Source organism: Amycolatopsis sp. NPDC051102 (assembly GCF_040682815.1).
GTDB lineage: Bacteria > Actinomycetota > Actinomycetes > Mycobacteriales > Pseudonocardiaceae > Amycolatopsis.
Map to the genome: position 1 here is coordinate 1,300,004 of NZ_JBFBBT010000001.1, position 56,226 is coordinate 1,356,229.

Consider the following 56,226-nt stretch of genomic DNA (forward strand, 5'->3'; position numbering starts at 1 on the left):
CGTGTCCCGGTGGGGGTGCCCCGCCCTCCCCTCCCGCCCCCCCCCCCGCCCCCGGCGTTGTGTCGTTGTGTGGGGTTTTCACCCCCCCAAACCCCCCCACGACCGGTGGGACGTTACCGACGAAAGTCGTGTGGCGGGTGCGGCAGGATCGCCGCATGCGTGTCGTGCTGCTCGTGGTCGCCCTGCTGGTTTCACTCGCGGTCCCGGCTTCGGCCGGGGAGCACCTGCCGTCGTGGGAGCTGAAGCCGACCGGGGTCACCGCCGAGTTCCGGGGGCTCTCGGCCGTCAGCGCCCGCGTGGCGTGGGTCAGCGGCACGCAGGGGACCGTCCTGCGCACGGTCGACGGCGGCGCGACCTGGCAGCCCGCCGGGCCGCCCGGGACCGAGGCGCTGCAGTTCCGCGACATCGAGGCGTTCGACGCCGACCACGCCGTGGTCCTCTCGATCGGCCCCGGCACCGACTCCCGCGTCTACCGGACCGACGACGGCGGCACGCACTGGCGCCAGACGTTCCAGAACACCGACCCGGCGGCGTTCTACGACTGCCTCGCTTTCTTCGACCCGTGGCGCGGGCTGGCGATGAGCGACCCGGTCGACGGCCGCTTCCGGCTGCAGGCGACGTTCGACGGCGGCCGCAGCTGGCACCAGGTCCCCGACAGCGGCTTCCCGCCCGCGCTGCCCGGCGAGGCCGGCTTCGCGGCCAGCGGCCAGTGCGTCACGACGGCCGGGCCGTTCGATGCGTGGCTGGCCACCGGCGGCGGCGCGACCGCCCGCGTCCTGCACTCCGGCGACAGCGGCCGCCACTGGACGGCGTCGGACACGCCGTTGCCGAGCAGCCCGTCGGCCGGCGTGTTCGCCCTGGCCTTCCGCTCACCGTCGCAGGGGGTGGCGATCGGCGGCGATTTCGCGAACCCGGACGCGCCGGGCCCGGCCGTCGCGCTGACCCGCGACCGCGGCCGCACGTGGCGCACGCCGGCGCAGTACCCGGCCGGCTACCGCTCCGGACTGGCGTGGCGCGGCGGCGCGGTCCTGGCCGTCGGCCCCGGCGGCAGCGACCTCAGCCCCGACGGCGGCCGGCACTGGACCCGGTTCGACACCGGCAGCTTCGACACCGTGGACTGCGCCGGGGCGGCCTGCTGGGCCAGCGGCGTCCAGGGCCGCGTCGCCCGCCTCCGCTAGAGCACCTGGCCGGTCGGCCGGACGAGGATCTCGTTGACGTCGACCGACGGCGGCTGCGACAAGGCGTAGAGCACGGCACGCGCGATGTCGTCGGGGTGCAGGTTCGGCTTCTTGCGCTGCTCGTCGCTGAGGATGTCGGTGTCGGTCATGCCCGGGTTGATCAGGGTGACGCGCACGCCGGTGCCGACGGCCTCTTCCCGGATCGCCCCGGCCATCCCGGTCACGGCCCACTTCGTCACGGAGTACAGGCTCGCGTTGCGGATGTAGCGGCCGGCGACCGACCCGGTGATCAGCAGGTGCCCGGCGGTCTCCCGGAGCGCGGGCAGTGCGGCGCGGGCGGTGTAGGCGGCGCCGAGGACGTTGGTGCGGACCATGGGTTCCCACGCGCGCGGGTCGGGGTCGTCGTCGCCGAAGAAGGAGGTTCCGACCCCGATCCCGGCGTTGGCGAAGGCGGCGTCGAGCCGGCCGAACCGCCGCACGGTCTCGTCGACGGCGGCGGAGATGCCGGGCCAGTCGCCGACATCGGCGCCGAGCGCGAGCGCCCGGTCCGCACCGAGCTCGGCGGCCAGGGGAGTGACGGATTCGGCCTTGCGGGCGACGAGGGCGACCTTGAACCCGGAGGCGGCGGCGAGCCGGGCGGTGGCGGCGCCGAGGCCGCGGGAGGCACCGGTGACGAGGAGAACGCGATCATCCATACCACCACGTTAGAGCGCGGCGCTCGGTCACGGCGCCAGCACGAGGCGGCCGCGCAGGCCGCCGGCGGCCATCCGTTCGTGCGCCACCGCCGCCTCCGCCAAGGGGAGCACTCCGGCCACGCGCAGCGGGAGCGTCCCGTTCGCCGCCAGGCGGGCCAGCTCGGCCAGCCGCTCGCCGTCCGCGCGGATCCACACGCTGCGGACCCGGACCCCGCGCAACGGCAGCGGCGCCGCCCCGGCCGCGAACGCGACGAACTCACCGCCGCCGCGGACCGCGTCCAGGGCGTCCAACCCCAGCAACGCCGTGTCCAGGACCGCGTCCACCCCGCCCGGCACCAGCGCGCGCACCCGGTCGCCGAGCGACGGCCCGCGCGGCACGAACTCGTCCGCCCCGAACCCCCTGACGTCGGCTTCGTCCGCCTCCGAAGCGACCGCCACCACCCGCAGCTTCCGTGCGTGCGCGAGCGCCACGGCGTACCCGCCGACCGCCCCGGCCGCTCCGGTCACCAGCACGCTGCCCGTCGTCTCGACCAAGTCCAGCGCCTGGGCCGCGGTCAGGGCGTTCAACGGCAGGGTCGCCGCTTCGAACGCCGTGACGCCCGCCGGTGCCGGTGCCACCGCGGAGGCGTCCAGCACGATTTGCTCGGCGTAGGCGCCGAGCGGGGTGGCGATCCGGTCGCGCAGGCCGATCACCGCGTCGCCCGCGGCGAACCCGCCGCCCGGCGTCTCGACCGTGCCCGCCACGTCCCAGCCCAGGCCGAGCACCGCTCGCGGCGGGATCACGCCCGCTTCGGTCAGCCACCCGGCCCGGGTCGCGACGTCGACCGGGTTGACCGCGGCCGCCGCCACCCGGATCCGCACCTGACCCGGACCGGGCTCCGGCACCGGCACCTCGACCGGCTCCAGGACTTCCGGGCCACCGAACCGGCGGACCACGATCGCACGCATGGGCTTTCTCCTCTCACGGACCGGAACTTCCCCGCGAACGTATGGGGAGCTACTCTCCGCTGGGAAGTACGCACCCGCAGGTGCCTACCGCAGGAGGAGGTGCGCCCGGTGCCCACGCGCACGGCGGAACAGCGGCGGCAAGCCGAAAAAGCCGCCTACGACGCCTATCTCGCGGCCTGCCCGACCCGGAAGCTGCTCGACGAGATCGCCGGCAAATGGGTCAGCCTGATCCTCGTCGCGCTCGGTGACGGCCCGCAGCGCTACAGCGACCTTTCGCGGCGCATCGCCGGGGTCAGCCAGAAGATGCTCACCCAGACCCTGCGGGTGCTCGAACGGGACGGTCTCGTCCGCCGCGAGGTCACCCCGGCGGTGCCCGTCCGCGTCGACTATTCCCTTACGCCGCTGGGCGAAAGCCTCCGCGCGCTGATGGCCGGGTTCAAGGAGTGGGCGGAGGCCAACTTCGAAGCCGTCGACGCCGCCCGCACCGATTACGACGCGCGTACCCCGGACCTCACGATCGGGCCGGGCGGCGCGGGCTAGGCTCTACCGGGTGTCCACCGCACGCGCCGAACGGCTGGTCAATCTGGTGCTCGCCCTGTTGTCCACCCGGCAGTACCTCACCGCCGAGCGGATCCGCGGCATCGTGCCCGGATACGGCGACGCGGCCAGCGACGACGCCTACTTCCGGATGTTCGAACGCGACAAGACCGAACTGCGCGAACTCGGCATCCCGCTGGAGACCGGCCGCAACTCCGCCTTCGACGCGATCGAGGGCTACCGCATCGCCCGCCGCGACTACGAACTCGGCGAGATCGACCTGGCCCCCGACGAAGCCGCCGCGGTCGCGCTGGCGTCCCGGCTGTGGGACTCCCCGGAGCTGACCGGCCAGGCCCAGGGCGCGCTCGTGAAGCTGCGCGCCGCCGGCCTGGAGGTCGACGACCAGGCGCCCACCGTGGTCGAGCCGCGGGTGCGCGCCGAACCGGCGTTCGGGCCGCTGCTGGCCGCGGTGCAGAACGGCCAGGCCGTCCGGTTCGAGTACCGCCGCAGCGGTTCCCCGGAGCGGATCATGCGGACGCTCGAACCCTGGGGCGTGGTCTCGTGGCGCGCCCGCTGGTACGTCGTCGGGCACGACCGCGACCGCGGCGCCACCCGCTGCTTCCGGCTCTCCCGCGTCACCGGCCAGGTCCGCCCGGTCGGCAAGCCCGGCGAGGTCCGGCGGCCCGACGGCGTCAACCTCCTCAAGCTCGTCACGGCCACCGGCGGCAGCGAACCCGCCCCGGTCACCACCGCCCGGGTCTGGGTCGCCGACGGCCACGCGGCCGGGGTGCGCCGCCGCGGCACGGTGGTCGGCCGGTCCGTCGTCGACGGCGAAGAGGGCGATCTCGTGGAGATCGGCCTGCTCTACCCGGAGTCGGCCGCCGACTGGATCGCCGCCCAGGGCCCGGACGTCGTCGTGCTCGAACCCGACGTGCTGGCCAAGAGCGTCCAGGACCGGCTGGAAGCCGTCGTCGCCCGGCAGGGGAGCGTGCTGTGAGCGGGTCCACCGACCGGATGCCGAGGCTGCTCGCGCTCGTGCCGTACCTGCTGGCGCGCCCGGGCGTCCGCATCGACGACGCCGCGCAGGACTTCGACGTCACGCCGAAGCAGCTGCGCAAGGACCTCGAGCTGCTGTGGATGTGCGGGCTGCCGGGCTACGGGCCGGGCGACCTGATCGACCTGTCCTTCGAGGGCGACACGATCGTCGTCACCCACGACGCCGGGATGAGCCGCCCGCTGCGGCTCACCGGCGGCGAGGCGACCGCGCTGCTGGTGGCCCTGCGGGCGCTGGCCGAGACGCCGGGAGTGGTCGACGGCGACGCCGTCCGCCGGTCCATCGCCAAGATCGAGGCCGCCGCCGGGCAGGCCCAGCCGGCCGGCGTGGTCGTCGGCGGGGGAGTGCGCGAAGGCGAGAAGACCGCGCGCACCCGCGAGGAGGTCGCCCGCGCCCTGCAGGACGGGCGGGCGCTGCGGATCCGCTACTACACCGCGTCGAAGGACCAGATCACCGAGCGCACGGTCGACCCGATGCGGCTGCTGATCGTCCAGGCGGTCGGCTACCTCGAAGCCTGGTGCCGGCGCGCCGAGGGCGTCCGGCTGTTCCGGCTCGACCGCATCGACGAGCTGACGATCCTCGGCGAGCCGTCCCGGCCGCCCGCGCACGCCCACCCCACCGACATCTCCGAGGGTGTCTTTCGCGAACGTCCCGACCAGCGGGAGGCCGTCCTGGTCCTCGACCCGGACGCACGCTGGGTAGCCGAGTACTACCCGTGCGAGGAGCTCGACGAGCTCGACGGCGGCCGCCTGCGGATCCGGATGCGCTACGCCGACCAGTCCTGGATGGTGCGCCTCGTGCTGGGTCTGGGCGGGGAAGCGCTGGTGGAGAGCCCGGCCGACCTCGCGGCGGACGTCGGTCGCCGCGCCGCCCGCGCCGTGGCCCGAGCCCGTCACCTTCCGTCAACCTGCGACCACTAGGCTGACGACGTGCCGTACCTGCCCACGATCGCGCTCGCCGCGCTCGGCCTGCTGCTGCTCCTCGCTTTGCTGGTGCGGACCGTCAAGGTCTTGCGTGGTTTCCGGCAGACCGCAAGCATGGTGGCTACGAACACCCAGGACCGGGCCGGGTTGCTCCGCGCCCGGACGGCAGCGCTGCGCGTCGCGTTCGAGCAGCGCCGCCGGAAACCGGAAAACCAGTAACATCCCTACCAGACGCAGATAGGAGGCCATCTTGTTCGCCAACGGATTGCAAGGATGGCATTTGATCATCTTGGTGCTGCTCGTCGTGCTGCTGTTCGGGGCCAAGCGGCTTCCCGATGCGGCGCGGTCGATCGGCAAGTCCATGAAGATCTTCAAGGCCGAGACCAAGGACCTCGCGGGCGACAAGACCGCCTCGCACGAGGACGCCGAGCCCGTCGAGACCAGGCAGATCCCGGCGACGCCCGCCCCGGCCGCCACGACCGACCAGCAGGTCGCCGACCTGCAGCGGCAGCTCGACGAGCTCAAGAAGCAGCAGGCCGCCGACCAGCCGCAGAAGAACGCCAGCTGACGCGCCTGAAGCCACACCCGGTCCCTGGTCCACGGAGCGCGCCCAGCCGGCGCGCTCCGGCGGACTCCGACGAGAACGGAACAACCCGTGGCGGAATCCGCCTCCGGAAACGGTGACAGCCGCCGGTCGAAGCGGCGCAGGCGCAGCCGTCGCGCCAACCCCGACGGCACGATGACGCTCATCGAGCACATCTACGAGTTCCGCCGCCGTCTCGGCTTCGCGATGCTCGCGGTCGTGCTCGGCGGGATCATCGGGTTCTTCTGGTTCAGCACCAAGGTGGGCGTGATCCCGTCGCTCGGCGAGATCATCAAGGACCCGTACTGCGCCATCCCGCCGGACCGGCGGCTCAACGGCGCCCAGGGCTGCCAGCTGCTGCAGACCGTGCCGTTCGAGGCCTTCATGATCCAGCTGAAGGTCGGCCTCGCCGCCGGCGCGGTGCTGTTCTCGCCGGTGTGGCTCTACCAGATCTGGGCCTTCATCGCTCCCGGCCTGTACTCGAAGGAGCGCAAGTACGCGCTGACGTTCGTCGGGTTCGCGTCGGTGCTGTTCGCCTCGGGCGCGGTGCTCGCCTACATCCTGTTCCCGCACGCGCTGCAGCTGCTCATGGGCTTCGGCCAGGGCGAGTTCATCACCGCGCTGACGGCGGACAAGTACATCTCGTTCATGCTGTCGCTGCTGATCATCTTCGGGATCAGCTTCGAGCTGCCACTGCTGGTGGTCATGCTCAACCGCGTCGGCGTGGTGAAGTACGCGCAGCTGAAGAAGTGGCGCCGCGGCATCGTGTTCGCCCTGTTCGTCTTCGCCGCCTTCGCCACCCCCGGGTCCGACCCGTTCTCGATGCTCGGCCTGGCCGGCGCGCTGACGGTGCTGTTCGAAGTCGCCGTGCAGCTCGCCCGGATCCACGACCGCCGCAAGGACCGCGAACGCCACGACGAGGGCTGGGACCAACTCGCCGACGACGAAGCGGCGCCGTTCGACTACACGCCGAGCACGATCGACGACGAGCCGTCCACGCCGACCGCGTCCGGTGGCCGGTCGAGCACCGACGACGTCACGTAGTGGGGATCCACGCCGCGCTCGCCGTGCACCCGGCCTCGGGGCACGGCGCGGCCGCGCGGATCGCCGACACGGTCGCCGCGCGGCTGCGCACGGCCGTCGACCGGCTCGACGTGCTCGTCGCCAACTCCGTTGAGGAGTCCCGGCAGCTGATGCGCAGCTCCCACGCCGCCGGGCTCGACGTCCTGATCGTCCTCGGCGGCGACGGCGCCGCCCACCAGGGCGTCCAGTTCTGCGCGAACAACGACGTCGCCCTCGGGCTCGTCCCGGCCGGCACCGGCAACGACTTCGCCCGCGCCCTCGGCGTCCCCGGCGAGCCCCTGCCGGCGGTCGACGCACTGGTGGCGGCCCTGCGCTCGGGCGCCCGCCGCCGGATCGACCTCGGCCGCATCGGCCCCACCACCTGGTTCGCGACGGTGCTGTGCACCGGCTTCGACGCCAGCGTCAACGAACGCGCCAACCGGATGCGCTGGCCGTCCGGGCCACGCCGCTACGACCTCGCGATCCTCGCCGAGCTCGCCGCGTTCCGGCCCCGCCCCGTCGTCGTCGACACCGGCACCGAACGCCTCGAGCTCGACGCGACCCTCGTCGCGGTCGGCAACACCCGCTTCTACGGCGGCGGCGTCCCGATCTGCCCGACGGCCGACCCCGAAGACGGCGTCTTCGACGTCACGATCATCGGCCACGCCACCCGCCGCGGCCTGGTCCGGATGCTCCCCGGCCTGCGGACCGGCAACCACGTCACCCACTCCGCCGTCCGCACCCTGCGTGCCCGCTCGGTCACCCTGGCCGGCAACACCTGGCCCGCCTACGCCGACGGCGAGCCGCAGGGGACCGTGCCGGTGACCGTCAGCTGCGTCCCGGGCGCGCTGAGCGTGCTGGCCTAACGGTCGTAGCCGCCCGCGCGCGCCACCAGCTGGCGGAAGTGCGCCGGCGTCAGCAGCCGTCCCGCGTCCGCGAAGTACACGCCGCCGCAGCGGTGGCAGAACCAGCCCTGCTCCCACACCTGCTGCGCCGCCGGCACCCCGCGCCGCTGCCTCCGGTGCGCCCGCAGCCGTCGCACGTACAGCCAGACCAGCACCCCGGCCGTCCCGTACACGCACACCGACGGCAGCGAGATCACCGCGATGCCCAGCGCCTTCGCCGCCAACCCGCCGGGCGGAGGGTCGCCGATCGCCGAGAACGGCAGCAACAGGAAACAGCTCCCGGCCAGCGCCAGCACGATCGCCGCCGCGAGCAGGCCACCATCGCGGCGCGGGGGAGGGAAGGGGTCCAGCGACCGGGCGACCGCGGTCACGGAAACCCCGCTGACCTGCGTGTTCGTCGTGACGAACCCGTCGCCGGCCGGCACGGTGACCGCGGGGCCCTGGCCGCGGAAGAACGAATGCCCGCCGCGGTACACCGCGGGCACGTGCTGCACCTGATCCAGCAACCCGCAGCTCGGACACCGTTCGGTCATGCCCGCTCCGACGCGGCCCACGCCCTGCCGGTTCCGCCCAGCAAAGTGTATAACGCCCTATACGTCGGGGCAGTTTTCAAGATCAACAGCTGACAGCTGACAAAACAAAGCAGCAACGACGGGGAGCACCACGCCGTTCGTCACGCGGCGTGCGGACTGCCGGGGGGATGTGGAACCCTGACGAGGTGGCCAATAGCCCTTCTCCGTCCCCGGCCGAGGCCTATGCGGCCTCCGCGCGCCGCGGGAAGTACCCCCAGCTGACGCGCTTCGCCGCCGAGGCGTCCTTCGAGTTCGACGAGTTCCAGATCCGCGGGTGCCAGGCCCTCGAGGGCGGTCACGGTGTGCTGGTCTGCGCGCCCACCGGGGCGGGCAAGACCGTGGTCGGTGAGTTCGCGGTGCACCTGGCGCTGGCCGAGGGCCGAAAGTGCTTCTACACGACGCCCATCAAGGCGCTGTCGAACCAGAAGTACGCCGATTTGGTGGCCCGGTACGGGACCGACGCCGTCGGCCTGCTGACGGGGGACACCTCGATCAACGGCAATGCGCAGGTGGTCGTGATGACCACCGAGGTGCTGCGGAACATGCTCTACGCCGGTTCGTCCACGATCACCGACCTCGGGTACGTGGTGATGGACGAGGTGCACTACCTGGCCGACCGGTTCCGGGGTGCGGTGTGGGAAGAGGTGATCCTGCACCTGCCCGAGCACGTGCGGGTGGTGGGGCTGTCGGCGACGGTGAGCAACGCCGAGGAGTTCGGCGAGTGGCTGGTGGAGGTCCGGGGCGACACCACGGTCGTGGTGGACGAGCACCGGCCGGTGCCGCTGTGGCAGCACATGCTGGTGGGGAACCGGCTGCTGGACCTGTTCGCCGGGGAGGACGTGCACGCGCCCGGTGCGGAGCTGCGGATCAACCCGACGTTGCTGCGGCGCACGGAGGAGATCGGCCGTCAGTACGCGCCGGCGGGCTTCCGCAGTCCGCGGGGCCGCCGGGGTGCGCCGCCGCGGATGCCGCGGTTCCGGCCGCCGTCTCGGGTGGACGTGGTGGAGCAGCTGGACCGGGCGGGGTTGCTGCCGGCGATCGTGTTCATCTTCTCGCGCGCGGGGTGTGACGCTGCGGTGACGCAGTGCGTGCGGTCGGGGTTGCGGTTGAACGGGCCCGGCGAGGTCGACGAGATCCGGCGGGTCATCGAGGAGCGGACGGCGGATCTGCCCGAGGGTGATCTCGGGGTGCTGGGGTACTGGGAGTGGCGGGAGGCGCTGGAGCGCGGGATCGCCGGACACCACGCGGGGTTGCTGCCGGCGTTCAAGGAGACGGTCGAGGAGCTGTTCGTCCGTGGCCTGGTGAAGGTGGTCTTCGCGACCGAGACGCTGGCGCTGGGGATCAACATGCCGGCGCGGACGGTCGTGCTCGAGCGGCTGGTGAAGTACAACGGCGAAGCGCACGTCGATCTGACGCCGGGGGAGTACACCCAGCTCACCGGCCGGGCCGGGCGGCGGGGCATCGACGTGGAGGGGCACGCCGTCGTCGCGTGGCAGCCGGGCGTGGATCCGAAGCAGGTCGCGGGGCTGGCTTCGACGCGGACCTATCCGCTGCGGTCGTCGTTCCGGCCGGGGTACAACATGGCGGTCAACCTGGTGGCGCAGGTCGGGGCGGCCGAGGCGCGCGAGCTGCTGGAGCAGTCGTTCGCGCAGTTCCAGGCCGACCGGTCGGTGGTGGGCACCGCGCGCCGGATCGAGCGGAACAAGGAAGCGCTGAAGGGCTACACGGCCGCGGTGACCGGCGACTTCGAGGAGATGCTCGAGTACGTCGAGCTGCGCGCGAAGATTTCGGCGCGGGAGAAGGCGTTGTCGCGGCAGAACACGGCCGTGCGGCGGGCCGGGACCGCGGAGTCGCTGGAGAAGCTGCGCAAGGGTGACGTCATCGCGGTGCCGGCCGGGCGGCGGGCGGGGCTGGCGGTGGTGGTCGATCCGGGCCTGGACCCGATCCGGGAGCCGCGGCCGGTGGTGGTGACCGAGGACCGGTGGTCGGGGCCGTTGTCGGTGGCGGACTTCCCGGCGCCGGTGGAGGCGCTGGGGCGGATCAAGCTGCCCAAGCACATCGAGCTGCGGTCGCCGCGCACGCGCCGGGACATCGCTTCGACGCTGCGCAACGCCGGGATTTCGCTGCCGGGCCGGCAGAAGAGGCGGTCGGGGGCGAACGAGGACGGCGAGCTGGCCGTGTTGCAGCGGGCGCTGCGGGCGCATCCGTGCCACGGGCTGGCCGAGCGCGAGGCGAACCTGCGCTGGGTCGAGCGGTACCAGCGACTGGCCGAGGAAACGAAGCAGCTGGAGCGCAAGGTGGCGGCGACGACGCATTCGCTGGCGCGGGCGTTCGACCGGATCTTGGCTCTGCTGGGTGAGCGCGGTTATCTCGGGCCGGAGTCGGCCGGGGACGGCGAGGACCGCGTCACCGAGCACGGCCGGCGGTTGACGCGGTTGTACAGCGAGTCGGATCTGCTGGCGGCGGAGTGCATCCGGCACGGCGTGTGGCGTGGCCTGAACCCGGCGGAGCTGGCGGCGGTGGTGTCGACGCTGGTGTTCGAGGCGCGCCGGGACACCGCGGGTGAGCCGCGGTTGCCGGGTGGTGCGGTGCCGGAGGCGTGGCAGGAGACGGCGCGGTTGTGGGTGGAGCTGACCGAGGACGAGCGGCGGCACCGGCTGGACCGGACGCGGGAGCCGGACGCGGGGTTCGCGTGGCCGGTGTACCGCTGGGCGCGGGGTGAGTCGCTGGAGAAGGTGCTGACCGCGGCGGAGGCGAACGGGCAGGAGTTGTCGGCGGGTGACTTCGTGCGCTGGTCGCGGCAGGTGATCGATCTGCTGGACCAGATCCGGGACGTGCTGGGCAAGGCGGACCCGGTGGGAGCGGCGGCGGCCGACGCGGTGAAGGCGCTGCGTCGTGGGGTGGTGGCCGCGGGTGCGGCGTGAACTCGGTGTCAGCAATCCGGCCAAAAGCAGGCCGCCCTTGCACGGCGAGTGACGGTCGCCGCGAAGTCATTCGGCCGTGGCTGTGGTCGGGTTGCTGACGATCGGCGCAGCAGCCCAGGTGGGACGGTGGGCGTGGACAGGTGTGCTCGGCTCCGACCTGTGGTTGGATCGCCTGCGACACCGTGTGTGCGCGGCTTGCCGGTGTTTCGGGGTGGACTGATGAGCGAAGCAGGCGGAGGCAGACGATGAGCACGCCGTATGGCGGCAACGACCCACAGCAGCCCCAGTACGGGCAGCAGCCGGGCGGCGCGTACCCGCCGAGCGGTTCGCAGGAGCAACCGCAGTGGGGGCAGCAGCCGCAGCAGCCTCCCTACGACCCGAACCAGCAGCAGTGGGGCCAGCCGCAGCAACCCCAGCAACCGCAGCAGTGGGGGCAGCAGCCGGGTGGGTACACCCCGCCGCAGCAGCCGCAGTGGGGACAGCAGCCGCCGCCGTACGGGCAGCAGCCCGGTGGCGGGTATCCGCAGAGCGGGCCGCAGGCGCAGCCGCAGTACGGGCAGCAGCCGGGTGGGGCGTATCCGCAGAGCGGGCCCCAGGCCCAGCCGCAGTACGGGCAGCAGCAGCCCGGTCAGTACGACTACGGCCAGCAGCAGTTCCCCGGGGCGGGTGCGCCGGAGGGGGAGAAGCCGGCGAAGTCGAAGAAGGGGCTGCTGATCGGGGTGATCGCCGCGGTGGCGGTGGTGGCCGTGGTGTTGTTCACCGCGTTCGTCACGCCGGGGTTCCTGAAGACGCAGGTCTTCAACAACACGCAGATGCAGGCCGACGTGCAGAAGCTGCTGACCGAGACGTACAAGATCGACGGCGTCACCGGTGTCACCTGTCCGGCCGAGCAGAAGGTGGCGGACGGGGCGAAGTTCGAGTGCACGGCGACGATCGCCGGCAAGCCGCAGCAGGTGCCGATCACGGTGAAGGGCGACGGCGGCAACTACGAGGTTTCGCCGCCCGTTTCGAAGTAGGGTGCTTCGCCGGCCCGGCCACCGTGGTTTGCGGTGGCCGGGCTTCGGTGTCTCCGGAGATGATCCGGGGATGAGCGAGTTCGAGATCCGGACGCTGGATGCCGGGGAACACCGGGCGGCGAGTGACCTGTTCCGAGAGACGGTGCACTTCCCGCCGGCCGATGACGCGGAGTGGGCGCTCGCGGCCCGATACTACCAGCCGGGTGCGGCGCTGGGTGCGTTCGATCCGGAGCTGATCGGGACGGCGCGGTTCTTCGACGCGCAGTTGTCGGTGCCCGGCGGTGCCCGGTTGCCGATGGCGGGTGTCACGTCGGTGGGGGTGCGGGCCGACCGGACGCGCCGCGGGGTGCTGCGGGCGTTGATGACGGCGCAGCTGGAGGAGTTCGCCGCGCGCGGGGTGGTGTTCGCGAACCTGCTGGCGTCGGAGGCGCCGATCTACGGCCGGTTCGGCTACGGCCTGGCGACGCGCTACCGCGCCTACAGCGTCGATCGGCACCGGGCGCGGCTGCGGCCGGATGCTCCGGCGGGCGGTGCGGTCGAGTTGCTGGACCTCGACCGGGCGCTGGAGGTCTGTCCCGGCGTGTACGAGGTTCTGGAGTTCCGGCCGGGGATGATGACCCGGCCGGAGGTGCTGTGGCGGTTGTACGAGATGCAGCTGCGGCGGCACGCCTCGCCGGTGAAGGCGGTGGTGCACCACGGTCCCGGCGGGCCGGACGGGTTCGCCGTCTACCACGTCGACGGGCTGCGGGTTCACCCGTGGACGAAGAACCTCGAGGTGGTGGACCTGTTCGCGGGCTCGGCGGCGGCGTACACCGGGTTGTGGCGGTTCCTGCTGGGGATCGACCTGGTGGACCGGATCGTCGCCGCGTCGCGGCCGCTGGACGATCCGGTCGAGCTGCTGCTCGAAGACCACCGCCGGGGGAACGTCGACCGGATCGGGGACGAGCACTGGCTCCGGCTCGTCGACGTCCCGGCGGCGTTGGGCGCCCGGGAGTACGGGGCCGCCGCCCCGGTGGTGCTGGAGGTGTACGACCCGCTGCTGCCGGGCAACAGCGGCGGCTACCGCGTGTCGCCCGACGGTGCCGAGCGCACGGACCGGCCGGCCGGGCTGCGGCTGGACGTCACGACCCTGGCCATGGTGTACCTGGGGACGTGGCGGCCGTCGGCGCTGGCCGGCGCGGGGCGGATCGAGGTCCGTGACCCGGCGGCACCCGCGGCGGCGGACCTGCTGTTCGGCACGCGCGTGGCGGCCTGGAGCGGGAGCCACTTCTGAGCGGGGAAATCGGGTGCCGGGAGCGGCGGCGGGCGGCAGGATCGGGAGGATGACCGCCTTCGACGTCCGCCCGATCACCGATGACGAGCGGCGCAGCACGTTCGACCTGCTGCGCCGGGCCCTGCACAGTCCGCGTGTCACCGACGACCTGTGGGCCCGGGTGGGGGATTCCTGGCCCGCTGTGCACAAGTTCGGTGTGTTCGAGGGCGGGAGCCCGATCGGGATCGTCAGCGCCTTCGACACCGAGATCGCCGTTCCGGGTGGGCGGACGGTGCCGGTCGCCGCGGTGGAAGGCGTGGGTGTCCGGGCCGACCGGACGCGTCGCGGGGTGCTCAGCGCGATGATGGCCGCTCAGCTGGCGGACTTCGCCGCGCGCGGGGTGCCGCTGGCGGTCCTGCACGCCAGCGAACCGACGATCTACGGGCGGTTCGGCTACGGCTCGGCCGCGCTCGGCAAGGCCCTGCGGGTGACGCGGCCGGCGGCCCGGCTCCACGAGCGCGTCGCGACCGGGGGTGAGGTCCGGCTGCTCACGCCCGAGTCGGCGGTGCAGGAGATTTCCGCGTTGTACCGGCGGATCGGGCTGCACCGGCCGGGCATGATCGGGCGGCCGGAGCGGTGGTGGGCGATCGCGCACGACCGGCTCGTGGCCCCGGACAGCGAGCACCTCGTCGCCGTCCACAGTGGACCGGACGGCGACGACGGGTTCGTCGTGTACGCCACGATCAGCCGCCGCTCGCTCGACTCGCCGGACCACGGCGCAGTGCTGGACGTCCACGACCTGCACGCCGCCGATCCGGCCGCGCGGGCGGCGCTGTGGCGGTTCCTGCTGTCGGTGGACCTGGTGTCGGAGGTGCACGCGCGCCACCGCCCGGTCGACGAGCCGCTGGCCCTGCTGCTGACCGACCACCGGCACGCGGCCACGACCGCGGTCGAGGACGACCTGTGGCTGCGGCCGGTCGACGTCGCCGCGGCGCTGGCCGCCCGCACCTACCGCGCGGCCGCTCCGGTGGTGGTCGCGGTGACCGACCGGCTGCTGCCGGCCAACACCGGCCACTACGAAGTGGGCCCGGACGGCGCCCGGCGCACCGACGCCGCGGCGGACCTGGCCCTCGACGTCGACACGCTCGGGATGCTGTACCTCGGCCAGTGGAGCGCGACCGGGCTGGCGGAGGCGGGCCGGCTCGAAGTCCGTGACGCGGCTGCGGTGGCGCGGGCGGACGAGCTGTTCACCACGGTGGCGGCGCCGTGGTGCGGCACGCACTTCTAGACGCCGGGCAGGGCCTTGAGGAGCCGCTCGACGGAGTTGCCGAGGTTCCACCGCTCGGCGAGTTCGGCTACCCGCGCCGGGTCGGCCGGCGTGGCGGGGACGGTGTCGGGCCGCGACTGTTCCACCGGCGCGTCGACCGCCACCCGGACCACGGTCGGGGCGACGGCGAGGTAGTCGGCGGCGTCCTTGAGCCGCAGCCGGGTCTTGAGCGGGACCGCGGAGTCGCCGGATTCGGCGGCGGCCAGGAGGGCCTCCAGTGACCCGAACTGCGTGATGAGCTTGGCCGCGGTCTTTTCGCCGATGCCGGCCACGCCGGGCAGCCCGTCGGAGGGGTCGCCGCGCAGGGCGGCCATGTCCGCGTAGGCGGGCCCGGCGGTGTCGCGGGGCAGGCTGTAGCGCTCGGCGATCTCGGCCGGGCCCAGCACCTCGGCCTTGGCCCACCCCTTGCCGACGTAGATCACCGACGCGGGCGACGGCTCGGTCCGCACCAGCTGGAACAGGTCCCGGTCGCCGGTGATGACCTCGACCGGATCGCGCTTCTCGCGGGTGGCCAGCGCGCCGATGACGTCGTCGGCCTCGTAACCGGCGGCCTCGGCGGTGGCGAACCCGAACGCTTCGAGCAGGTCGAGGATGATCGGCACCTGCGGGGTGAGCGTGTCGGGCACGACTTCGACGTCGGGGCCGCTGCCGGTCTCCTCGGCGACGCGGTGCGCCTTGTAGCTGGGCAGCAGATCGGTGCGGAACTTCGGCCGCCAGTCGGCGTCCAGGCAGCAGACGAGCCGCGCGGGCCGCCGGTCGGTGAGGATCCGCGCGATCGTGTCGGCGAACCCGCGCACGGCGTTCACCTGCGTCCCGTCCGCGGCGCGCATGGAGTCGGGCAGGGCGAAGAAGGAGCGGAAGTACAGGCTCGCGGAGTCGAGCAGGGCAAGGGATCCGGTCACCCGCACAGCCTGCCACGCCCGGCACCGGGGGAGGTGACACGACGCACCCGGACAGTCGGTTCGCGCACCCAGGCGGGCCCGTCCTGGCCGCTCGACCCGCGCCGCTCGGCTCCGGCCGGGCGGGGGCGTCACCCGGCCCGGCATGTCGTGGCACCGGGCGCAGCCGGTGCCGTGGGCGCCCCACTAGGCTCGGCTTCATGTCGCGCCGATCCCTCCACACGCCTGCCCCCGATGCCGCTTCCCTTCGTGCCCGGCTGGACCGGGCCCGTGCCGCCGCGGCCGCCGCGAGCACCGATGCGCTGCTGATCGCGCCCGGCTCCGATCTGCGGTACCTGCTCGGGCAGGCCGGTGGGTCGTTCGAGCGGCTGACCACCCTCGTCGTCCCGGCCGAGGGCACACCCGCGCTGGTCGTGCCGAAGCTGGAGGCGCCCGGGTACGCCGACGTGCCCGTCGACGAGCTCGGCGTCGAACTGCTCACCTGGGTCGACGGCGACGACCCCTACAAGCTGGTCGCCGACCGGCTCGGCAAGCCGGGGCGGGTCGCCGTCAGCGACTTCACCCCGGCGCTGCACGTGCTGGCGCTGCGCGCCGCGCTCGGGACCGCCGAGCAGACCCTGGCCGGGCCGGTCGTGCGGGAACTGCGGATGCGCAAGGACGCCGCGGAGATCGCGTCGCTGCGGGAGGCCGGTGCGGCGATCGACCGGGTGCACGCCCGGGTGCACGAATGGCTGCGGCCCGGCCGCACCGAGGCCGAGGTCGGCGCCGACATCGCCGCGGCCATCGTCGAAGAGGGGCACGTGCAGGCCGACTTCGTGATCGTCGGGTCCGGCCCGAACGGGGCCAGCCCGCACCACGACGTCTCCGAGCGCGTCATCGAGAAGGGTGACGTCGTGGTCGTCGACATCGGCGGGCCGCTGCCGGCCGGCTACAACTCCGACTCCACCCGCACCTACGCCGTCGGCACGCCCCGCGACGCCGACGTCGCCGAGACCTACGCGGTGCTGCAGCGGGCGCAGGCCGCCGCCGTCGCGGCGGTCAAGCCGGGCGTGACCGCCGAGGCCGTCGACTCCGCCGCGCGGGAGGTCATCGCCGACGCCGGGTTCGGGGAGTACTTCATCCACCGCACCGGGCACGGCATCGGCCTGGACGTGCACGAGGAGCCCTACATCATCGCCGGGAACGCGCTGCCGCTGGAGCCGGGCATGGCCTTCAGCGTCGAGCCGGGCATCTACCAGCCGGGCCGGTGGGGCGCCCGGATCGAGGACATCGTGATCGTCACCGCCGAGGGTGCCGAGTCCGTCAACAACCAGCCGCACGAGCTCGTCGTGCTGGACGCATGACGCCCGGCGGCCTGGAGCCGCTGGACCAGTCGATCGTCCAGGAGCTCGCGGCGGACGGGCGGCGCAGCTTCACCGACCTCGCCGAGCGGGTCGGGCTGTCGGTGTCGGCGGTGCACCAGCGGGTGCGCCGCCTCGAGCAGCGCGGGGTCATCCTCGGCTACACCGCGCGGCTCGACGGCGAGCAGATCGGCCTGCCGCTGACGGCGCTGATCTCGCTCACGCCGAACGACCCGGCGGCGCCGGACGACTACCCGCAGCGGATCCAGCACATCAAGGAGATCGAGTCGTGCTACTCGGTCGCCGGCGACGAGTCCTACATCCTGCTGGTGCGCGTCCAGTCGCCGCTGGCGCTGGAGGACCTGCTGCGCCGGATCCGGGAGGCCGCGAAGGTGTCCACTCGCACGACGGTGGTGCTCTCTACGCCGTTCGAGGGACGTTCGCCGACGTTCTGACCCGGCGGACCGCCCGGTGACCGGGGCACTGGTACGGTAAAAGGTATGGCAACACGTAAGGTGACTCTTTCGCTGGACAGCGGGGCTCTGGAATTCGCCGAACGCGCCGCGAAAGCCCACGGAATCTCGGTGTCGTCCTGGCTGTCGAAGGCAGCCAGGCGGGAGGCGGTCCGCACGGGCTACACCCCGCAGAAGCCGGAACCGGCCGTCGCGGAATCGGACGAGGCCGAACGCCGTGCGGCGGAAAAGGATCTGCGTGCGCAGGGGTGAAGTCTGGACGTACCATCCCCCGACCGAACCGGCCCGGCAGCGCACGGTGGTGCTGCTGTCCTCGGACGGGGTGAACGAGTCCGAGCGGCCCTGGCTGCTCGGCACCGAACTGCTCGACCGCGACCCGATGGACATCCTCGGCGTGGCGATCGACGCCCGTTACTGGGTGTCGACGCTCAACCTGACCCGCCTGTACCGCCCGTGGTTCGACGAGCGGATCGCGGAGATCGACCAGGACGTCCAGGAGCGCATCGACATCGCCCTGCGGGCCGCCCTCGACCTCTGAAGCCCGCGGCCCAGACCGCGAAGGCGACGACGGCGAACGCCGCCCCGAGCACACTGGACCCGGCCCACCCGGCGACGGCGAACACGGCCGTCGTGGTGGTGGCGCCGAACGCGGAACCGAGCGCGTAGAAGATCATGTAGCCGCCGATGGCGCTGCTCGTGCGGTCCGGGTACGCCGTGGCCAGCAGGTGCTGGTTGCTCACGTGCACCGCCTGCACGGCGAAGTCGAGCACGACCACCCCGGCCGCGGCGAGCCACAGCGACCACGGCGCCTGCGCGGTGGCCAGCCACGACACGGTCAGCAGCGCAAGACCACCGCCGGTGACGGCCCGCGCGAACCCCGCGTCGGCCCAGCGTCCCGCGCGGGTGGCGCCGAGCGCGCCGACCAGCCCGGCGAGCCCGAACAACCCGGTCTGGGCCGGGCTCAGCCGCCAGGGCGCGGCCGAGAGCGGCAACGCCAGGCCGCTCCACAGCGTGCCGAACGAGGCGAACAGGAAGAACGCGATCACCCCGCGCGAGACGAACAAGCGCTCGCGGAACAGGCCGCCCAGGGACGTCAGCACATCCCGGTAGGAGGAGCCGCCGGGGCGCGGGTCGGGTGGGAGCGTCCGGAGCACCAGGGCCGCCAGCGTCACCAGCAGCCCGGCGAGGACGACGTACACGCTGCGCCAGCCCCATACCGTGGCCAGAGCGCCAGCCGCGACGCGCGCCCCGAGGATGCCGGCGACGACCCCGGAGGTCACCACGCCGAGCGTGCGGCCGCGGTCGCCGGGCGCGGCGAGGGCCGCGGCGTAGGCGACCGTCGTCTGCACGACGACCGCGAACAGGCCCGCGACGGCCACTCCGGCCAGCAGCATCCACGTCCGGGACGCGGCCGCGGCGAGGACCGCGCCGGCCGCCGTCAGCAGCAGGTGCCCGGCGATGAGCCGGCGACGGTCCACGAGGTCGCCCCACGGGACGAGCAGCGCCAGGCCCGCGAGGTAGCCGAGCTGGCCGGCCGCGACGATCCACCCCAGCTGCGCCTCGGGCACACCCAGCTCGGCGCCGATCTCGGCCAGCACGGGCTGGGCGGCGTAGATGCCGGCCACGGCCACCGCGCACACCGCGGCGAGCATTGCTGTCCGGTTCATGGCACCCCCATCAGTAGCAGATTGCAACTGATTCGACGGTACGGCAGAATGGTTTCAAACAGCAACTCTTCTGGAGGCGCGGTGCCCGAGACCTGGACCGACCCGGCGTGCCCGGTGGCGCGCACCCTCGACCTCGTCGGGGACCGGTGGAGCCTGCTCATCGTCCGCGACGCGATGGACGGCGCCCGGGCGTTCACCGACTTCCAGCAGCGCACCGGCATCGCCCGCAACATCCTCACCGACCGGCTCCGCCGCCTGGTCGACCGCGGCATTCTCGACCGCCAGGCCGCCCCCTCGGGCCGGCGGCCGGTCTACACGCTCACCCCCGCCGGGCGCGACCTGTTCACGGTCGTCGTCGCCCTGCGGCAGTGGGGCGAACGCCACGCCTTCGCCCCCGGCGAGGCCCACTCGGTCCTCGTCGATGAACAGGGCGTCCCGCTGCCGCGGCTGACACCGCTCGGCACGTCAGGCACCCCTGTCGGTCCGGACACGACCACGGTGCGCAAGGCCGGCTGACGTAACCGACCTTCGGGGTCAGCGGGCGATGACCTCCGGGGCCGCGTGGAGCTTGCCGTCCGCGCCGGCCAGGCAGGAGGCGTTGCCGTCCTTGGCCGCGATGAACTCCGTCAGGCAGTTGGCGATCGCCGTGTGGCCGGCGGTGTTGGGGTGGAACGACTCCTGCAGCGCGTGGCCGGCGCGCTCGGCCTGGCCGAGGTCGGCCAGCTGCAGCGTCAGCCGGGTGAACCACTCCGTCGCCGGGTTCGCGCCGCCGCTGCACGCCTCGTGCTTGACCCCCGCCTTGGCCAGGTCCAGGAACCGCGCGCCGGTCTGCTGGGCCGCGGCCTTCAGGCCCGAGGACAGCACGCCGATGCCGGTCTGGGCGATCCAGCGCAGGTCTTCGGTGCGGAACGGGCAGCCGTTGAGGCTGCGCAGGTCTTCCGGCAGGTCCGGGCCGATCGGTGCCGCGTAGGACTGCAGGATCAGCTGGTAGTCCGCCGGGACGTACCCGGCGGCGGCCAGCACCTTCTTCACGTCCGACACCGCGGTGGCCACCTTCGGCACCATCGCGTCCACTTTGGACTGCCAGGTCTGCTTCAACGCGTCGCTGCACGACGGGCCGCCGGGGTTGAACCACGCCTTGAAGCACTCGGTGACCTGGTTGGAGAACTTCGGCTCGTCGTTGGCGCCCACCGCGATCACCACCGCGGCCACCCGGTGGTCCTTCACCAGCGTCGCCAGCTGCTGCGCCTGCGAACCTTCGGTCCACTGCTTGACGTCGCCGAGCGCGACCTGCTCGGCGGGCGCGCCGGAACAGCCGAGGTTCACGTGCGCGGTGACACCCGGCACGGCGATCTTCTCGACGAACGCGTTGGGGGAGCGGTGGCACCAGTTGCCGCCCTGGCCGTTGGTGGCGGCAGTGTACTGCCCGGCGCCTTCCCCGGACACGGTGCTGTCACCGAGCGCGACGACGGTGAGCGGGCCGGTGCCGGGTGGCCCCGGCCGCGGCTGCGGTTGCCCCGGCCGGCTTTCGGAGCCGAAAAAGACGAAGAACCCGGCCAGCAGGGCCACACACGCGAGGACGAGGGCTCCCCAGTACCACCGAAGGCGTCGCATCGCCCCCGATTCTACGGACCGGGTGATCGACTCCCGCTCCGGATACCGTGCGTCACGAAAGCCAGGTCCGCACCAGCCGGACGAGCGACTCCGCCAGCGTCGCCGCGTCGATCGCCCGGTCGCGCCGCCAGTGCCGGACCTGCTCGGCCGCCAGTGCCGCGAGCAGGACGTCCGCGGCGATCTCGGCGCCGGCCGCGCCGCCGGACTCGAGCAGGTGCCGGCAGTGCTGCCGCCACAGCGTGTGGGCGCCGGTCCGGAACCGGGCGCCGGTCGTGGCGGTCTCCGAGAGCAGGACGAGGTCCAGCTGCCGGTCCAGGAAGTCCAGGTAGGCCTCGACGAACGCGCCGAGCCGGTCCCCGGGCGCCGCGCCCGGGCCCAGCGGCGGCGGGCCGGTGAGGATCCGCTCCTGCAGTTCGCGTTCCCGCTGGTCGAGCAGGGCCATGGCGAGGCCGCCCTTGTCGCCGAACCGGCGGTAGAGCGTGCCCTTGCCGACGCCGGCGGCGCCCGCGACGTCGTCCATGGTGACCGCGTCGACCCCGCGTTCGGCGAAGAGCGCTTCGGCGGCTTCCAGGACGCGGATCCGGTTGCGGGCCGCGTCCGCCCGCTCGCGGACGGGCGCGCCGAGGACCGGCAGCTCGGCCGGCGTTGACGAAGCGGACTGCGGTCCGCTACGGTTGGAGGACATAAGCGGACTCTAGTCCGATTCTCTGTCCGGCGGAAGCCGACACCCTTCGAGGAGCTTCGAGATGCCTGATCTGCTGCACATTTCTGCCTCCCCACGTGGGGAGGAGTCCCGGTCGCTGCGCCTGGCAGCTACTTTCCTGGACACCTACCGCAGCCAGCACCCGGACGCCGACGTCGACGAATGGGATCTCTGGGACGGCTCCCTGCCCGCCTTCGGCCCGGCTGCCGCCCGCGCCAAGATGACGGTCTTCGGCGGCGGCACCCCGCAGGGCGAGGAGGCCGAAGCCTGGACGGCGGCGCAGGCCGCGTTCGCCCGCTTCGACGCCGCCGACCGGATCCTGTTCAGCGTCCCGATGTGGAACTCCGGCGTGCCGTACGTGCTCAAGCAGTTCGTCGACGTCGTCTCCCAGCCGGGCTGGATCTTCGGCGTCGACCCGGTCGCCGGCTACCGGCACCTCCTGCAGGGCCGCGGCAAGCGCGCCGCGGTCATCTACACCAGCGCGGTGTGGGGCCCCGGCCTCGGCCCGGAGTTCGGCGCGGACTTCCAGGCGCCGTTCTTCACCGGCTGGCTGAACTGGACCGGCATCGAGGACGTCACCGAGATCCGCTGCCACCCCACCCTGACCGGCGACGCCGAAGAGACCGGCCGCGTCGCCGCCGAAGCCGCCCGCGACATCGCCAAGACGTTCTGAAAGGACCACCCATGACCGACACCATCGACCGCGACGCCGTCCGCGCCGGCCTCGCCGCCGGCGACCTCGTCCTCGTCGACGCGCTCCCGGAGACCTACTACACGACCCGGCACCTGCCCGGCGCGATCAACCTCGTCGCCGACGACGTCCCGGCCAAGGCCGCGGACCTCCTGCCGGACAAGGCCGCCGCGATCGTCACCTACTGCTCCAACCCCGCCTGCGCCAACAGCGGCCAGGTCGCCGCGCAGCTGGAACGGCTGGGCTACACCAACGTCCGCAAGTACGCCGCGGGCATCGAAGACTGGGTGGAGCACGGGCTGCCGACCGAAAGCGGTCAGCCCGCCTGAGTCAGGTCCGTGGCCGCCGCCAGCCCGGCCGCGACGCCCGCGATCGCCGGCACCGCCGGGTTGTCGTTGCCCGGCAACCACACCAGCTCCGTGCGGGCGACATCGCCGTCCAGCGGCACGAACACCACGCCCGTGCGGCGGAGGCTGTGCGACGAGCGGGCCAGCCGGGTCACCCCCACCCCCGCCGCGACCAGGCCCAGCAGGCCCTGCACGGTCGTGGCCCGCTGCACCACCCGCGGGGTGAAGCCGGCGGCGGCGAAATCGGCGTCGTAGCTGCGGTGCCACGGCTCCCAGCTGGTGCGCGGGGTCAGCACCCACGGTTCGCCGGCCAGGTCGGCCAGCTTCAGCGACGCCCGCCCGGCCAGCGGGTGCTCCGCGGGCAGCACCGCGCACACCTCTTCGGTCAGCAACGTCCGGGACACCAGGTCCTCGACCAGCGGCGGCCGGGTGAACGCCAGGTCGAACCGGCCCTCGCGCAGGCCGGCGACGAGCTCGGCGATCGACGCCTCGGCCGTCGTGACCGTGAGGTCGGGGAACCGCTCCCGCACCGCGCGGACCACCGGCGGCAGCAGGTAGTTCGCCGTCGTGGCGAGGAAGACGAGCCGGACGTCGCCGATCTCGCCGCGCACCGCCCGCCCGAGCGTCGCCACGGCTTCGTCGGCGCGGGCCAGGACCGCGCGGGCCTCGGGCAGGAACAGCCGTCCCACAGCGGTCAGCCGGGCCCCGCGCGGGTCCCGTTCGAACAACCGCGCGCCCAAGACGCGCTCCAGCACGGTGATCTGCTGCGACAGCGACTGCTGCGCGATGTGCAGCCCGGCGGCGGCACGCGTGAAGCTCGTTTCGTCGGCGACGGCGACGAAGTAGCGAAGCTGCCGCAGCTCGGGGGTCACAGGCTCAGACTGTAGCGGCGGCAGGACATCGGTGTTGGCCCGCCGGCGGTGATCGTCTCCAGGATGGAAGGGAGGAAACCACCGGGAGGACACGGAAATGACGAACACCGACGGCCGCGTGTGGCTGATCACCGGCTGCTCCGCCGGCTTCGGCCGGGAGATCGCGCTGGCCGCGCTCGCCGCGGGCGACCGCGTGCTGGCCACCGCCCGCCGGCCGGAAACCCTGGCCGGGCTCCGGGACCGCGGCGGCGACCGGATCCGCACCGCGGCCCTGGACGTCACCGACACCGGGCAGATCGACGCCGCGGTGAAGACCGCGCTCGAGGAGTTCGGCCGGATCGACGTCGTGGTCAACAACGCCGGCAACGGCTCGGTCGGCGCGGTCGAAGAACTCACCATGGACGAACTGCGCGCCCTGATGGAGGTCATGTTCTTCGGCGCGGTCGCGGTCACCAAGGCCGTGCTGCCGCACCTGCGGGCCCAGGGCAGCGGCACGGTCGTGCAGATCAGCTCGATGGGCGGCCAGTTGTCCATGCCGGGCTTCGGCGCCTACTGCGCGACGAAGTTCGCCCTGGAAGGCATCTCCGAGGCACTCGCCGCCGAGGTGGCGCCGTTCGGGGTGAAGGTGCTGATCGTCGAGCCCGGCGCGTTCCGCACCGAGTTCGGCGGCGGCCGGATGCACCGCTCCCGCACGATCGAGGCCTACGCGGTGTCGACCGGCGGCACGCGCGAAGCGGTCGAGAACATGGACGGCACCCAGTCCGGCGACCCGGCCAAGGCGGCCGCGGCGATCGTCCGCGCGGTCGGCAGCGACGACGCTCCGCTGCGGCTCGCGCTGGGCGCGGACGCCGTCGAAGCGATCCGCGCCCACCACGAGGCCGTCGCGGCGGACCTGGCCGCCTGGGAAGAGGCCAGCCGGGCCACCGCGCTGGACTAAGTCTCAGGACTGCGGGTCCTGCAGCACGCCGAGGACGTTGCCGTCGGGGTCGGTGAAGGTCGCCACCAGGCGCCCGTTGCCGACGTCCTTCGGCTCGTCCTTGACCTTCCCGCCCGCCGCGGTCACCTCGGCGAGCTTCGCCTCGATGTCGGTGACGTGCCAGTACGTCACCGGCCCGGTCATGCCCTGCTGCGCGCCGTTGGGCACCAGCCCGATGTGCTGGCCCTCGGCGTCGTAGCCGACGTAGTAGGGCGCGTCGGCCTGCGGCTCGGTGCCCAGCAGGGCGGTGTAGACGGCCTTGGCCGCGGCCAGGTCGGTGACGGGGTGCAGGACGGTCTTGATCCCCTGGGTGCTCATCTTCGGTGCTCCTGAAGTCGTGGTCTGCGGTACGCCGGCAACGCTATGCCCGGCCCGCTGACCAGCGCTTCTCGATTCCTGATCGGTTGGCTCCGGTCAGTCGAGCAGCGCCGTGAGCACCCCGTCGAGCAGCCGGACCCGGCGGTCGGCGATGCGGTGGACCTCTTCGTCGTGGGTCGCCACGATCACCGCCGCGCCCTCCGAAGCGCAGCGGCGCAGCAGCCGCAGCACCCGCGGGGTCGAACCGGCGTCCAGGTGAGCGGTCGGCTCGTCGGTCAGCAGGACCCGTGGCCGGCCGGCGACCGCGCGGGCCAGCGCCACCCGCTGCTGCTGGCCGAACGACACCTCCAGGGGGTAGCGGTCGCCCAGCTCGCCGATGCCCAGCTCGGTCAGCAGCTCGGTGACCCGCCCGGCGATCGCCGGCGCCGAGGGGCGCGGCACGTCCGAGCGCAGGCGCAGCGGCAGGGCGACGTTCTCCGCGATCGTCAGCTCGTTGGCCAGCCCGAGCGCCTGCGGCAGCACCGCGCACGTGTGCCACGACGGCGCGCCGCTGATCGGCACGCCGTCCAGCAGCACACAGCCGGAGTCGGGGGAGTCGAACCCGCACAGCAGCGCCAGCAGCGCGCTCTTGCCCGACCCCGACCGGCCCGACACCGTCACCAGCTCACCGGCGCCGACGCGCAGCTCCAGCCCGCGCAGCACCTCGATGTCCCCGCTGGGGTGGGCGAAACTGCGGCGCAGCCCGACGGCTTCCACCAGTGTCATGGCAGCGGCTCCCGTTCTTCGATGCCGTCGAGGGCGCCCTTGTGCAGCCGGGCCACCCGCGCGCCGAGGTCGATGAGGCGTTCGTCGTGCGAGGCGACCAGCACCGCGAAGTCCTGGTCCACCAGGTACCGCAGGGTGTCCAGCACCAGGTCGGCCGACGCCTCGTCCAGCTGCGACGTCGGCTCGTCGGCCAGGATCACCGTCGAACGCGCGGCCAGCACGCACCCGAACGCCAGCCGCTGCTGCTGCCCGCCCGACAGCGCCGAGATCTTCCAGCCGCCGGTGCCGTGCAGGCCCAGCTGCCCGAGGATGTCCTCGGCGTTGCACTCGACGCCGGCGGCCTCGGCCGCGGCGTGCAGGTTCTCCGCCACGGTCAGGTAGCCCAGCAGGTTGTCGGCCGGATTCTGGAACACCAGCCCCAGGTGGTGCCGCCGCAACGCCCGCCGCTCCCGGTGCTTGAGCTTGCGGACGTCGGCGCCCTGGAACGTCAGCGTGCCGCGCGCGGGCTGCTCGAACAGCCCCAGCACCCGCAGCAGCGTCGACTTCCCCGACCCCGACGGCCCGGCGAGCACGGTCATCCCGCGCGCGGGCACGTCGAGGCTGACGTCGTCGACCCCGGTGACGACCCCGGCCGGGGTCTGGTAGTCCACGCCGATGCCGCGCAGGGAAAAGATCGGTTTCTCAGGCACGGATCAGCTCCGCGGTCCGGGCGGTGCGCACCGAGCGCACCGCGATCCAGCCGGCCAGCGCGACCACCGCCACGCCGACCAGCACGACGGTCAGCACGAACGGCAGCGGATCGGGCAGTTCCGAGCGTGGCGCGAGGAACGTCGCCGGGTCGAACCGCGGCACCGACAACCCCGCCACCGACACCCCGCACGCGACCCCGACGACGATCGCCAGCCCGCTCAGCGCACCCAGCTCCATCAGGTGACTGGCCAGCAGCGTCCGCGGTCGCATGCCCATCCGCAGCACCAGCGCCCCGGCCAGCGCGTTCTGCCGCCGCCGGACCTCGACCGCCACCAGCAGCGCCAGGATCGCCACCACCCCGAGCACCGCACCCAGCAGCGCCACGAACGTGAACGTCCACGACACCACGAAGAACGGCAGACCGTCCAAAGCGGACTCGCGGCTGATCCGGTTCGGGATGAACACCCCCGCCGCGCGCAATGCGGCGGTCGCGTCCGCCATCGGGGACGTCGTCAGCACGCTCCACTTCGGAATGCCGTCCAGCTGCGCGCGGCCGAGCACCGTGCGCGAGACGACGTAACCGGGGGAGGTGCCGATCATCGGGAACACCGGCAGATCACCGGCGACGACCGCGTCGGGCAGCCCATCGGGGAGCTTGCTGTCCTGTTTGGCGGTGTGCCCGACCCGGATCACCGGCGTGCCCCGCGGGTCCGGCTGGGAGATCTTCCGCAGCAGCCCGGCCAGGTCGCCGGTGGGGACGCGGTCCACCGCCGCGCCGCGGGCGAACGTCGCCGGGTCGACCACCAGCACCACGCTGCCGGTCCCGGTCAGCTCGCCGACCACCGTGCTGGTCCCGGCCAGCGACGCGGGCATCGCCACGTCACCCATGCCGATCGGGCTGTCGGTGTCGAGGCGGGCGTTGCTGCCGACGAAGATCGCCGACTTGGTGTCCAGGGCCTCCTCCTGGCCGTCGGCGATACCGATGCCGGTGGCCAGCGTCCCGATCGCCAGGGTGCCGATGACCAGCACCCCGGTCACCGGGGCGCGGGCGCCGGCCAGCCGCCGGATCGCCAGCTGCAGCGCCGGGCGCGACCAGAACCGGGCCCGGTGCGAGGCGTGCAGCGCCAGCCACGCCAGCCGCGCGGTCAGCAGGCCGACGGTCAGCACCACGAACACCGGGTAGGTCAGCGCCAGCGGATCCACCTGCGGCAGCGGGTTGCCCAGCCGCGACGTCGTGCCGTAGTGCGCCAGCCGCGTCCACCCCAGCCACGCCATCCCCGCCGTCGCCAGCTCCCACGGGAAGTACCCCAGCAGCCGCACCCGCCGCGCGCCGCGGCGCACCCGGCCCAGCTCGAACTCCCGGTGCGCCCGCACCGCCACGACCAGCGCCAGCAACGCCAGCGACACCACCAGCGTCCCCGCCGCGACCCCGGCGGCGCGCAGCACGGCCCCCGGATCGGGCGCGCCCGGTGGCCCGTACACCCCGAGCAGCAGCCGCGCCGCGACCGCACCGGCCGCGCCGCCGAGCAGGATCGGCAGGCCCAGCTCCGCCACGGCGAGGCCGCCGAGCGCCGCCGGGCCGCTGCCGCGCGCGGACAGCAGCCGCAGCTGGGCGTGGCGCCGCTGGTACCACTGCAGCGCGACCGTGCCGAGGCCGGCGCAGCCGACCAGGACGCTGATCAGCGCCAGCGGCAGGATCGAGACGAACACGTTGTCCTGCGCCTGGCGGGCGATCTGCACCGAGCGCTCGAACGTCGGGACGTCGGCGGCCACCAGCGCACCGCGCCCCTGGGCGGTCAGGTCGGCGCGGACGTCGGCGACGAGGTCGCGGCTGCGCTGCAGCAGGTCCTCCGCGGCGCTGAGGGTGGCCGGCGGCGGCTCGTAGAACGAGATGTGGAAGTACTGCATCGTCGGCAGGCCGATCGCGGTGATCGCGTCGTCGAAGGTCTTGCGGTCGGTGGCGAACACGATCGAGTCGATCGGGTCGTCGACCAGCCGGTCGATCACCGCGCCGGACTGCTGGGAGCACCACCACCGCGGCGGCGGGTCGAGCAGGTCGCGGTAGATCCCGGTGACCGGCGACAGCGCGGCGCCCGCGATGCTCGGCTTCGCCCCGACCCCGATGTGCTCGGCGTCGGCCACGACGTTGCCCAGCCACAAACCCGGCGCGCGCGTGCCCTGCTGCAGCGTCAGGTTGTCCAGGCCGGCCTGGTCGCGGTAGGCGAGGCGGATCTTGTAGTGCGGGTCGCCGTTGAACTCGGTGCCGCGCAGCACGGTGGTGTACTGGCTGACCACCGGCGTGCCGAACCCGTGCGCGGCGGCGTGCCGCTGGACCGCGCCGGTCAGCACCGGGATGTCCTGGACCTTGATGTTGCCCTTGCCGAACATCGGGCCGTAGCTGTCGGGGCAGGTGATCCCGGTCTGGTAGCTCACGGCCGCGCCGCCGGCGGCGGACGCCTGCAGGACCGCGGCCGTGCCGAGGAAGCAGGCCAGCAGTGAGGTCACGGCCGCCACGACGAGGGTCAGCGGGCTGGAGAGGGCGGCCTTCGGGGCCGCCCGCCACGGCTTGGTCACTCTGCGTTGTCCAATCTTCCCCCACATCACCCGCATGGCCGCAGACGCTACCGGCAGACCGGAACAGTTGGAACGTTTTTGTCACGATCGTTGCTCACTTTGTGTGTTCGCCCCCGGTTTCGCGCCCGACCAACCGGCACCGCCATCCGGCCGGTTTAGTGGTCTAGACCTTGACGAGCAGATTGGTCTGATCCAATCCTGGGGTGGTCCCGCCGTGCACCGCCGCCGCACGGCTTCCCCGCCCGGCACTGGAGCGCAGATGCGTCGACGCAGACCGTTCGCCCGAATGTCCGTTTTCCTGGCCCTGACCGCCGTTTCGGCCGGCACCCTGGTCGCCGCGGCCGGCACCGCCCAGGCCGCCACCCCGCTGCCCAGCCACGTCTTCGCGCCCTACTTCGAAGCCTGGACCGGCGAAAGCCCGGCCGCGCTGGCGCAGCAGTCCGGGGCCAAGCACCTCACCATGGCGTTCATCCAGGCCGCCACCAAGGGCTCGTGCACCGTCTACTGGAACGGCGACACCGGCATGCCGATCGCCAACAGCACCTTCGGCGCCGACATCGCCACGATCCGCTCCCGCGGCGGCGACGTCATCCCCTCCTTCGGCGGCTACACCGCCGACAACACCGGCACCGAGATCGCCGACAGCTGCACCAACGTCGACTCCATCGCCGCGGCCTACGAATCGGTGATCACCACCTACGACGTCCCCCGGCTCGACATGGACATCGAGGACAACTCGCTGACCAACTCCGCCGGGATCGACCGCCGCAACAAGGCCATCAAGAAGGTCGAGGACTGGGCCGCCGCCTCCGGTCGCTCCCTGCAGATCTCCTACACGCTGCCCACGACCACCCAGGGGCTCGCCGACAGCGGCCTCGCCGTGCTGCGCAACGCCGTCTCCAACGGCACCCGCGTCGACGTGGTCAACCTGATGACCTTCGACTATTACGACAACGCCGCCCACCAGATGGCCACCGACACCCAGACCGCCGCGAGCGGCCTGGTCTCCCAGCTCGGCTCCCTCTACCCGGGCAAGACCCAGGCGCAGCTGTGGGCCATGGTCGGGGTCACCGAGATGATCGGCGTCGACGACTTCGGCCCCGCCGAGACGTTCACCACGTCCGACGCCAACACCGTCTACAACTGGGCCGTCGCCAAGGGCATCAACACCCTGTCGTTCTGGGCGCTGCAGCGCGACAACGGCAGCTGCCCCGGTGGCGCCGCCGCGGACAACTGCTCCGGCATCGCCCAGGACACCTGGTTCTTCAGCCACGCCTTCGAACCCTTCACCGGCGGCACCTCCGTGCCCGGCAACGACTTCTCCCTCGCGGCGAACCCCGCGTCGGCCTCGGTCGACCCGGGCGGCTCGGCCACGGCCATGGTCAGCACCGCGGTCACGTCCGGGTCCGCCCAGCAGGTGACGCTCTCGGTCACCGGCGCCCCCGCCGGCGTCACCGCGTCCGTCAGCCCGGGCTCGGTGACCGCGGGCGGCAGCGCCACGCTGTCGGTCAGCACCACCGCGGCCGCCGTCCCCGGCGTCTACCCCCTCACCGTCACCGGCGCCGCGGCCTCCGGCAGCCACAGCGCCACCTTCACCCTCACCGTCAAGGGCACCCCGCCCGCGGGCGGGGTCGTCAACGGCGGCTTCGAAAGCGGCGCGCTGAGCCCGTGGAGCGCCCCCGGCGACGCGGTCGTCGCCTCCCCGGCGCACTCGGGCACCCACGCGCTGCAGGTCACGCCCACCGCGTCGGCCACCGGCGAAGCCGCGCAAAACGTGACGCTCGCGCCGAACCACTCCTACACCCTCACCGCGTGGGTGCAGGGCAGCTATGCCTACGTCGGCGTCCGCGGCGGTGCCACCGCCAGCGCGTGGACCTCCGGCAGCGGCTGGACGAAGCTGTCGGTGCCCTTCACCACCGGCGCCTCGGGCGCGGTGACGGTGTACGTCCACGGCTGGTACGGCCAAAGTGCCGTCTACGCCGACGATTTCGCCATCGGCTGACCCGGCGGCGCACGCTTTCGGCGGCGGCCCGGTTGGGCAAGACGGAGGTTGGCCGGGCCGCCGCGGGCGGAAAGACTGCGCGGGGAAGATCTTCCGCCCCCGCGAGGAGGAACCGATGCCGCACATCCCGCTCGACCCGCAGCTGCCCGGGATCCGGTCGCTGATGGCCTTCCGGCCCGAGACCGCCGTCCCGCTCAACCACCTGGCGCAGACCCTCCTGCGCGGCCCGAGCAGTCTCACGGTCGGCGAGCGCGAGCTGATCGCGGCGGTGGTGTCCAACGGCAACGAGTGCCGCTTCTGCCACGGCAGCCACGCCGCCGCCGCGGCCGAGACCCTCGACGGCGGCCGCGCGGTGGTCGACGCGGCCTGCGCCGGCGTCGACGACGCGCCGGTGGGGGAGAAGCTCAAGGCCCTGCTGCGGATCGCGCTCGCGGTCCGCGAAACCGGCCGCGCCGTGACGCCCGAGCTGATCGCGGCCGCCCGCGCGGAAGGCGCGACCGACGTCGAACTGCACGACACGGTCCTGATCGCCGCGGCGTTCTGCATGTACAACCGCTACGTCGACGGCCTCGCCACGGTGGCTCCGGAGGACCCGGCCGCCTACGACCAGATCGGGAAGGTGCTGGCCGCCGAAGGCTACGGCCGCTGACCGCTCCTGCGCCGCACGGACGGAACGCCTACTGCAGCACCGCGATCGGCAGGATGACCAGCTCACCGCGGTCGGCCCGCCACGCCTGGCTCTTGCCGAGGCACCGCGCGTTGAACGGGCCCTCCGGTACCTCCTTGCGGCGCAGGTGGCCGTCGTGGCAGGCCACCCGCACCCGGGCGTCGTGCGCGCCGATCCGCGCGTGCAGCACGACTTCGTCGCCGGACTCCTCGGCGACGGTGAACCGGCCCTGCACCACGACGTACCCGTCGTGCACTTCGGACAGCAGCGGTGACCGCGTCCGGCGCCACGCCCGGTCGCCCTGCACCACCCCGGCCGGCAGGTCGGCGTGCACGACGCCGTGCTGGTCCTCCAGCGACTTCAGCGCCAGGCCCAGCAGCGTGTTCGCGGTGACGTGCACGTCGTAGCTCGTCTCCGTCTCGTGCCCGCGGTTGGCGCCGTGGCCGAGCTTGAACCACTGGCTGGTGAACCCGAACGAGCCGTCGGTGTTGCGCTTGACGAACTCCCGGACGGTCTTCTCCGCGATGTCGCCGTAGCCGCCCTGCTGGCAGATCTCGATCACCCGGGGCTCGTCCAGGTAGAACGGCAGGCCGGGCAGGATCACCGGGCTGCTGCGGCGCAGCAGCCCGGTCACCAGCACCACCAGCGTCAGCACCGCGGCCAGCGCGGTCACCACCCAGAGCCAGCCCCACCAGCCCAGCACCGACCACAGCATCGCCCTATCGGCATCCACGAAGCTCCTTCACCGCCTCTGTCAACGAATCCGCGTTGCCGTCGACGACCCGGCCGCCGGTCGCGGCGGCGACCCGGGCCAGCTCGGCCTGGTTGGCCTCGCCGAATCCGATCGCGTACGTCGGTCCGGCGTCGTGCCGTCCGGCAAGGAACGCGTCCAGGCCCGGGCCGGCGTTGTTCTCGCCGTCGGTCATCAGCACGATCGCCGCCCCCGGCCGCGCGACCCGGTACGCCCGCTCGAGCGCGGCCCAGATCGCCGTGCGCGGCCGCAGGTCCGCCGACGCCACCACCGCCTGCAGCCCGTCGGCGTCCTCGCGGCGCGACACCGTGACCGTGCGCTCCTCCAGCACCTCGCCGGCGAACCGGAGGATCGTCACGCTCTCGCCGACGGAGAACCGGTCGAAGCCGTTCAGCGCGGCGAACGCCCGGCGCAGGGCCGCCACCCGCGGGCCGGCCATGGACAGCGAGTAGTCCAGCACGAAGATCACCTGCCGCGCGGTGCCCGCGCGGTCGTAGGCCTGCAGCAGCCGGTCGAGGACCTCCTGGCGGTCCGGGAAGTACAGCGGGTTCCCGATCGGCGCCGCGAGCGGGCCCGTGCGCGGCACCGCCGGATCGGCCGGGCGCCGGAACGTCCGGTCCATGATCGCCCGCTGCGCCGGCGGCGCACGCAGCCACTGCACGACCTTGTCGTAGGCGGCCCGTTTGGCCGGGTCCAGCAGGATCAGCGGGTAGTCCGCCAGCACGATCCCGTCCCGCGGGTAGACGACGCTGAGGGGTTCCCGTAACCGGCCGGACGCGTTGAGCGCCAGGACCGTGGCCTCCGGCGCGACGAGGCCGCCGGTGTCGTCTTGGCGGCGCACGTACTCCCCGGCGACGTCGGGCGCGCCGAACGCCCGGCCCGCGAGAAAGCCCTGGATCCGGTCGCACCGGACGTCCTCCGGGCGCAGCGCGGCGCCGGTTCCGGCCGCCGCGGTGGCCACGCCGACCAGGGCGGCCAGCCCGCTGCCGGAGACGTGCGGATCCGCCATGCCGTAGCGCAGCTCGCCGCCGGCGGCCCGGTCGGCGATGTCCGCCCACGTCGGCTGCGCGCCCAGCTTCGCCGCCTCGGCCGCCTTCACGCCGAGCACCAGCGGCGACAGCATGATCGACGTCGCCGTCCCCGCCCCGGCGCCGCGCAGCCGCAGGAACCGGGCGGTCGGCAGCCAGGCGAGGTCGTGGTCCGCGGGCGCCGCCAGCGTGTCCCGGTAGTCCATGACCAGCTCGACCCCGGTGTCGCGGCGCAGATCCGCCAGCACCGGACCCAGGTCGGCGAGTTCGCCCGCGGCCAGCACGGTCAGCTTCTGTTCGGCCGGCCCACTGGGGCTGCACGCGGCGAGCAGGAGGAGCAGCACCAGCGCCGCCCTCACCACCGGCAGTCCCCGAGCTCGTCGATCAGCCGCCGGAACTGGGCGTCCTTCGGCAGCCAGCCCTCGGTGTCGGTGGTCGCGGTCGCCGGCTCCGGGATGTGCCGCTGCGCCAGGTACCCGGCGAAGCCGAACTGGGCGGTGTCGGCCGAGTACACGTGGAAGCCCAGCTCCACGGCGCGGCGCCGCAACCCGGGGTCGGACATCAGCAGCGCCCCGATGGCGTCGCCCTCCGGGCTGAACGAGATCAGGTCCGGCGCGGTCTCGTGCTGGGCGCTGGGGTACACCAGCACCCGGTCGGTGTCGAGGCCGAGGCCGTTGTCGAGGCGCCGGTTCTGGTAGGTGAGGTACTGGTGCTCGTAGATCACCGCCACCGTCGCGAAACTGCGGCCCTCCGGCACGAAGAACTTCGGCGCCATGTCGTCGTTGTGCTGGCCCTCGGCGTCCAGCACCGGCTTGATCCCGCGGGCCTGCTCGGTCGCTTCGGCTTCCGTGGCCGCCGGGTGCCCGTACTGTGCGAAGGCGACCAGACCGGCGTACGCCGCGCCCGAGTAGCTGCGGCACGGGTCGGGGGACTGGACGAGCAGCCGGTTCGCGCTGAGCCGCGGGTCGTAGTCCTGCCAGCGCTTCCCGCCGGTGACGAGCGTCAGCAGCTTGTCCATGTCGACGCTGTAGTACAGCGGCTTGTCCCCGGGGTATTGGGGCCGGGCCACCTGCGCGGTCACGAGCGCCTGCGCGTAGTCGCGGAAGGTGGCGAGCACGAGCGGGGTGAAGAACGGCCGGTACCCGGCCGCGTGCTTGCCCCGGCGGCGGTCGTAGACGCGCTTGCCCGCGGCCTGCCCGGAGGGGAACACGAACTGGTAGCTGTCGAGGTCGGCGGCCTCGGCCAGCTCGAACGACCCGGCCGGGGTGACCTGCACCTGGTAGCCGTGGCTCAGCAGGATCCGCTTGACCTGCTCGTCGGCGAAGAAGTCCCGCTTGGACGCGATCATCGCCCGCACCACGGTGATGTGCTGCAGCGGCCCGGTGACGTGCCCGGCGAAGAGCAACGCGACGAACCCGAGCACGAACACCCCGGCCGGCGGCACGAACCAGGACAGGAAGCGCCGTCGCGTGTCGACGACGCGGAACTTCGGTTCCTCCACCCCGGCCCCCTCGGATTCGTCCCGGGACATCTAACGAGAGGGTGCCGGGCACCGGCCACGGCATCGGCCCGAATCAGACCGAACGGACGAGCGGTGGTGGCTGTCCGTGCACGCGGAAGCGGTTTGGAAGCCGGGTCGGCCACAATACGGGGGAACGCGAAGGAGCTTGACCATGAAACGTGCTGTAGCTGCCGCTCTGCTCACCGCGGCCGCGCTCGCCGTGCTCGCCCCCGCGGCGTCCGCGGCGAGCGGTCCGCCGAGCGACCCGTCGCCGGTCGGCGGGGTGGGAAGCGGTCCCTACATCGGCGACGTGCCGAAACCCGGCCCTGGGGGCCAGTGATCTAAGGCACCACCACGACACGGCCCGGGCGGTCCCACGCCCGGGCCGCGTCGTGCAGCGGAACCCGTTCGTAGCCCGCGGTCAGCTCACCCGCCGTCGCGAACTCGACCACCTTGAGGAGCGCTTCGCGGCGCTCGTCGGCGGTGAGCTCGTTGTTCGTATAGCCGAGGATCCGCAACGACCGGCTGCGCAGCAACGCCGAGGGGACCGCGAACTCCTCACCACCCGCGCTGCCGAGGTTGACCAGCCGTCCACCCGGGCGCAGGGTCCGCAGCGCCGCCGCGGCCGGGACGCCGCACACCGGGTCCAGCACGAGGTCGACCGGCCCGGCCGCGTCGCCCAGCCGCCGGGCCAGCGTCTCGACGTCGTCGCCGTCGAACCGCACGACGGCGTCGGCGCCGAACCCCTCGGCCCGCTCCAGCGCGGCGGCCGACCGCGCGCACGCCACGACCCGTCCGGCGCCGGCCAGCCGGGCCAGTTGCACGGCCGACTGCCCGACCACACCACCGGCGCCGAGCACCAGCACGGTCTCGCCGTCGGCCAGCTTTCCCGTGCCGGTCAGGCAGCGCCACGCCGCGACCGCCGACAGCCCGAGCGCCACGACGAGGGTGGGATCGGCGCCCTCCGGCAGCGCGACCACATCGGCGGACGCGGCCACGGCGTACTCGGCCATGCTCCCGTCCCCGGGCCGCATGCCCGCCGCCGTCGCGAACCAGACCGGTGTCCCCGCCAGCTCGCCCACCCCCTGCACCCCCGGCACGTACGGCGTCGCGGGGACGCCGAAGTAGGACATGCCGGACGCGCAGAGCAGGTCCAGCGGGGTGATCGGCGCCGCGGTGACCCGCACGGCGACCTGACCGGGCCCCGGCTCGGGTTCCGCCCGCTCGGTCACCACCGGCGGCTGCCCGGCGATGCGGATCTCAGCCGCGCGCACCGGCGGTCAGACCGGCTGCAGGACGAAGTCGTACCGCGCCTCGAGCCACGGCTCGGCCGACTCGCCGCCGTCCGGCGTCGGCCCCGGCTCGCGGGGCTCGAACGCGACGACCAGCTCCTGCTTCGTGCCGAACACGACGTCGCTGTCGAGGTACTGCGCGCCCTCCTGGAACAGGTGGGTGATCAGCGGCTCGTACCCGGCCGCGTTGATCAGGAAGTGCACATGGGCGGGCCGGAAGTGGCTGATGTCGGTCCCGCTGATCAGCTCGCCCACGGGGCCGTCCATCGGGATCGAGTAACCCTTCGGCGCGATGGTCCGCAGGCAGTAGGACCCGTCGTCGCGGGTGGCGTACTTCGCCCGCAGCCGGGCCTCGTCGATGTCGGGGATCTGCGACTCGTACGCGCCTTCCTCGTCGGCCTGCCACACGTCGAGGATCGCGCCGGTGACGGGGGAGCCGTCGAGGTCGCGGACCGCGCCGGTGATGTAGAGCGGCGTGCCGGGCAGGCCGTCGGACATGTCGCCGCCGAACTCCTTTTCCGGCGATCCCTCGATGTGGAAGGGGCCCAGCACGGTCGCCGGGGTCGCCTTCGGGTCGAAAGCGTGGTTCATCTGCACCACCAGCATGCTCAGGCCGAGCACGTCGGAGGCGAGGATGAACTCCTCCCGCTTCTCGTTGCTGATCTGGCCGGTTTCGGTGAGCCACCGCATGGCGGCCATCCACTCGGTCTCGCTCAGCCGCACCTCGCGGGCGAAGGCGTGCAGGTGGCGCACGAGCGCGGCCAGCACCTCGGCCGTCCGCGGATCGTGCGCGCTCGCCCAGCGCCGGGCGGCGAGCTCGGTGATGTTGTCCTCGGTGACCAGCTGCATCGGCGTTCCTCTCAGGCGTGCGGATCCGGCGGGACCGACCGGTTGTTCAGGTCGACCGACAGGAAGATGTCGTTGGCGACCGGGTGGCGCAGCTCCTCGGCGAGCTGCCCGATCAGCCCGGCCGTCCTGGCCAGCAGCGCGAACCCGCGCAGCAGCTCCAGCGGCAGCCCGAGGTCGGCGAGCGCGGCACCGCAGACGCCGGCGCCGTTGAGCGGCAGGGTTTTGCCCAGCACCCGCGGGTGGACCCGGCCGATCGCGGCGAACAGTTCCAGGTGCGGGCCGCGCAGGCCCTCTTCGCCGGCGATCGCGAACAGCCGCCGCGTGCGCGGGTCGCCGTCCTTGTGCACGTGGTGCCCGAGCCCGGGGATGAACTTCTTGGCCGCCCGGCGCTTTTCGACGGTTTCGAGCGCGAGCGCGTCCCAGCCCTCGTCGCCGTCGGGCAGGGTGTCCACTTCGGACAGGACGTCGTGCAGGAACCGGCCGCAGTCCTCGGTGACGCCGAGGAAGCGCGACCCGCCGCCCAGCAGGCCGGCCGCCAGCGCGCCCTGGACCGAGTCCGGCGCGGACAGGTAGGTCAGCCGCGTCACGATCGCGGTCGGCGTGAAGCCGTGGTCGGCCAGCGCGGCGAGCACCGCTTCGAAGACCCGGGTTTCTCCTGGTGACGGACGGCGCTGCGTCGCCAGCCAGAAGGCGAGTTCGCCGAACCCGACCGTGCCCATGACGTCCTCGGCCAGGTCGTGACCGAGCAGGGTGATCTTGTCCTTTGTGGACGCACCGAGGGCGGTTTCGTAGACCGCGTCACTCATCGGCGGCCTCCGTCAGCCACGCCCGCAGCTCGGCGCCGTGCTCGTCGAGCTCCGGCGGCGGCAGCCGGTAGCCCGCCGGCGTCGCGGAGAACCGGATGGGGTGGCGGGTCGTCGGGACCGCGCGGTCGCCCTCGCCGACCTCGACGACCGGGTCCAGCCCGAAGCGCTCGGCCATCGCGAACCCGCCGTCGATCGTGTTGATCGGTCCACACGGGACACCGACCTTCGTCAGCGCGTCGAACCACTCCACCGCCCCGCGGCGGGCGAGCCGCTCGACGAGGATCGGCCGGAGCTCCTCGCGGTTCTTCGTGCGGTCGGCGTTGCGGGCGAACCGCGGGTCGTCCGGGATCCCGGGCAGGTCGAGCACCTCGCACAGCCGGCGGAACTGCCCGTCGTTGGCCGCCGCGACGATCAGGTCGTTATCGGCCGTCGGCAGCGGCTCGTAGGGGAAGACGCTGGGGTGGGCGTTGCCCATCCGGTAGGGCACCACGCCACCGGCGGCGTAGGCCGAGCTGTGGTTGACCAGCCCGGTCAGCGCCGAGGACAGCAGGTTGACCTCGACGTGCTGGCCCTCGCCGGCGGTGTCGCGGTGGCGCAGCGCGGCCAGGATGCCGATCACGGCGTGGTTGCCCGCCATGACGTCGAACACCGAGATCCCGGCCCGGTACGGCGGGCCGTCCGGATCGCCGGTCAGGCTCATCAGGCCCGAAATCGCCTGCACCATCAGATCGTAACCGGGGACGTGCGCGCCTTCACCGGCACCGAAACCGCTGATCGAGGCGTAGACGCACCCCGGGTTGGCCCGGCTGACCGCCGTGTAGTCCAGTCCGTACTTGGCCAGGCCACCCGGCTTGAAGTTCTCGATCAGCACGTCCGCGCGAGCCGCCAGCTCCCGGGCGACGGCGGCGTCCGCCTCGTCGCGCAAGTCCAGGGCGATGGACCGCTTCCCGCGGTTGACGCCGAGGTAGTAAGTCGAGACGTCCCCGCGCACCGGCGGCATCCACGTGCGCGTCTCGTCGCCCTGCGGGCCCTCCACCTTGACGACGTCGGCGCCCATGTCCGCGAGCAGCATCGTGGCGTACGGGCCGGCCAGCACCCGCGAGAAGTCCGCGACCAGCAGCCCGGACAGCGGACCGGTGGGTGGTTCCACGCAACGCCTCCACTCATGTCCGCCTGTCGGACTAGTGTCCGCAGTTTGCTCCCGAGTGTCGCCGAGGTCAAGGCGCCGCGGGGACGGTGACGTGGGGGACGCTGTCCAGCCGCGCGAAGTCGGCGCTGATCTCCCCGGCGGTCTGCAACAGCAGCGGCAGGTGGTGCTCGAGCAGCTTGCCGACGGGCGTCTCGGCGGCGTGGCAGTTGACGTTGACCCCGGCGATCACCCGCCCGGACCCGTCGCGCAGCGGCGCCGCCACCGACCGGATGCCCAGCGCGAGCTGCTCGTCGGTGAGCGCCCAGCCGCGGGCCCGCACCTCGCGCAGCTCGGCGTCGCGCTCGGCGCGATCCGGCTGCCAGCGCGGCACCAGCCCCGACCGGGTCGGCTGCGCCAGCACCGCCTCCAGCTCCGCCGGCGGCAAGGCGGCCAGCTGGACCTTGCCCAGTGACGTCGGCAGGGCGGGGAACCGGGTGCCGATCTGCACGCTCAGGCCCACGATCTTCGGCACGGCCACCCGGGCGACGTAGACGATGTCCGACCCGTCGAGCTGGGCGATCGAACACGACTCGTTCGTGCGGGCGACCAGGCGCTCCAGGTGCGGCCGGGCCACGTCCCACAGGCCCATCGAGCGCACGTAGGCGACGCCGAGGTCGAGCACGCGCGGGGTCAGCGCGTAGCCGCGCCCGTCGGTGCGGACGTAGCCGAGCTCCTCGAGGGTGAGCAGGATCCGGCGGGCGGTCGGGCGGGCCAGGCCGGTCGCGGTGGCCACCTCGGCGAGCGTCATCTCCGGCCGGTGCGGCCCGAACGCCGTGATCACCTCGAGCCCGCGCGCCAGCGCTTCGATGAAATCGGGACCGGTGCCCTCGCGTGGCATGCGCCACCTCCCTCTTCGCTGACCGCAGCGTAGCGGCGGGGATTGACACCGGCGCGGCGCTCGGCAAAGGTGACTGCGTCCAGTGATTGTCCGTAGAGCGGACGAGTGTACGGAGGCAGCGATGACGCAGTCCACCGACGGTCCGGTCGTCCTGCGCGGCGGCACGGTGCTGACCCTCGACGACGCCCGCCGCGTCCTGCCCGGCGAAGACGTCCTCGTCGAAGGCGACCGGATCACCGCGATCGGACCCGCGCTGGACGTCCCGCCCGGCACGACCGAGATCGACGCCGCCGGCGGCATCGTGCTGCCCGGCATGATCGACACCCACCGCCACCTGTGGCAGACCGCCATGCGCGGCTACGGCGCCGACTGGACGCTGACCCAGTACTTCGTCTGGTACTACCTCGAGTGGGGCAAGGTGTTCCGCCCCGAAGACATCTACGCCGGCAACCTGCTCGGCGCGCTGGAGGCCCTGGAAGCCGGCGTCACCACGACCGTCGACTGGTCCCACGGCCTGCAGACGACCCAGCACGCCGACGCCGCCGCCGACGCCCTGCAGGCGGTGCCCGGCCGGTTCGTGCTGGCCTACGGCAACATCCAGGACTCGCCGGCGAACTGGACCGGGACGCCGGAGTTCCGCGACTTCGTCTCCCGCCGCATCACCGGCGACGACCTGCTCGGCTTCCAGCTCGCCTTCGACGTCACCGGCGACCCGGCGTTCCCCGAGAAGCCCGCGTTCGAAGTGGCCCGCGAGCTCGGCGTCCCGGTGACCACGCACGCCGGCGTCTGGGGCGCCACCGGCGACGACAGCATCCGGCTGATGCACGACCACGGGTTCATGACCCCGGAGACGATCTACGTCCACGGCGCGTCGCTGTCGGCGGACTCCTACCACCGGATCGCCGCCACCGGCGGGTCGGTGTCGGTCTCGACCGAGAGCGAGCAGAGCGCCGGTCAGGGCTACCCGCCCACCTGGGCGCTGCGCAAGTACGGCATCCCGGTGTCGCTGTCGATGGACACCTCGGTGTGGTGGAGCGGCGACCTGTTCTCGGCGATGCGCGCCACGCTCGGCGCCGACCGGTCCCGCGAGCACCTGGAGGCCCACGCCGAGGGCGAGACGGTGACGCACGCGGCCCTGCGGGCGGAACAGGTGGTGGAGTGGGCCACCCGCGGTGGCGCCGCGGCCCTCGGCCGTTCGGACCTGGGCAGTCTCGAGGTCGGCAAGAAGGCCGACGTCGTGCTGCTGAAGAACGACGACTCCCCGGTGTCGTTCCCGCTGCTGCACCCCTACGGCCACGTCGCCTTCCAGGCTCAGCGCGGCGACGTCCACACCGTGCTGGTCAACGGCCGGGTGGTCAAGCGCGACGGCAAGCTGGTCGGCGTCGACCTGCCCGCGGTCCGGCGGCGCGTCGAGCAGACCGTGGAGCACCTGCGCGCGCAGCTGGGGAAGGAGGCGTGGCGGCAGGGGATGAACCCGGACGTCCCGGAGACGAAGATCCTGGACAACCCGTACACCTACACCGACTACCAGAGCGACAGCACCCACGGCGGCTGAGCTACCGTTGCCGTCCGTGGCCCAGGTTTTCGTGCAGCCCGCCTACGGCACCGCGGACGCCCGCCGGTACGGCGCCGAGTCCCTCGAGCGGACCGTCGCCTTCCGCGAGTTCGCCGGCCTGCTCGACCCCGCCGACCTCGCCCGCCTGAACACCCTGCACCCGGGCGGCCGGGCGCGGTTCTGGGGTGCCAAGGACAAGTACGACCGCCGGATGGACACCGTCTCCACCGGCGACGTCGTGCTGTTCACCGGCCGCAAGCACGTCCAGGCCGCCGCGGAGGTCGGGCACGGGTTCCGGAACCCGGACTTCGCGCGCCGCCTGTGGCGGCCGGACCCGGGCAAGTGCGTGTTCAGCAACGTCTACAGCCTGCGGCGCTACCGGCGGGTCGAGCTGCCCTACGAAGCGATCTGGGCGCTGCCCGGGTTCAACCCCGGCGACAACTTCATGGGCCTGCGGTTCCTCGACGAGGCCAAGTCGGCCGCGGTGCGGCAGCTGCTGGCCACCACGAGCTGAGCGAGCCGGGCCCGCGGAGTGCGGACCCGGCTCGCTCAGCTCCGGCTTCGACCTGGACGTCAGCCCTGGTCGTAGTCGTAGTCGTCGTCCGCGTCGTGGTAGGCCCACGCGTGGTTGCTGTCCGAGGCGTCGGCCTCCGCGGTCACCGAGTGCGCCGCGGCACCGTCGATGCCCGCCGCGGTGTACCACGAGTGGTGACCCGCGTAGTCCGGCACGGCCACCGAGTGCGCACCCTCGGACGAAGCGCCGTACGGACCGGCCGTCAGCTTCTCCGCGTCGTAGGTGGCGTAGTGCTCACCCGCGTGGCTCCAGACGTGCCCCGTGGTCGCACCGTCGATACCGGCCGAGTGCATCTCGGCACCGTAGCTGGCGTGGTCGTAGTCGTCACCGTCGTACGCCGGGTGGCTGTGGACGACCGGCGCCTCCTCGACCGGGTCGGGGTGGCTCACGACGTGGTGGGTCGCGGGGTAGCTGTCGTGGTGGTGGTAGTCATCCCCCTCGTAGTCGCAGCCGCAGTTGTCGTTGTCGTGGCCGTACCAGCCGTCGTTGTCGTTGTCGCCGTACCAGCTGCCGTGCGAGGCGTGGTGCCACGGCTGGTTCCAGTCGTGGTAGTCGCCGGATTCCTCGCTGCTCGTGACGGCGGCGCCGCCGACGCCGGCCATGGTGGATTCCTGGCCGGACCAGTGGTGGCCCCACCAGGTGCCGCCTTCGTCGGTGTCGGTCGTGCCCGCACCACCGATGCCGGCCCAGGCACCGGAGCTCTCGGCGCTCCACGAGTCGTTCGGCCAGCCGAGCGGATGAGCGGTCGCCGGGCCGGCGATGACGAGGGAAAGCGGCAGTGCGAAAGCGCCGGCGACAGCCAGTCGTCGCAATGTGGACATGATTTCTCGGGGTTCCCTTCCTGAGTGCGACGCCGGTTTGAATCGGGGGTCCGGACGTCGGGGCAGAAGTTCTGTCCGGTATGGACGCTACCGGCCCGAGTAGGGCTTTGACCTGCGCAGATACCCGATCGGTGTGCGAGAACCGCCGAGTGGAGGACAGATCCGGAAGGGGGTCGGACAAGCCTAGGCCGCCCGCGCCGGGATGGCCGGGATGAATGGCAGGAAATCACTCGCTCAGGTAGTGCTCTGTTTAACCCGAAGAATCGTGAACCCGGCCGCGGCGCCGGTGCGGGTGCTCTCGCCCGGGGTGACAGTGGGTGACGTCGTCCGCCGGCCGGCGGTGTCCCCGCTCCGGCAGACGGCGGCACGGGCTGGTTCGCCGGGGCCGGCCGCCGGCGGGGAAATCCGGCCGGGAACCCCGGCCCGGCCACGATAACAGAACCGTCCACCCATTGTTCCCACGGTATTCACGGTCGTGGAGTAATCACTGAATTGTTCGTGACTTGGTACACCCGAAAGCCGGAGAATCGACACGATCGGCCCAAAGCATTCTGCGAAGAAGTTGCGTAGGTTCACGGCATGTTGCACCTGAGGTCGATTCTTGCCGCCGTTCTGCTGGCCGCGTTCCTCGTCCCGCCCGGTCCGGCCGCGGCCGACGACGCGGTGACACCCGGACCGGTGTGCGACCACCAGCCGGTGGCCGACACCGCGGCGCCCGCGGGCGCCGTCACCGTCGACGCGGCGGTGCCCGGCGACCTCTACCGCAAATCCCAGGATTCGCCCCCGGGCACGACGTTCTGGCTGCCGCCGGGCACGCACCTGCTGGCCGCGGACCCGTTCGGGCAGGTCATCCCCAAGGACGGCGACGTCTACCTCGGCGCACCGGGTGCGGTGCTCGACGGGCAGGGCATCAACCGGGCCGCCTTCACCCAGCAGGCGAAGGACGTCGTCATCCGCGGGCTCACCATCCAGAACTTCGTCGCCCCGCAGGACCAGGGCGTGGTGAACCACGATTCCGGCGAGCACTGGATCATCGAAAACACCACCGTGCAGAACAACAAAGGCGCGGGAATCATGGCCGGCGCCCGGCAGGAGGTGCGGCACAGCTGCCTGCGCAACAACGGGCAATACGGCATGAACGCCTACCGTTCGGACAACGCGATCACCGCGCTGATCGTCGAGGGCAACGAAATCTCGGGCAACAACACCGACGACTGGGAAACGCGCAGCCCCGGCTGCGGGTGCAGCGGCGGGGTCAAGTTCTGGGTGGTCGACAAGGCCGACGTCCGCGGCAACTGGATCCACCACAACCACGGCGCCGGGCTCTGGGCCGACACCGACAACAACGACTTCCTGATCGAGAACAACCTCATCGAGGACAACGACGCCGAGGCGCTGTTCTACGAGATCAGCTACAACCTGGTGTTCCGCGACAACGTCCTGCGCCGCAACAGCCTGGTCGCGGGCAAGCGCCGCGCCGACCGCGGCGACAACTTCCCGGTCGCGAGCGTCTACCTGTCCGAGTCGGGCGGCGAGCCCCGGGTGCCGGCCCGCACGCACCTGATCGACATCTACGACAACACCTTCGAGGACAACTGGTCCGGCATCACCGCCTGGGAGAACGCCGACCGGTTCTGCAACAGCCCGGCCAACACCTCGATCAACACCTGCACCAAGCTGGTCACCGACCGCACGCAGTGCTCGTCCCCGGGCATCGATTCCGCGCCCCTGTACGACGACTGCCGCTGGAAGACCCAGCTGGTCGAGGTCCACGACAACACGTTCCGCTTCGACCCGGACCACGCGGGCTGCACGAACGGGGTCTGCGGCAAGATGGCCCTGCTGTCCAACTACGGAACGTACCCGTCCTGGTCCCCGTACAAGGGCACGCTCGTCCAGGACGCGATCACCCGCGACCAGGGCAACTACTGGTTCAGCAACTCCTACTACGGCCCGTGGAAGTTCGTCGCGGGGGACACGTCCCGGATCCTGACCGCGGACCAGTGGCAGTCGAGCCCCTGGTACCAGGACAACTGCGCCTCCTTCGACGACGTGATGCCGCGCTGCTGATCACGCCGTTTCCCGGACAAAAGATTGACACCGCGGGGGTGTCGCCGGACCATTTCGAAATCGCGCTACTCTGCTCTCCTCCGTCGGAAGAGGAGCACGCTGAGTGGAGTCCACGGAATCCGGCGACCCCGCCGCAGCCGAACACGTGACGATCACCAACACCGCCGAGAACGTTCGCGGCAGATTCGTCCAGGTCGGCCACCTCTACCAGGTGACCGTGCCGGACGAGCCGATGCTGGAACGCTTGCTCGACGCCATCGACGAGCGTCGGCGAGCCACCGGCATCGTCCGGCGCAAGAGCCTGCCGTCTTCGTTGCCGTGGACGCAGCGAGCCGCGTGCCTGGGACGTGACCGTGAACTGGCGGAACTGCGCGAGCAGCTCGCCGCCGGGCGGCACGTGCTGGTCGGCGGCCCCGCCGGCATCGGCAAGACCCTGTTTCTGCTCTACGCAGGCGGCGAAGCGGTGCTTTCCGCCGGCACCGTCCCCGGCTGCGAAGGGGTGCTGCGGCGGGTGCTCGCCCCCGGCACGACCCCCGACGACGTGCTGCACGACCTGGCGCTGGAGTGCTACGACGCCGAACCGGCGGCCGCGCGGCGCCTGCTCGGCCGCGTCCGAGCTCTCGTGGTCCTGGACGGGGTCGAGTGGCCGGCCGGGGAACTCCGTCAACTGCTCGACGCGATGCCGGGCAGCGTGTTCGTCATCGCTTCCCGGCGCACCGATTACGCCCCGGTGATCAAAACGCTGCCATTGGCCGGGCTGACTTTGGCCGACGGGCTCGAACTGTGGGAAAACGAGCTCGGAACCCCCCTTTCGGCTGCAGAAAAACGTCGAGCGTGGCGCATCCACGACACTTTCGACGGCAACCCGGGCAGGCTGGCGCAATTCGCGGCCGCGTTGCGTACCGCCGGGGTGCAGGGAATCGCGCCCGACGTGGCCGACCCGGACGCGTACGCCATGATCGTCGACCGCGCGCTCGCCAAGCTCGGCGAGCCCGCGGTGACGACGCTGAAGGAACTCCTGGTCTTCCCCGATGCCTCCTGGGGAAGGGACCTGCTGGCGGCCGGCGGCCTGCGCAAGCTCGAAGAGGCAGGCTTGGTCGAGCACGATTCGGGCCGCTACCGGGTGCGCCCGCACGTCCCGGAGGCGGTGGCACCGGCCGAACCGTGGCCGCTGTTCGCCCGGATCACCGCCTGGGCCGGCGAACAAGCCGGGGCGGGGCAGATCGCGGCGGAACTGGGCGTCCTCGAACGCACCCTGCGCCGGCTGCTGGCGCACGACCGGCCGTGGGACGCCCTGGTGCTCGCGCGGATCGTGTCGGTGAAACTCCTGCCGACGCCGTGGTGGAGCCGTGGCGACGAGGTACTCGGGCTCGGCCTCCGCGCGGCCCGGCGCGCCCGTTCCCGCACCGACATCGCCTACTTCACCTACGCGCTGGCCACCCGCCGGGCCGACACCGAGCGGGTGGCGGAGGCGGCCGAGCTCCTCACGGCGCTGATCGACTCCGCCAGGGAACACGGCGACCGGCGGCTCGCCGACCGGGCCGGCGCGCAGCGCGACGGGCTGCTCGCCCGGGCGCCCGGAGCGCTCGGCCGGGGTGCGGAATCCGTCTCCCAGCTGATGCTGCGGGTTCCGTTCCTCGACACCGCGGCGTTCAGGCTGGCGCAGGAGCACCCGGGCGTGCTGCGCAAGGCCGTCGCCGCGATCCTGCTCCTCGCCGGCGGGTTGTTCGGGCTACCCGCGTCCGCCGGCCCGGCCGTTCGGGCCGGTAGCGCGCCGAGTTCGTTGTCCGCGCTCGCGGCGCCGAAGATTCCCCCGCAGACGAGCGCGCCACCGGCAGCCGGGGCCTCGCCGAGCGCGGCGGCCTCGCCGCCGCCCGCGCCGCCGCCGGCCGTTTCGTCGCCCGATCCGGCGGCCCGGCCGTCGCGGCCGCCCGGTTCCGGCCCCGGTGATCCGCTCGGCGGTTCCGCTGATGGCGCGACGGTCCCGGACCACCCCGCCACCGCGGCCACCGCTGCTCCCGACCTGACCGGGAAGTGGCAGATCATTTTCTCCAAGAAGCGCGTCTACGGTAATCCTTGGAGCGATCCGGACACGGGCACGATCACGTTGCACCGGCTCGACCAGAGCCGGTGCGCCGGCTCTGAGCCCTGTTACGGCGGTCAGTGGACCATCAACGGCCTGCCGGGAAGCAGCAACTTCGTCGCGGTGGCCGCCCCGGGCCCGACGCGCCTCTCCGCCACCGACTCCGATTCCGACGGCAACCAGTCCTATCACGGAGAGCTCGTCTCGGCCGATCCCCAGCTCCGGTACGAAGGCGAGTGGAGCGATGATCACGGCCTCGCCGCCGACTTCGTCTTCACCCGCCTGAGCTGACCCTGCCCGTACGGGCAGCCGGGCGTACCCGAAGGTTTGCCGCTGCGCGGCTGGCCGGGCCGGCTGCTCGCGATCATCGTGGGAGGACCGCCAGTGCTAGGAGGTCCGCCGGTGATCCACGAGGTCGACGAGGCGCTTCGGCGGCTGGTGAAGGACGAAGCGCTGCGCGGCAGCGAGGTCGAGGTCGCCTTCGACGCGCCGACCAAGGACTGGGCGGCCCGGCGCAACGCGCCGACTGTCAACATCTACCTCTACGACGTGCGCGAGGACATGCGCCGCCGGTCGCGGGGGCTGCTCAACGAGTACGACCAGCGCGGCGAGGTCGCCGCGCGGCACCTGCCGCCCAAGCACGTCAAGCTGTCCTACCTGGTCACCGCGTGGACCCAGCGGCCGGAAGACGAGCACCGCGTGCTGTCGGACCTGCTGCTCGGCCTGCTGCGCTACGAAGCCGTGCCGGCCGAGGTGCTCACCGGGTCGCTGGCCGAAACCGGGCTGCCGGTGCCGATGACCGTCGCGCTGCCACCGCCGGAGGACCGCGCGTTCGCCGACGTGTGGACCGCGCTCGGCGGCGAGCTCAAGCCGTCGCTGGACGTCGTCGTCTCCGCGCCGATCCACACCGGGCGCGTCTACCCGGCCGGGCCGCCGGCGAAGGAGGGCCTCAAGCTCGACACCGGCGACGGCGAGCTCGTCGGGCACCGGGTGTCCGAAACCGGGGCCGTCGGCGGGCAGCGCCGGGTCGCCATGGCGCGGACCCACCGGAACCCCCGGTGAGCCTGGAGTACCTGTTCGGCCGGCTGGCGCGGCTCGAACAGCGGATCCGCGACGCGGTCGACGTCCGGCGCGCGGCCGACCCGAACCCCGACGACCCGTTCCGCGGCCTGTACCTGTCGAACGAGACGATCGACGCGCTGCTGGAGGGCCACCGCGAGCCGTTCGCGCCGTTCACCGACTCCGTCCCGGACGGCAGGCTGCGCCCGCTCGCCGACCGCGCGGACCTCACCGGGGTCGACGTCGAACTGCTGCTGGTCGCGCTCGCCCCCGACCTCGACAGCCGGTTCGAGCAGTTCTACGGCTACCTCAACGACGACGTGACCCGCCGCCGCGCGACCGCCGGGCTGGCGCTGCGCCTGTGCGGAATCGCCGAAGCCTCGGCCACCGGACGCGCCCGGCTCGACGCCGGCTCCCCGCTGATCAGCTGCGGCCTGCTCACCGTGGGCGACGACGAACGGCCGTTCCTCTCGCGCACGCTGCGCGTCCCCGACCGCGTGGTGAACCACCTGCTCGGCGACGACCGGCTCGCGCCCGAACTCGCCGGCTGCGCGCACCTGGGCACCGAGCTCGTCGAAGTCCCGGGCCGCGACCGGCTCGCCCGCGCGATCGAGGGCCGCGTCGGGCTGGTCTACCTGAAGGAACACCCCGGTGGCGGGGCCGAGGACCTCGGTGTCGGCGCGCTGGCCGCGGCCGGGCGCCCGGCGCTGGTGGTCGACGCGGCGCGCTGGCAGGCCGGCCCCGGCCACGGCGAGCTGACGGCGTCGCTGCGGCGCGAGGCGTTGCTGCGCGGCGCCGGGATCGTGCTGGGCCCGGTGGAGGACCCGCGGCTGGACGAGCTGGCGCACCCGGCGATCCCGCTGGTGGTGCACGGCACCGGCACCTGGGACCCGCGGTGGAGCGGCACGCCGCCGCTGCAGCTCGACGCGCTGCCGCTGTCGGGTGCGGATCGCGCGCAACTGTGGCGCAGCAGCCTGGACGGCCGGCTCGCCCCGGACGTCGACCCGGGGGAGGCGACCGCGCACTTCGTGCTCGGGCCGGGGCAGATCGCCCGCGCGGCGAAGGCCGCGTCGGTGACCGCGCTGGCCGACGACGGCCTGGTCCGGACGTCCCACGTCCGGGCGGGCGCGCGCAGCCAGAACGCCGCCGGCCTGCAACGGCTGGCGAGGCGGATCGAGCCGGCGGTCGGCTGGCCCGACCTGGTGCTCCCGGCCGGCGTGCTGTCCCTTTTGGACGAACTGGCGGCCAGGGCGCGCTACCGCGACCAGGTGCTCGACGAGTGGCGGATGCGCCCCGGCGGCGGGCGCGGCCGCGGCGTGACCGGGCTGTTCGCGGGGGACTCGGGGACGGGCAAGACGATGTCCGCCGAGGTCATCGCCGCTTCGCTGGGGCTGGACCTGTACACGGTGAACCTGGCGACGGTGGTCGACAAGTACGTCGGCGAGACGGAGAAGAACCTGGAACGGATCTTCACCGAAGCCGCCGGCGTCAACGGCGTCCTGCTGTTCGACGAGGCGGACGCGATCTTCGGCAAGCGGTCGGAGGTCCGCGACGCGCACGACCGGTACGCCAACATCGAAAGCGCGTACCTGCTGCAGCGGATGGAGACGTTCGACGGCATCGCGGTGCTGGCGACCAACCTGCGGGCCAACCTGGACGAGGCGTTCACCCGGCGGCTGGACGTGATCGTGGACTTCCCGCTGCCGGACGTCGAACTCCGCCACCGCCTGTGGGACCGCTGCCTGGGCGCGCGGCTGCCGCGCAGCGCGGACCTGGACCTGCCGTTCCTGGCCGAGGCCTTCGAACTGGCCGGCGGCCACATCCGCTCGGCCGCGGTCACCGGCGCGTACCTGGCGGCCGAGGCGGGGCGCCCGGTGTCGATGAGCGACCTGGTCGGCGCGGTGGCCCGGGAGTACCGCAAGCTGGGCCGGCTGTGCCTCGACCGCGAGTTCGGCCCGTACCTGGCGATGGTGACCGACGGCTGAGCTGCCCCTTCGGGCAGCGTTCGCTGCCCGTCCGGCCGCGCCCGTCAGTCTGGTGCGCGGCGCGCCGACGCGGCAAGCTGGGACGGCGGCGGAGGGAGCGGACATGCGCGGGCACGGCCACGAAAACGACCTCGAACCGACCCTGCGGCCACGCGGCGACCGGCCCGAGCGGGACGACACGGACCTGCTGGGCCGAGCGGCCGCGGCGGGCCGCACCGACGTCCTGGGCCCGGCGGGCATGCTGGGCCTGCAACGCGCGGTGGGCAACGCGGGAACGGGCGCCCTGATCGAGGAGGAGCGCTCCCCGGTCCACGACGTCGTCGGCTCGGGCGGCGGCGCACCGCTGGACGCCGCAACGCGGACGGACATGGAGTCCCGCTTCGGTCACGACTTCGGCGACGTCCGGGTTCACACCGATGGGGCTGCGCATGATTCGGCCAAGTCGGTGAATGCCCAGGCTTACACGGTGGGTTCGAACATCGTGTTCCAGCGGGACAAGTACGACCCTTCGTCCGAGGGCGGGAAGCACATGCTGGCGCACGAGCTGACGCACGTGGTGCAGCAGCGGAGCGGGCCGGTGGAGGGGACCGACGCCGGTGGTGGGGTGAAGGTTTCCGATCCTTCGGACCGCTTCGAGCGCGAGGCGGTCGCGAACGCGGACCGGCTGATGTCGGCGCCTGCGCCGGTGGCGGCTGCCGGTGTGCAGCGGTGCGAGGACGGCGGGCACGCTTCGGACGACTCGGCGGCCGTTCAGCGGGAGGAAGCTCCGGTGGCCGAAGAGGGCGAAGAGGAGAAGATGGCGCAGACCTTCGTGCAGCGCGAGGAAGAGGGCGAAGAAGAGGGTTAGGTGCCGTCCGGCCCCTTGAACCCGGGCTCGACGTTCCAGATCCCGGTGCCGCTTTCGGCCGCACCGTTGGACTTGTTGCAGGTTCCGCACATGCCGTGCAGGTTGTCGAGCTGGTTGAAGAACGCAGTACGGGTGACTTGGTCCGACTTCCGGCCGGTCCCGTTCCAGTGCTGGATGACGCTCGGGTTCCGGTGGTCGAGGTTGATCGCCGTGTTGCCGATGCCGGCCACCAGGTGGGGCGAATCGTAGTCCTTCCCCGGGCAGATGTAGGACGAACTCATCGTGTAGACCGGGTCCTTCTGCCACTTGGCGGCTTCCTTGAACTTCAGGCTCATCAGCCGGCTGAGTTCGCGCCCACGCTTCGCTTCCGCCGCGCCGTTGAAGCCGCCGTAGAACGTCGGGCGGAACTTTCCGTCCCGCCGGTACTCCGAACGGATTTCGCCGCCCAGCACGTAGGTCGATTCCTTGAGGAGGTCGAGGTCGATCTCGTGGCCGATCGCCTGGAGCGTGGCCGCGATCAGCTGCCGCTGCTGCCAGATCTCGGCCTCCGCGTGCTGGATTTCCTCCTTCGCGCTCGTGGCGAGGGCGTTGTTCAGCTTGGTCTCGTGGGCGACGACCGTGCCCCGCATGGCGGAGAGCTGGCCGGCGACGGCGGGTTTGCTCTTCACGACGTCGTGCGCGAGCGCCCGGTCGATCTTGTCGATCAGCGGGTCGGCGTGACTGGCCATCATCAGGGTCGGGCGGCCGCCGCGGTCTTCGAGATAGATCGAGTGGCTGTTGCCCATCATGCTGACGGGTGTCTTGGCCTTCAGTCTCCGGAGCAGCGCGTCCTTGAGGCCCTTCGCCCCTTCGGCGACCGCGGTACCCCCGCGCTTGAGCTTCGACCAGACCTTTTTCCCCGCCTTGACGATCGTCCCCACAACGGAGTCGATGACCTTGCCCACCGGGGCCTGGACCTTCTCCAGGATCGACTTGATCTTCTCCGAGATCCCGCCCAGCCCGAGCAGGCTCGCCAGGAACCCCAGCACCATCGGCAGCGCCTTCGCCAGCGTCCGCTCGATCAGCCCCGCCACCGCTCCGGCTCCGCCGCGGGCGATCGACTCCACCGAGTCCAGTACCGAGTCCACGAACTCCTTGATCTGGGCCGCCTTGTCCACGAAGAACATCACGATGTCGTAGATCGCCTTGCAGGCCTTGATGAACGCCGCCGCCGGGTTGAGCATCGAGATGATCCACGTGATGCCCGCCTTGACGATCTTCTCGATCACGAAGTCCTTGATCTGGCCGAGCACCATCTCCTTCAGGTCGCCCAGCTTCGAGACCACCCACCGCCACAGGCCCGGGACGCCCTCGGTGATCAGGATCCGGACCACGTCGAGAGTCTGCTCCAGCTTGGCCAGCACCGGCTCCGGGATGAACCGGAGGATCCGCGCGCGCACGCTCGCCCACGTCAGGCCCAGGATCGACAGCACCATCTTCAGGATTCCCCTGGCGTCCAGCGCCTCCGGGATCTCGATGCCCGCGCTCGCCAGGTTGCCCAGCAGCCAGCCCTTCAGCCCGTCCTTGAGGTGCTGGACGATGTTCGCGCCGAAGTTCAGCACGCCCGTTTTCACCGCGTTGACCAGGTTGCCGAGGAACTCGATCGGCTTGGCGATGATCAGCTCGACCGCGTTCGCCGCCCGGGACAGCACGCCCAGCAGCATGTCCTTCAGCTTCAGGATCGTCTCGATCGCGCCGCCGACCGCCTCCTTCGCCTTGCTCCACAGGCCCTTGTTCTCCGCCTGCAGCGACTTGATCTCCTCGTCGACGGCGTTGCGGGCCTCGGTGTACTTCTGCGCCAGGTCCTCGACCAGCGACTCCTGCTTCTCGTCGACCGACTTCTCCAGGTCGTCGAACTGGCTGCCGAACTCCGTGGCCGCCTCGCCCGCGATCTTGCGCAACGCCGGCGACTGGGACGCCACCTTCTGCTGCACCCGCGTGCGGCCGTCCGCGATGAGCTGTTTCGCCTCGCCGAGCTTCTGGCCGACAAAGTCCGCGATGTCGCCGATGACGCCCTGCATCTTCCCCTCGTAGACCTTCTTGGCCTCGAGGAACAGGTTGTTCGCCTCGGCCGGCAGGTCGGCGAAGAGGTCGTACGCCCAGCGCGCCGCGCCGGTGATCCCGTCGTAACGCTCGTCCTTGTAGCGCTTCATCCGGGCCTGGTGGTCGGCCGTGAACGCCGCCTTGGCCTGCGCCTCGCCCGCCTCGAACCGCTTGGCCACCTCGGCGTCGAGCGCGCCAAGGACGCCTTCGACCTTCGCCTTGGTCTCGTCGAAGATCGCCTTGATCTCGCCGGTGATCCGCGCCCGGTCCTGCTCGTCCTTCGTCTTCGTCGCCGACTTCTTCGCCTGGCCGTGCTGGGCCGACGACGACCGCGCGCCCGTCATGCCCGCCATCGCGGCCTGCCCGGACGCCTGGGCCGCGCCGGTCACGGCGGCGAGCGCGCCGGCCTCGGACTCGCGGACCGCGGCGGGCGCCGAGGCCGTGTGCTGCTCGCCCTCCTGCTTCGCCGCCAGCGCGCCGGTGAACGCCGGCTCGTTGGACTGGGCCAGCTGCTGGTCCGTCACGCCCGCGGAGGCCATCGCCGAGTGCGTCTCGCACTGGTCGGCGCGCAGGTCGGTCTGCTCGGGCGGGGCCTTGTCCGGCGTCGCCTTGCGCGGGTCCGGTGGGGTCAGCGCGGGGGCCGGGGGCGCCTCCGGCAACGGCGTCACCGGCTTGTCCACCGCCCGGCTCGGATCCGGTGGCTCCTTCGTCCGGTCGGTGACGTCCTTGGCCGAGGCGTCCTTGCCGCTGGTGACCTTGCCCAGCACCTCGGCCCTGACCTGGTCGGCCTTGCCGGAGCCGGCGAACTTGTCGGCCTCGTCGAGGTTCTTCGGCGCCTGCTTGGCGATCGCGGCGTTCACCGCGGCGATGAACCCCGCCTTGTCGAACCCGGCCGGCTTCGCCGCCGCCATCTTGTCCGCCTGGGCCGCCTTGGCCTGCGCGTCCTTGTCGTCGGCGGGCGCGACCGCCGCGTCCTGAGCCTGCTTGACCTCCGCGCCGGCCGGCGGATGCGCCTTCGCCGACCGGGCCTGGGCGCCGACGTCCTTTTTCAGCGACTGGAACTTCGGGTCGGCCGCCGGGGTGACCCTGGGCGGCGCGACCGGGGGAGCGGGGCAACCCTGCCGCTGCAACGTGACCAGTTCCGTCACCGCCGCGTTGCCCGCGGCCGCTTGCAGGCGCAGCAACGCCGGCGGGGCCGTCCGGCGCACGGGCCGGGCCGTCCGCGCCGGTGGCGTGGACGGCTCCCGTGACGCCTGGTCCCGCCCGGTCGGCATGGGTTTCACTTTCGGCCCTCGCGGGGCGGTTGCCAACGACCGGAAGGGCGGGCAGCGCTGCCCGGACGGGCAGTTGCCTTTTAGGGCAGAGATCGGTTCCCGCGGGCCTAGCCGCACGGTCGTTCCGCGGAGAACGCGCCGGCAGCAGCATCGCCGGGGACAAGACTTGTGCGTCGACAAGGGAGGCACGCATGCCCACCTATCTCACGCCGGGGGTGTACGTCGAGGAGATCGAGGCGGGCGCACGGCCGATCGAGGGCGTGGGCACCGCGGTCGCCGCCTTCGTCGGCTTCGCGGCGGACGGTCCCTTCAACACCCCGACGCTGGTGTCCAACTGGGGCCAGTTCACCCAGACCTTCGGCGACTTCCTCGAGGGCTGCTACCTGGCCCAGTCGGTCTACGGCTACTTCCTCAACGGCGGCGCCAACTGCTACGTCGTCCGCATCGGCGGCCCGCGCGCCCACGACAACGGCGCCGCGCCGAAGCAGATCTCCGCACGCCAGGCCGTGCTCGGCGGCTACCGGTTCGTCGCGAAGGAGCTGCCCGAGGGCAAGCAGGCCGGCGAGATCACCGTCGAGGTCGCCGAGCCGTCCGGGGACAACCCGGCCGACGACCGGTTCACCGTGCTCGTCAAGCAGGACGGCAAGGTCGTCGAAACGCACAACGTGACGACCAAGCGCACCAAGGAGAACGTCGTCACCGCGGTGCGGGAGAAGTCCAGCTTCGTCACCGTCGAGGAGCTCGCCTCCGGCGGCGCGGTCACCAAGCCCGACAAGGGTGCCGCGGTGCTCACCGAACCGCCGCAGGCGCCGCCGGTGCCGCGCCGGGTCGCGGCCGACGACTACGTCGGCGACGTCGCCGACCGCACCGGCTTCGGCGGCCTGGAGGCGATCGACGAGATCACCATGGTCGCGGCGCCGGACCTGATGGCCGCCTACCAGCGCGAGCTGCTCGACCTCGACGGCGTCAAGGCGGTGCAGCTGGCGATGATCGCCCACTGCGAGCTGATGGGCAACCGGATGGCGATCATCGACCCGCCGCCGTCGCTCAACCCGCAGGAGGTCCGCAACTGGCGCCAGGACGCGGCCGGCTACGACTCGAAGTACGCGGCGCTCTACTACCCGTGGGTCCAGGTGCTCGACCCCGCCACGGGCACCAACACGTTCATCCCGCCGAGCGGCCACATGGCCGGGGTGTGGGCCCGCACCGACGCCACCCGCGGCGTCCACAAGGCACCGGCCAACGAGGTCGTCCGCGGCGCGCTCGCCCTCGAGACCCACCTGACCAAGGCCGAGCAGGAACTGCTCAACCCGATCGGCATCAACTGCGTGCGGTCGTTCTCGGGCAAGGGCATCCGGGTCTGGGGCGCGCGGACGCTCTCGAGCGACGCGGCGTGGCGCTACCTCAACGTCCGGCGGCTGTTCAACTACCTCGAGGAGTCGATCCTCGTCGGCACGCAGTGGGTCGTGTTCGAGCCCAACGACGACGCGCTGTGGGCGCGGATCCGGCGCACGATCAGCGCGTTCCTGGTCATGGAGTGGCGCAAGGGCGCGCTGTTCGGGCTCACACCGGACGAGGCGTTCTTCGTCAAGTGCGACCGGGAGACCAACCCGGCCGAGGGCATCGACCTCGGCCAGGTGATCTGCGAAGTGGGCATCGCCCCGGTGAAACCGGCGGAGTTCGTGATCTTCCGGCTGGCCCAGATGTCCGGCGGCACCAGCCTCGTCAACGAGTGAGTGAAGGGACTCCACAGACATGGCACTTCCCGATCTTGACAAGGCGGTAGGCCACTCCTTCGGGCTCGAGATCGACGGCGTCCAGATCAAGCAGATCTCCGAGGTCTCCGGCCTCAAGATGGAGCAGGACGTCATCGAGCTCAAGCAGAACACCGTCGACGGCAAGTACGTCATCAAGAAGCTGCCCGGCCGCCCCAAGGCCGGCGAGGTCACGCTGACCCGCGGCCTGACCGACGACAACAGCTTCGAGAAGTGGGTCAAGGACGCCCACTTCGGCAAGATGGCCGCCGCGCGCAAGGGCGGCGCCATCAT

At 72.4% G+C, this 56,226-nt stretch carries 54 protein-coding genes (1 of these 54 running past the window's edge); 32 read left to right on the forward strand and 22 right to left on the reverse strand.

Features of this window, described 5'->3' with window-relative positions; genetic code table 11:
• Positions 1–155 precede the first annotated feature (155 nt).
• Positions 156–1,178 carry an oxidoreductase gene (locus AB0M93_RS05480; RefSeq protein ID WP_364268660.1) on the forward strand — a complete coding sequence of 341 codons (1,023 nt, stop codon included), beginning with the start codon at positions 156–158 and terminating at the stop codon, positions 1,176–1,178.
• Here AB0M93_RS05480 and AB0M93_RS05485 read toward each other — a convergent pair.
• Both AB0M93_RS05485 and AB0M93_RS05490 read right to left on the reverse strand, forming a co-directional pair.
• On the reverse strand, positions 1,175–1,873 hold the full coding sequence (locus AB0M93_RS05485) for an SDR family oxidoreductase (protein WP_364268662.1): 699 nt from the start codon (positions 1,871–1,873) through the stop codon (positions 1,175–1,177). The genes AB0M93_RS05480 and AB0M93_RS05485 overlap by 4 nt on opposite strands.
• 27 nt (positions 1,874–1,900) lie before the next feature.
• Entirely contained in the window at positions 1,901–2,821 is a 921-nt protein-coding gene (locus tag AB0M93_RS05490) for an NADP-dependent oxidoreductase (protein WP_364268664.1), read from the reverse strand.
• A 108-nt stretch (positions 2,822–2,929) separates the two neighbouring features.
• On the opposite strand from AB0M93_RS05490, the gene AB0M93_RS05495 reads away from it, so the two are divergent.
• From AB0M93_RS05495 to AB0M93_RS05525, 7 genes are all read left to right on the forward strand, one after another.
• Positions 2,930–3,361 carry a helix-turn-helix domain-containing protein gene (locus AB0M93_RS05495; RefSeq protein ID WP_364268666.1) on the forward strand — a complete coding sequence of 144 codons (432 nt, stop codon included), beginning with the start codon at positions 2,930–2,932 and terminating at the stop codon, positions 3,359–3,361.
• A gap of 10 nt (positions 3,362–3,371) precedes the next feature.
• Positions 3,372–4,355, forward strand: coding sequence for a WYL domain-containing protein (locus AB0M93_RS05500; RefSeq protein ID WP_364268668.1), 984 nt, complete (start codon positions 3,372–3,374; stop codon positions 4,353–4,355).
• Positions 4,352–5,332 carry a WYL domain-containing protein gene (locus AB0M93_RS05505; RefSeq protein WP_364268670.1) on the forward strand — a complete coding sequence of 327 codons (981 nt, stop codon included), beginning with the start codon at positions 4,352–4,354 and terminating at the stop codon, positions 5,330–5,332. The genes AB0M93_RS05500 and AB0M93_RS05505 overlap by 4 nt, the downstream gene beginning before the upstream one ends.
• Before the next feature lie 9 nt (positions 5,333–5,341).
• On the forward strand, positions 5,342–5,554 hold the full coding sequence (locus tag AB0M93_RS05510; RefSeq protein ID WP_364268672.1) for a bacteriophage holin: 213 nt from the start codon (positions 5,342–5,344) through the stop codon (positions 5,552–5,554).
• Positions 5,555–5,585: 31 nt separating this feature from the next.
• On the forward strand, positions 5,586–5,903 hold the full coding sequence (tatA, locus tag AB0M93_RS05515; protein WP_364268674.1) for a Sec-independent protein translocase subunit TatA: 318 nt from the start codon (positions 5,586–5,588) through the stop codon (positions 5,901–5,903).
• Positions 5,904–5,990: 87 nt separating this feature from the next.
• The gene (tatC, locus tag AB0M93_RS05520) at positions 5,991–6,962 is read left to right on the forward strand and encodes a twin-arginine translocase subunit TatC (protein WP_364268675.1); all 972 of its coding nucleotides are present in this window, start codon (positions 5,991–5,993) and stop codon (positions 6,960–6,962) included.
• Complete coding sequence (locus AB0M93_RS05525) at positions 6,962–7,846, forward strand: YegS/Rv2252/BmrU family lipid kinase (protein ID WP_364268677.1); 885 nt, start codon at positions 6,962–6,964, stop codon at positions 7,844–7,846. Before tatC ends, AB0M93_RS05525 begins: the two co-directional genes overlap by 1 nt.
• Here the strand turns inward: AB0M93_RS05525 and AB0M93_RS05530 are convergent.
• Positions 7,843–8,418 (reverse strand): hypothetical protein, encoded by a 576-nt coding sequence (locus AB0M93_RS05530; RefSeq protein WP_364268679.1) that lies wholly within the window; start codon positions 8,416–8,418, stop codon positions 7,843–7,845. The genes AB0M93_RS05525 and AB0M93_RS05530 overlap by 4 nt on opposite strands.
• 185 nt (positions 8,419–8,603) lie before the next feature.
• Here AB0M93_RS05530 and AB0M93_RS05535 point away from each other — a divergent pair, with 185 nt between their 5' ends.
• The 4 genes from AB0M93_RS05535 (at position 8,604) to AB0M93_RS05550 (ending at position 14,937) form a co-directional block, all read left to right on the forward strand.
• On the forward strand, positions 8,604–11,381 hold the full coding sequence (locus tag AB0M93_RS05535) for a DEAD/DEAH box helicase (protein ID WP_364268681.1): 2,778 nt from the start codon (positions 8,604–8,606) through the stop codon (positions 11,379–11,381).
• Between the two features lie 245 nt (positions 11,382–11,626).
• Positions 11,627–12,397, forward strand: coding sequence for a DUF4333 domain-containing protein (locus AB0M93_RS05540; RefSeq protein WP_364268683.1), 771 nt, complete (start codon positions 11,627–11,629; stop codon positions 12,395–12,397).
• 70 nt (positions 12,398–12,467) lie between these two features.
• Entirely contained in the window at positions 12,468–13,670 is a 1,203-nt protein-coding gene (locus tag AB0M93_RS05545; protein WP_364268685.1) for a GNAT family N-acetyltransferase, read from the forward strand.
• Positions 13,671–13,719: 49 nt separating this feature from the next.
• Positions 13,720–14,937 (forward strand): GNAT family N-acetyltransferase, encoded by a 1,218-nt coding sequence (locus tag AB0M93_RS05550; protein ID WP_364268687.1) that lies wholly within the window; start codon positions 13,720–13,722, stop codon positions 14,935–14,937.
• On the opposite strand, the gene AB0M93_RS05555 is transcribed toward AB0M93_RS05550, so the two are convergent.
• A complete protein-coding gene (locus tag AB0M93_RS05555; protein ID WP_364268688.1) occupies positions 14,934–15,878 on the reverse strand; it encodes a 5'-3' exonuclease in 945 nt (314 codons plus the stop codon). The genes AB0M93_RS05550 and AB0M93_RS05555 overlap by 4 nt on opposite strands.
• Before the next feature lie 197 nt (positions 15,879–16,075).
• Between AB0M93_RS05555 and AB0M93_RS05560 the strand changes: the two genes are divergently transcribed.
• From AB0M93_RS05560 to AB0M93_RS05575, 4 genes are read left to right on the forward strand one after another with little or no spacing between them, the layout of a single operon-like run.
• Positions 16,076–17,218, forward strand: coding sequence for a Xaa-Pro peptidase family protein (locus AB0M93_RS05560; RefSeq protein WP_364268690.1), 1,143 nt, complete (start codon positions 16,076–16,078; stop codon positions 17,216–17,218).
• A complete protein-coding gene (locus AB0M93_RS05565) occupies positions 17,215–17,670 on the forward strand; it encodes an Lrp/AsnC family transcriptional regulator (RefSeq protein ID WP_003092399.1) in 456 nt (151 codons plus the stop codon). Before AB0M93_RS05560 ends, AB0M93_RS05565 begins: the two co-directional genes overlap by 4 nt.
• 45 nt (positions 17,671–17,715) lie before the next feature.
• Complete coding sequence (locus AB0M93_RS05570; RefSeq protein ID WP_364268692.1) at positions 17,716–17,940, forward strand: hypothetical protein; 225 nt, start codon at positions 17,716–17,718, stop codon at positions 17,938–17,940.
• Positions 17,927–18,226 carry a hypothetical protein gene (locus tag AB0M93_RS05575; RefSeq protein WP_003092405.1) on the forward strand — a complete coding sequence of 100 codons (300 nt, stop codon included), beginning with the start codon at positions 17,927–17,929 and terminating at the stop codon, positions 18,224–18,226. Before AB0M93_RS05570 ends, AB0M93_RS05575 begins: the two co-directional genes overlap by 14 nt.
• Here AB0M93_RS05575 and AB0M93_RS05580 read toward each other — a convergent pair.
• Positions 18,117–19,355: an MFS transporter gene (locus AB0M93_RS05580; protein WP_364268693.1), complete on the reverse strand. Its 1,239-nt coding sequence runs from the start codon at positions 19,353–19,355 to the stop codon at positions 18,117–18,119. The genes AB0M93_RS05575 and AB0M93_RS05580 overlap by 110 nt on opposite strands.
• Before the next feature lie 48 nt (positions 19,356–19,403).
• On the opposite strand from AB0M93_RS05580, the gene AB0M93_RS05585 reads away from it, so the two are divergent.
• The gene (locus AB0M93_RS05585) at positions 19,404–19,871 is read left to right on the forward strand and encodes a helix-turn-helix domain-containing protein (RefSeq protein ID WP_364268695.1); all 468 of its coding nucleotides are present in this window, start codon (positions 19,404–19,406) and stop codon (positions 19,869–19,871) included.
• Between the two features lie 18 nt (positions 19,872–19,889).
• Here the strand turns inward: AB0M93_RS05585 and AB0M93_RS05590 are convergent, their stop codons facing one another.
• Both AB0M93_RS05590 and AB0M93_RS05595 read right to left on the reverse strand, forming a co-directional pair.
• Positions 19,890–20,969: a GDSL-type esterase/lipase family protein gene (locus tag AB0M93_RS05590; protein WP_364268697.1), complete on the reverse strand. Its 1,080-nt coding sequence runs from the start codon at positions 20,967–20,969 to the stop codon at positions 19,890–19,892.
• A gap of 52 nt (positions 20,970–21,021) precedes the next feature.
• On the reverse strand, positions 21,022–21,654 hold the full coding sequence (locus tag AB0M93_RS05595) for a helix-turn-helix domain-containing protein (protein ID WP_364268699.1): 633 nt from the start codon (positions 21,652–21,654) through the stop codon (positions 21,022–21,024).
• Positions 21,655–21,715: 61 nt separating this feature from the next.
• Between AB0M93_RS05595 and AB0M93_RS05600 the strand changes: the two genes are divergently transcribed.
• Both AB0M93_RS05600 and AB0M93_RS05605 read left to right on the forward strand, forming a co-directional pair.
• Entirely contained in the window at positions 21,716–22,345 is a 630-nt protein-coding gene (locus AB0M93_RS05600; RefSeq protein WP_364268701.1) for an NAD(P)H-dependent oxidoreductase, read from the forward strand.
• 11 nt (positions 22,346–22,356) lie between these two features.
• Positions 22,357–22,692: a rhodanese-like domain-containing protein gene (locus AB0M93_RS05605; protein WP_364268703.1), complete on the forward strand. Its 336-nt coding sequence runs from the start codon at positions 22,357–22,359 to the stop codon at positions 22,690–22,692.
• On the opposite strand, the gene AB0M93_RS05610 is transcribed toward AB0M93_RS05605, so the two are convergent.
• Positions 22,680–23,582: a LysR family transcriptional regulator gene (locus AB0M93_RS05610; protein WP_364268705.1), complete on the reverse strand. Its 903-nt coding sequence runs from the start codon at positions 23,580–23,582 to the stop codon at positions 22,680–22,682. The two genes, AB0M93_RS05605 and AB0M93_RS05610, sit on opposite strands and share 13 nt — an antisense overlap.
• A 97-nt stretch (positions 23,583–23,679) precedes the next feature.
• On the opposite strand from AB0M93_RS05610, the gene AB0M93_RS05615 reads away from it, so the two are divergent.
• Positions 23,680–24,519 carry an oxidoreductase gene (locus AB0M93_RS05615; RefSeq protein ID WP_364268707.1) on the forward strand — a complete coding sequence of 280 codons (840 nt, stop codon included), beginning with the start codon at positions 23,680–23,682 and terminating at the stop codon, positions 24,517–24,519.
• A 3-nt stretch (positions 24,520–24,522) separates the two neighbouring features.
• On the opposite strand, the gene AB0M93_RS05620 is transcribed toward AB0M93_RS05615, so the two are convergent.
• From AB0M93_RS05620 to AB0M93_RS05635, 4 genes are all read right to left on the reverse strand, one after another.
• A complete protein-coding gene (locus AB0M93_RS05620; protein ID WP_364268708.1) occupies positions 24,523–24,876 on the reverse strand; it encodes a VOC family protein in 354 nt (117 codons plus the stop codon).
• A 96-nt stretch (positions 24,877–24,972) separates the two neighbouring features.
• Positions 24,973–25,641, reverse strand: a complete 669-nt coding sequence (locus AB0M93_RS05625) for an ATP-binding cassette domain-containing protein (RefSeq protein ID WP_364268710.1) — start codon at positions 25,639–25,641, stop codon at positions 24,973–24,975.
• Positions 25,638–26,330 (reverse strand): ATP-binding cassette domain-containing protein, encoded by a 693-nt coding sequence (locus AB0M93_RS05630; protein WP_364268712.1) that lies wholly within the window; start codon positions 26,328–26,330, stop codon positions 25,638–25,640. The genes AB0M93_RS05625 and AB0M93_RS05630 overlap by 4 nt, the downstream gene beginning before the upstream one ends.
• Complete coding sequence (locus AB0M93_RS05635; RefSeq protein WP_364268714.1) at positions 26,323–28,905, reverse strand: FtsX-like permease family protein; 2,583 nt, start codon at positions 28,903–28,905, stop codon at positions 26,323–26,325. Before AB0M93_RS05635 ends, AB0M93_RS05630 begins: the two co-directional genes overlap by 8 nt.
• A 286-nt stretch (positions 28,906–29,191) precedes the next feature.
• Between AB0M93_RS05635 and AB0M93_RS05640 the strand changes: the two genes are divergently transcribed.
• Both AB0M93_RS05640 and AB0M93_RS05645 read left to right on the forward strand, forming a co-directional pair.
• The gene (locus AB0M93_RS05640; RefSeq protein ID WP_364268716.1) at positions 29,192–30,907 is read left to right on the forward strand and encodes a glycosyl hydrolase family 18 protein; all 1,716 of its coding nucleotides are present in this window, start codon (positions 29,192–29,194) and stop codon (positions 30,905–30,907) included.
• A 115-nt stretch (positions 30,908–31,022) separates the two neighbouring features.
• Positions 31,023–31,556, forward strand: coding sequence for a carboxymuconolactone decarboxylase family protein (locus tag AB0M93_RS05645; protein WP_364268718.1), 534 nt, complete (start codon positions 31,023–31,025; stop codon positions 31,554–31,556).
• Positions 31,557–31,584: 28 nt separating this feature from the next.
• On the opposite strand, the gene AB0M93_RS05650 is transcribed toward AB0M93_RS05645, so the two are convergent.
• From AB0M93_RS05650 to AB0M93_RS05660, 3 genes are read right to left on the reverse strand one after another with little or no spacing between them, the layout of a single operon-like run.
• Positions 31,585–32,307: a hypothetical protein gene (locus AB0M93_RS05650; protein ID WP_364268720.1), complete on the reverse strand. Its 723-nt coding sequence runs from the start codon at positions 32,305–32,307 to the stop codon at positions 31,585–31,587.
• Complete coding sequence (locus AB0M93_RS05655; RefSeq protein ID WP_364268722.1) at positions 32,294–33,715, reverse strand: VWA domain-containing protein; 1,422 nt, start codon at positions 33,713–33,715, stop codon at positions 32,294–32,296. The genes AB0M93_RS05650 and AB0M93_RS05655 overlap by 14 nt, the downstream gene beginning before the upstream one ends.
• Positions 33,709–34,884 (reverse strand): hypothetical protein, encoded by a 1,176-nt coding sequence (locus AB0M93_RS05660; RefSeq protein ID WP_364268724.1) that lies wholly within the window; start codon positions 34,882–34,884, stop codon positions 33,709–33,711. The genes AB0M93_RS05655 and AB0M93_RS05660 overlap by 7 nt, the downstream gene beginning before the upstream one ends.
• Before the next feature lie 142 nt (positions 34,885–35,026).
• Between AB0M93_RS05660 and AB0M93_RS05665 the strand changes: the two genes are divergently transcribed.
• Entirely contained in the window at positions 35,027–35,194 is a 168-nt protein-coding gene (locus AB0M93_RS05665) for a hypothetical protein (RefSeq protein ID WP_364268726.1), read from the forward strand.
• Between the two features lies 1 nt (position 35,195).
• Here AB0M93_RS05665 and AB0M93_RS05670 read toward each other — a convergent pair whose 3' ends face one another.
• The 5 genes from AB0M93_RS05670 to AB0M93_RS05690 form a co-directional block, all read right to left on the reverse strand.
• Positions 35,196–36,128 (reverse strand): zinc-binding dehydrogenase, encoded by a 933-nt coding sequence (locus AB0M93_RS05670; RefSeq protein WP_364268728.1) that lies wholly within the window; start codon positions 36,126–36,128, stop codon positions 35,196–35,198.
• Positions 36,129–36,134: 6 nt separating this feature from the next.
• On the reverse strand, positions 36,135–36,995 hold the full coding sequence (locus AB0M93_RS05675; protein WP_364268730.1) for a dioxygenase: 861 nt from the start codon (positions 36,993–36,995) through the stop codon (positions 36,135–36,137).
• 11 nt (positions 36,996–37,006) lie between these two features.
• Entirely contained in the window at positions 37,007–37,801 is a 795-nt protein-coding gene (locus tag AB0M93_RS05680) for a citryl-CoA lyase (RefSeq protein WP_364268732.1), read from the reverse strand.
• Positions 37,794–38,951, reverse strand: a complete 1,158-nt coding sequence (locus AB0M93_RS05685) for a CaiB/BaiF CoA-transferase family protein (protein WP_364268734.1) — start codon at positions 38,949–38,951, stop codon at positions 37,794–37,796. The genes AB0M93_RS05680 and AB0M93_RS05685 overlap by 8 nt, the downstream gene beginning before the upstream one ends.
• Positions 38,952–39,018: 67 nt before the next feature.
• Complete coding sequence (locus AB0M93_RS05690) at positions 39,019–39,828, reverse strand: IclR family transcriptional regulator C-terminal domain-containing protein (RefSeq protein WP_364268736.1); 810 nt, start codon at positions 39,826–39,828, stop codon at positions 39,019–39,021.
• Positions 39,829–39,949: 121 nt separating this feature from the next.
• Here AB0M93_RS05690 and AB0M93_RS05695 point away from each other — a divergent pair, with 121 nt between their 5' ends.
• Together AB0M93_RS05695 and AB0M93_RS05700 are read left to right on the forward strand one after the other, a co-directional pair.
• Complete coding sequence (locus tag AB0M93_RS05695; protein WP_364268738.1) at positions 39,950–41,383, forward strand: amidohydrolase family protein; 1,434 nt, start codon at positions 39,950–39,952, stop codon at positions 41,381–41,383.
• Between the two features lie 16 nt (positions 41,384–41,399).
• A complete protein-coding gene (locus AB0M93_RS05700) occupies positions 41,400–41,897 on the forward strand; it encodes a hypothetical protein (RefSeq protein WP_364268740.1) in 498 nt (165 codons plus the stop codon).
• A gap of 59 nt (positions 41,898–41,956) precedes the next feature.
• Here AB0M93_RS05700 and AB0M93_RS05705 read toward each other — a convergent pair whose 3' ends face one another.
• Complete coding sequence (locus AB0M93_RS05705) at positions 41,957–42,778, reverse strand: hypothetical protein (RefSeq protein ID WP_364268742.1); 822 nt, start codon at positions 42,776–42,778, stop codon at positions 41,957–41,959.
• Positions 42,779–43,357: 579 nt separating this feature from the next.
• On the opposite strand from AB0M93_RS05705, the gene AB0M93_RS05710 reads away from it, so the two are divergent.
• The 5 genes from AB0M93_RS05710 (at position 43,358) to AB0M93_RS05730 (ending at position 50,822) form a co-directional block, all read left to right on the forward strand.
• Entirely contained in the window at positions 43,358–44,848 is a 1,491-nt protein-coding gene (locus AB0M93_RS05710) for a right-handed parallel beta-helix repeat-containing protein (protein ID WP_364268744.1), read from the forward strand.
• A 103-nt stretch (positions 44,849–44,951) separates the two neighbouring features.
• A complete protein-coding gene (locus AB0M93_RS05715; protein WP_364268746.1) occupies positions 44,952–47,222 on the forward strand; it encodes an ATP-binding protein in 2,271 nt (756 codons plus the stop codon).
• 111 nt (positions 47,223–47,333) lie between these two features.
• On the forward strand, positions 47,334–47,993 hold the full coding sequence (locus tag AB0M93_RS05720; RefSeq protein ID WP_364268748.1) for a DUF4255 domain-containing protein: 660 nt from the start codon (positions 47,334–47,336) through the stop codon (positions 47,991–47,993).
• On the forward strand, positions 47,990–49,975 hold the full coding sequence (locus AB0M93_RS05725; RefSeq protein WP_364268750.1) for an ATP-binding protein: 1,986 nt from the start codon (positions 47,990–47,992) through the stop codon (positions 49,973–49,975). The genes AB0M93_RS05720 and AB0M93_RS05725 overlap by 4 nt, the downstream gene beginning before the upstream one ends.
• A gap of 103 nt (positions 49,976–50,078) precedes the next feature.
• Positions 50,079–50,822: a DUF4157 domain-containing protein gene (locus AB0M93_RS05730; protein WP_364268752.1), complete on the forward strand. Its 744-nt coding sequence runs from the start codon at positions 50,079–50,081 to the stop codon at positions 50,820–50,822.
• On the opposite strand, the gene AB0M93_RS05735 is transcribed toward AB0M93_RS05730, so the two are convergent.
• On the reverse strand, positions 50,819–54,178 hold the full coding sequence (locus AB0M93_RS05735; protein ID WP_364268754.1) for a hypothetical protein: 3,360 nt from the start codon (positions 54,176–54,178) through the stop codon (positions 50,819–50,821). The two genes, AB0M93_RS05730 and AB0M93_RS05735, sit on opposite strands and share 4 nt — an antisense overlap.
• 191 nt (positions 54,179–54,369) lie before the next feature.
• Here AB0M93_RS05735 and AB0M93_RS05740 point away from each other — a divergent pair, with 191 nt between their 5' ends.
• Both AB0M93_RS05740 and AB0M93_RS05745 read left to right on the forward strand, forming a co-directional pair.
• A complete protein-coding gene (locus AB0M93_RS05740) occupies positions 54,370–55,914 on the forward strand; it encodes a phage tail sheath family protein (protein WP_364268756.1) in 1,545 nt (514 codons plus the stop codon).
• Between the two features lie 19 nt (positions 55,915–55,933).
• Positions 55,934–56,226, forward strand: partial view of a phage tail protein gene (locus tag AB0M93_RS05745; protein WP_364268758.1) — the 5' portion only. Its footprint extends 151 nt past the window's final position; only the first 293 of its 444 coding nucleotides appear in the window; it begins with the start codon at positions 55,934–55,936; the stop codon falls past the right edge of the window.

Coding starts and splice junctions, on each gene's coding strand:
- AB0M93_RS05480 (WP_364268660.1), top strand. CDS start 156: ATGCGTGTCGTGCTGCTCGTGGTCGCCCTGCTGGTTTCACTCGCGGTC.
- AB0M93_RS05485 (WP_364268662.1), bottom strand. CDS start 1,873: ATGGATGATCGCGTTCTCCTCGTCACCGGTGCCTCCCGCGGCCTCGGC.
- AB0M93_RS05490 (WP_364268664.1), bottom strand. CDS start 2,821: ATGCGTGCGATCGTGGTCCGCCGGTTCGGTGGCCCGGAAGTCCTGGAG.
- AB0M93_RS05530 (WP_364268679.1), bottom strand. CDS start 8,418: ATGACCGAACGGTGTCCGAGCTGCGGGTTGCTGGATCAGGTGCAGCAC.
- AB0M93_RS05540 (WP_364268683.1), top strand. CDS start 11,627: ATGAGCACGCCGTATGGCGGCAACGACCCACAGCAGCCCCAGTACGGG.
- AB0M93_RS05545 (WP_364268685.1), top strand. CDS start 12,468: ATGAGCGAGTTCGAGATCCGGACGCTGGATGCCGGGGAACACCGGGCG.
- AB0M93_RS05550 (WP_364268687.1), top strand. CDS start 13,720: ATGACCGCCTTCGACGTCCGCCCGATCACCGATGACGAGCGGCGCAGC.
- AB0M93_RS05560 (WP_364268690.1), top strand. CDS start 16,076: ATGTCGCGCCGATCCCTCCACACGCCTGCCCCCGATGCCGCTTCCCTT.
- AB0M93_RS05565 (WP_003092399.1), top strand. CDS start 17,215: ATGACGCCCGGCGGCCTGGAGCCGCTGGACCAGTCGATCGTCCAGGAG.
- AB0M93_RS05570 (WP_364268692.1), top strand. CDS start 17,716: ATGGCAACACGTAAGGTGACTCTTTCGCTGGACAGCGGGGCTCTGGAA.
- AB0M93_RS05580 (WP_364268693.1), bottom strand. CDS start 19,355: ATGAACCGGACAGCAATGCTCGCCGCGGTGTGCGCGGTGGCCGTGGCC.
- AB0M93_RS05585 (WP_364268695.1), top strand. CDS start 19,404: ATGGTTTCAAACAGCAACTCTTCTGGAGGCGCGGTGCCCGAGACCTGG.
- AB0M93_RS05590 (WP_364268697.1), bottom strand. CDS start 20,969: ATGCGACGCCTTCGGTGGTACTGGGGAGCCCTCGTCCTCGCGTGTGTG.
- AB0M93_RS05595 (WP_364268699.1), bottom strand. CDS start 21,654: ATGTCCTCCAACCGTAGCGGACCGCAGTCCGCTTCGTCAACGCCGGCC.
- AB0M93_RS05600 (WP_364268701.1), top strand. CDS start 21,716: ATGCCTGATCTGCTGCACATTTCTGCCTCCCCACGTGGGGAGGAGTCC.
- AB0M93_RS05605 (WP_364268703.1), top strand. CDS start 22,357: ATGACCGACACCATCGACCGCGACGCCGTCCGCGCCGGCCTCGCCGCC.
- AB0M93_RS05615 (WP_364268707.1), top strand. CDS start 23,680: ATGACGAACACCGACGGCCGCGTGTGGCTGATCACCGGCTGCTCCGCC.
- AB0M93_RS05620 (WP_364268708.1), bottom strand. CDS start 24,876: ATGAGCACCCAGGGGATCAAGACCGTCCTGCACCCCGTCACCGACCTG.
- AB0M93_RS05625 (WP_364268710.1), bottom strand. CDS start 25,641: ATGACACTGGTGGAAGCCGTCGGGCTGCGCCGCAGTTTCGCCCACCCC.
- AB0M93_RS05640 (WP_364268716.1), top strand. CDS start 29,192: ATGTCCGTTTTCCTGGCCCTGACCGCCGTTTCGGCCGGCACCCTGGTC.
- AB0M93_RS05645 (WP_364268718.1), top strand. CDS start 31,023: ATGCCGCACATCCCGCTCGACCCGCAGCTGCCCGGGATCCGGTCGCTG.
- AB0M93_RS05660 (WP_364268724.1), bottom strand. CDS start 34,884: ATGTCCCGGGACGAATCCGAGGGGGCCGGGGTGGAGGAACCGAAGTTC.
- AB0M93_RS05665 (WP_364268726.1), top strand. CDS start 35,027: ATGAAACGTGCTGTAGCTGCCGCTCTGCTCACCGCGGCCGCGCTCGCC.
- AB0M93_RS05675 (WP_364268730.1), bottom strand. CDS start 36,995: ATGCAGCTGGTCACCGAGGACAACATCACCGAGCTCGCCGCCCGGCGC.
- AB0M93_RS05680 (WP_364268732.1), bottom strand. CDS start 37,801: ATGAGTGACGCGGTCTACGAAACCGCCCTCGGTGCGTCCACAAAGGAC.
- AB0M93_RS05690 (WP_364268736.1), bottom strand. CDS start 39,828: ATGCCACGCGAGGGCACCGGTCCCGATTTCATCGAAGCGCTGGCGCGC.
- AB0M93_RS05695 (WP_364268738.1), top strand. CDS start 39,950: ATGACGCAGTCCACCGACGGTCCGGTCGTCCTGCGCGGCGGCACGGTG.
- AB0M93_RS05705 (WP_364268742.1), bottom strand. CDS start 42,778: ATGTCCACATTGCGACGACTGGCTGTCGCCGGCGCTTTCGCACTGCCG.
- AB0M93_RS05710 (WP_364268744.1), top strand. CDS start 43,358: ATGTTGCACCTGAGGTCGATTCTTGCCGCCGTTCTGCTGGCCGCGTTC.
- AB0M93_RS05730 (WP_364268752.1), top strand. CDS start 50,079: ATGCGCGGGCACGGCCACGAAAACGACCTCGAACCGACCCTGCGGCCA.
- AB0M93_RS05735 (WP_364268754.1), bottom strand. CDS start 54,178: ATGCCGACCGGGCGGGACCAGGCGTCACGGGAGCCGTCCACGCCACCG.
- AB0M93_RS05740 (WP_364268756.1), top strand. CDS start 54,370: ATGCCCACCTATCTCACGCCGGGGGTGTACGTCGAGGAGATCGAGGCG.